We start from the raw sequence: 56,943 nt of genomic DNA on the forward strand, positions 1-56,943 counted from the left end.
GACATCTCCCCGCTGCTTAAAACACTCGTCCCCCACCCGCCGCTCTTCCTACCCCCTCCCCCGCGGGGGGCCGCCCCCGGATCCGGGGGCGGCCCGCTGTGCGTTCTCCCAGTTCAGGGCGGTGCGAGGGGTCGATTCGATCGATCATCGCTCATCTGTGACCAGGAGATTGCATCTGAGTGAAATTGTTGGCACGCAGTGCCTTGTCAGGTGACACGGCGTGCCATACGTTGATGTTGTCCGGGCGGCCGGCGCGCAGAGATCTCCTCGTGCGCCGGCTGTCCCCACAAGCCGAAGGCTCGTGCGCCCGGACGCCTGCGTCACAGGCAACCCCGCGCCCACAGGCGCCGCGCCACCCGCACCACCGAGCCGAACCGACGGCACACCTCCACAGCAGCAGACTCCCCGCCGTAACCCTCAGACGTCCTCCCCTCGGACGCTCTTCGCCGGAGGCAACCCGTGAAGGAAATCCTGGCCGCGATCCAGTCGTCGGACGCCACGTCCACCGACTTCGCGAACATCCCGCTCCCCGAGTCGTACCGGGGCATCACCGTCCACAAGGACGAGGCCGAGATGTTCGCCGGACTCACCAGCCGTGACAAGGACCCCCGCAAGTCGCTGCACCTCGACGACGTGCCGCTGCCCGAGCTCGGCCCGGGCGAGGCCCTGGTCGCCGTCATGGCCAGCTCGGTCAACTACAACTCGGTCTGGACGTCGATCTTCGAGCCCGTCTCGACCTTCGGCTTCCTGGAGCGCTACGGCCGGCTCAGCGACCTCAGCAAGCGCCACGACCTGCCGTACCACGTCATCGGCTCCGACCTCGCGGGCGTCGTCCTGCGCACCGGCCCCGGCGTGAACTCGTGGAAGCCCGGCGACGAGGTCGTCGCGCACTGCCTGTCGGTCGAGCTGGAGTCCTCGGACGGCCACAACGACACGATGCTCGACCCCGAGCAGCGCATCTGGGGCTTCGAGACCAACTTCGGCGGCCTGGCGGAGATCGCCCTGGTCAAGTCGAACCAGCTGATGCCGAAGCCCGACCACCTGAGCTGGGAGGAGGCGGCCTCCCCCGGCCTCGTCAACTCCACCGCGTACCGCCAGCTGGTCTCCCGCAACGGCGCCGGCATGAAGCAGGGCGACAACGTCCTCATCTGGGGCGCGAGCGGCGGGCTCGGCTCGTACGCCACCCAGTTCGCCCTGGCCGGCGGCGCCAACCCGATCTGTGTCGTCTCCTCCCCGGAGAAGGCCGACATCTGCCGGTCGATGGGCGCCGAGGCGGTCATCGACCGCAACGCCGAGGGCTACAAGTTCTGGAAGGACGAGCACACCCAGGACCCGAAGGAGTGGAAGCGCTTCGGCAAGCGCATCCGCGAGCTCACCGGCGGCGAGGACATCGACATCGTCTTCGAGCACCCCGGCCGCGAGACCTTCGGCGCGAGCGTCTACGTCACCCGCAAGGGCGGCACCATCACCACCTGCGCCTCCACCTCGGGCTACATGCACGAGTACGACAACCGCTACCTGTGGATGTCGCTCAAGCGCATCATCGGCTCGCACTTCGCCAACTACCGCGAGGCGTGGGAGGCCAACCGCCTGATCGCGAAGGGCAAGATCCACCCGACGCTCTCCAAGGTGTACTCCCTGGAGGAGACCGGCCAGGCCGCCTACGACGTCCACCGCAACCTGCACCAGGGCAAGGTCGGCGTCCTCGCGCTCGCGCCGCAGGAGGGCCTGGGCGTGCGCAACCCCGAGATGCGCGCCCAGCACATCGACGCCATCAACCGCTTCCGCAACATCTGAGCCCGGGACCATAGATGACTGAGCGCCAGAAGGACCGTCCGTGGCTCATGCGGACGTACGCCGGTCACTCGACCGCCGAGGCGTCCAACGAGCTGTACCGGCGCAACCTCGCCAAGGGGCAGACCGGCCTCTCGGTCGCGTTCGACCTGCCGACGCAGACCGGGTACGACCCCGACCACATCCTCGCCCGCGGCGAGGTCGGCCGGGTCGGGGTCCCCGTCTCGCACCTCGGTGACATGCGTCGGCTGTTCCAGGACATCCCCCTGGACCAGATGAACACCTCGATGACCATCAACGCCACGGCGATGTGGCTCCTGGCGCTCTACCAGGTGGTCGCCGAGGAGCAGGGTGCGGACGTCACCCGGCTCCAGGGCACCACCCAGAACGACATCGTGAAGGAGTACCTGTCGCGCGGGACGCACGTCTTCCCGCCCGGCCCCTCGCTCCGCCTCACAACGGACATGATCACCTACACGGTGAACAGCATCCCCAAGTGGAACCCGATCAACATCTGCAGCTACCACCTGCAGGAGGCGGGGGCCACCCCGGTCCAGGAGATCTCGTACGCGATGTCCACCGCGATCGCGGTGCTCGACGCGGTACGGGACTCCGGACAGGTCCCGGCGGACCGCTTCGGCGAGGTCGTCGCCCGCATCTCCTTCTTCGTGAACGCGGGTGTGCGCTTCATCGAGGAGATGTGCAAGATGCGCGCCTTCGGCCGCATCTGGGACAAGGTCACCCGGGAGCGGTACGGCATCGAGAACGACAAGCAGCGCCGGTTCCGCTACGGCGTGCAGGTCAACTCGCTCGGGCTGACCGAGGCCCAGCCGGAGAACAACGTCCAGCGGATCGTCCTGGAGATGCTGGCCGTCACCCTCTCCAAGGACGCCCGCGCGCGTGCCGTCCAGCTGCCCGCCTGGAACGAGGCCCTCGGTCTGCCGCGGCCCTGGGACCAGCAGTGGTCGCTCCGCATCCAGCAGGTCCTCGCGCACGAGTCCGACCTCCTGGAGTACGAGGACATCTTCGCCGGCTCGCACGTCATCGAGGCCAAGGTCGAATCGCTCGTCGAGGAGTGCCTGGCCGAGATCGACCGGATCCAGGAGATGGGCGGCGCGATGGCCGCCGTCGAGTCCGGCTACCTCAAGTCGCAGCTCGTCTCCTCGCACGCCGAGCGGCGCGCCCGGATCGAGGCCGGCGACGAGAAGATCATCGGCGTCAACATCTTCCAGGCGACCGAGGAGAACCCCCTCACCGCCGACCTCGACACCGCGATCATGACGGTGGACCCGGCGAACGAGGCGCGGGTGGTCGCCGCCCTCCACGAGTGGCGCGACAACCGCGACGAGTCCCGCGCCCAGGAGTCCCTGGCGAAGCTGAAGGCGACGGCCGCCGGTGACGGCAACCTCTTCGCCGCCACCCTGGAGTGCGCGCGTGCGGGCGTCACGACCGGGGAGTGGTCCTGGGCGCTGCGGGACGTCTTCGGCGAGTTCCGCGCCCCGACGGGGGTGTCCTCGGCCCCGGTCGCGGTGACGGCCGAGGCGGGCACGCCGCTGGCTCTCGTCCGGGAGAAGGTGGCGGGGACCGCCGAGGAGCTCGGCTGCGGGCGGCTGCGGCTGCTCGTCGGCAAGCCGGGGCTCGACGGACACTCCAACGGGGCCGAGCAGATCGCCGTACGCGCGCGTGACGCCGGTTTCGAGGTGGTCTACCAGGGCATCCGGCTGACGCCCGAGCAGATCGTGAACGCGGCCCTCGCCGAGGACGTGCACTGCGTGGGTCTGTCGATCCTCTCCGGCTCGCACGCCGAGCTGGTCCCGGACGTCCTGGACCGCCTCCGCGAGGCGGGCGCGAACGACGTGCCGGTCATCGTCGGCGGGATCATCCCGAACGCCGACGCGGCAGAACTGAAGCGCGCGGGTGTGGCCGCCGTCTTCACACCGAAGGACTTCGGTATCACGGAGATCATCGGCCGTATCGTCGACGAGATCCGCACAGCCAACAAGCTCAGCCCCTTTGAACGTACGGAGGTCCCCGCATGACCAGCCCCGTGAACCGGCTCCGCCCCCGCCGCTCCTGTCTGGCGGTCCCCGGCTCCAACCCGCGCTTCCTCGAGAAGGCCCAGGGCCTCGCCGCCGACCAGGTCTTCCTGGACCTGGAGGACGCGTGCGCCCCGCTGGCCAAGCCCGAGGCCCGGCACACCATCGTGAAGTTCCTCAACGAGGGCGACTGGACCGGCAAGACCCGTGTGGTCCGCGTCAACGACTGGACGACGCACTGGACGTACCGGGACGTCGTCACGGTCGTCGAGGGCGCCGGCCAGAACCTCGACTGCATCATGCTGCCGAAGGTCCAGGACGCGCAGCAGATCGTCGCGCTCGACCTGCTCCTCACCCAGATCGAGAAGACGATGGGCTTCGAGGTCGGCAAGATCGGCATCGAGGCCCAGATCGAGAACGCCCAGGGCCTCACCAACGTCAACGCGATCGCGCAGGCCTCCCAGCGCGTCGAGACGATCATCTTCGGCCCGGCCGACTTCATGGCCTCCATCAACATGAAGTCGCTGGTCGTGGGCGAGCAGCCGCCCGGTTACCCGGCGGACGCGTACCACCACATCCTGATGAGCATCCTGATGGCCGCGCGCGCCAACAACCTCCAGGCGATCGACGGCCCCTACCTGCAGATCCGCAACCAGGACGGCTACAAGGCCGTCGCGCGGCGCGCCGCCGCCCTCGGTTTCGACGGCAAGTGGGTGCTGCACCCGGACCAGGTCGCCGCCGCGAACGAGATCTTCTCGCCCTCGCAGGAGGACTACGACCACGCCGAGCTGATCCTCGACGCGTACGACTACTACACGTCCGAGGCGGGCGGGAAGAAGGGCTCCGCGATGCTCGGCGACGAGATGATCGACGAGGCCTCCCGCAAGATGGCCCTGGTCATCTCCGGCAAGGGCCGTGCCGCCGGCATGCAGCGCACCGGCAAGTTCGAGATCCCGGAGGCCTGAGAGCGATGCAGTTCGGCCGTACCTACGAAGAGTTCGAGATCGGTGCCGTCTACAAGCACTGGCCCGGGAAGACGGTCACCGAGTACGACGACCACCTCTTCTGCCTGCTGACGATGAACCACCATCCGCTGCACATGGATGTGAACTACGCCGAGAACACGACGGACTTCGGCAAGAACGTCGTCGTGGGCAACTACATCTACTCGCTGCTGCTCGGCATGTCCGTGCCGGACGTCTCCGGCAAGGCCATCGCCAACCTGGAGATCGAGTCGCTGCGGCACGTGGCGCCGACCTTCCACGGCGACACGATCTACGGCGAGACCACGGTCCTCGACAAGACCCCGTCGAAGTCGAAGAACGACCGCGGCATCGTCTACGTCGAGACCAAGGGCTACAAGCAGGACGGCACCCTCGTGTGCGTCTTCCGCCGCAAGGTGATGGTCCCCACCGAGACGTACATCAAGGAGCGCGGCGGCGAGCAGCCCGGCCGCCCGGTGCTCATCGAGCCCGCCAAGAAGACGGAGAAGTAGCCATGGCCCGACTCGCCCAGACCGCCGGGCTCACGGACGTCCAGCAGGAGATCCTCAAGACCGTCCGGGAGTTCGTCGACAAGGAGATCATCCCGGTCGCCACCGAGCTGGAGCACCGCGACGAGTACCCCCAGCAGATCGTCGACGGGCTCAAGGAGCTCGGCCTCTTCGGTCTGATGATCCCCGAGGAGTACGGGGGCCTGGGCGAGTCGCTGCTCACCTACGCGCTGTGCGTGGAGGAGATCGCCCGTGGCTGGATGTCGGTCTCCGGCATCATCAACACGCACTTCATCGTGGCGTACATGCTGAAGCAGCACGGCACCCAGGAGCAGAAGGACCACTTCCTTCCGCGGATGGCGGCCGGCGAGACGCGTGGCGCGTTCTCGATGTCGGAGCCGGGCCTCGGCTCGGACGTGTCGGCGATCACCTCGAAGGCCGTCCGGGACGGCGACGAGTACGTCCTCAACGGCCAGAAGATGTGGCTGACGAACGGCGGCACGTCAACGCTGGTGGCCGTTCTCGTCCGAAGTGACGAAGGACACCCGGAGGGCACCGCCCCCCACAAGTCGATGACGACCTTCCTCGTGGAGAAGGAGGCGGGCTTCGGAGAGGTCCGCCCCGGCCTCACCATCCCCGGGAAGATCGACAAGATGGGTTACAAGGGGGTCGACACCACCGAACTCATCATGGACGGACTGCGCATTCCGGCCAATCGGGTCCTCGGCGGGGAGACCGGCCGAGGGTTTTACCAAATGATGGACGGCGTCGAGGTCGGCCGCGTGAACGTGGCGGCCCGTGGTTGCGGTGTCGCTCAGCGTGCATTTGAGCTCGGTGTCTCGTATGCCCAGCAACGTCACACTTTCGGCAAGGCGATCGCCCAGCACCAGGCGATCCAGTTCAAGCTGGCCGAGATGGCTACCAAGGTCGAGGCCGCCCATGCGATGATGGTGAATGCAGCACGCAAAAAGGACTCCGGGGAACGAAACGACCTCGAAGCAGGGATGGCGAAGTACCTCGCCTCCGAATACTGCAAGGAGGTCGTCGAGGATGCCTTCCGCATTCACGGCGGCTACGGGTTCTCGAAGGAGTACGAGATCGAGCGCCTCTACCGGGAGGCGCCGATGCTGCTCATCGGTGAAGGTACCGCCGAGATCCAGAAAATGATCATCGGCCGTCGACTGCTCGAGGAGTACCGGTTCCAGGGTTGATTGTCGGCTTTGAGTCGGTTCGGCCGCGAAGAAGATCACACCCCGTGTTCGTCTTCCGGCCGTCGACTCGGTTCCTGGCTTACCCAGTTGCGCCCCTCAACCGATAGCATCGAGGGAAAGCCGCCGTCCCCGTTGCCAGTGCGGCATCATCCGCTACGAAGGTCATCCATGCCCCACAGCCAAACCTCTGCACACCGCGACAGCCTCTCCGGCGTACGCCTCGCGCGCGGAGCATCGCCGTGGCTCCTGCCGACCGTCGCCACCGCGGCGCTCAGTCTCGTGCGCGCGCGCAAGTCGAGGCGGGCCGCGGCCATCGCCGTGCCGACCACCGCGCTCGCGGCCGGCATGCTGTGGTTCTTCCGCGACCCCGAGCGCGAGATCGCTCAGGGCCGGGTCATCTCCCCCGCCGACGGTGTGGTGCAGAGCATCATGCCGTGGAAGGACGGACGCACCCGGGTCGCCATCTTCATGAGCCCGCTGAACGTCCACGTCAACCGCGCGCCGCTGGCCGGCACCGTGACGTCCGTGGAGCACGTTCCCGGCGGGTTCGTCCCGGCGTTCAACAAGGAGAGCGAGAACAACGAGCGCGTTGTCTGGCACTTCGACACCGAGCTCGGCGACATCGAGATGGTGCAGATCGCGGGAGCCGTCGCCCGGCGCATCGTGCCGTACATCCCGCAGGGGACCAAGGTCGAGCAGGGTGACCGCATCGGTCTCATCCGCTTCGGCTCGCGCGTCGACATCTACCTCCCCGAGGGTGTCGAGGTCGCCGTCGAGGTCGGCCAGGCCACCACAGCGGGGGTGACTCGCATTGACCGTGATTGATCCCGACACACGGGCCTCCGACTGGGTCGCCGGCACCGATGCGGACGCGGCCGACGAGGCCGAGGAGATGCCGCTGTCGCTGAGGCTGTCCATAGCGGACGCCCTCACGCTCGGTAACGCCACGTGTGGATTCATGGCGGTGTACTTCACCACCACCGGCATCCTCATCCCGCACCTCACGGGCAGCGGCGAGACCGGCATGGCACGCAACAGCGCCGCCACCGCCGTGATCCTGATGCTGTGCGCGGCGATCTTCGACCTCTTCGACGGCATCGTGGCGCGCAAGCTCCGCTCGTCCCCGATGGGCGCCGAGCTCGACAACCTGTCGGACCTCATCAGCTTCGGTCTGGCCCCGGCCTACTTCGTGCTCGTGTACGGGATGGTCGCGGACGACGCGCAGCAGAAGGTCTCGGCGGTCGCCGCGATCGTGGTGCTCCTCGCGGTGGTGCTGCGGCTCGCGAGATTCTCCTGCGTGACGATGAAGGACGGCATGTTCCAGGGCATGCCGAGCCCCTTCGGCGCGCTGACGGTGGTCTCCATCGTGCTGCTGGAGCTGCCGTTCATCCCGACGCTGCTCGCGATCATCGGCGTCGCCTGGCTGATGGTGAGCCGGGTCGAGTACCCCAAGCCGCGGGGCATCCTCGCGGTGGCGATGCTCAGCTGGATCGTCGGAGCGATGGGCATGCTCGCGGCCTGGGCGTTCGACGCCCCGGGCGGGGAGTTCCTGCTCCAGGCCGGCTGCGCGCTGCAGGTCGTGATGGGCGCCGTGATCCCCCTCTTCGCGACGGCCCGTCGGGTGAACACCTTCCGCGGCAACCGGCGTGAGAGCCGGGAGGCCCGGGCGGCCCAGCTGCCGTAGCGCACCCAGGACGAGAAGGGCCCCGGAGGCACATCGCCTCCGGGGCCCTTCCGCGTGCCCGGGGCTAGCCGAGGCGCTTGTAGTAGAGCGTCGTGGGACGCGGGACGCCGGCCGGGTCGGCGGCGAAGTCCGGGATCGTCCCGGCGGCCGTCCAGCCCGCGCCCCGGTAGAGGCGTTCGGCCGGGCTGTCCGTCTGCGTGTCCAGGACGAGCAGGGTGAGGCCCGTGGCGGCGGCGTGGGCCTCGGCCGTGGCGAGCAGCCGGTACCCGAGGCCCCGGCCGCGGGCGGAGCGGTGCACCAGGAGGCGGGCGATCTCGCCGCGGTGCCGGCCGTTGGCCGCACCGGCGCGGACGAGGGTGACGACGCCGGTCAGGCCCCCGTCCGGGCCGTGGGCCGCCCAGACGTCCCGTACGCCCTCCGCGGTCTCCTCGGCGACGCGGGACCACCAGGCGGCCGCCCGGGTGGTCTCCAGGGGGGCCAGGAAGCCGACGGAGGCCCCGCCGTCCACGGCGTCGACGAGGAGCGCGGCGAGACCGGCGGGGGCGTGGGCGCGTACCTCGTCGGGGGTGAGCCGCTCGACGCGGTCGGCGGGCCGCCCGAGGGGCTTCTCCAGGCAGAGGAGGCCGGGCCGCTCGTCCCAGGAGGCGACGGTCTCGAAGCCGAGGCTCCGGTAGAGGGCCAGCGGTTCCTGCCGCCGGTCCCAGACGGTGAGGCGCGCCGCCGGGGCGCCGGAGGCCTCCGCGCGGCGCAGGGCCTCGGCCATGAGCGCCTTCGCGATCCCCTCGCGGCGCGCCTCGGGAGCGACCCAGAGCCGCTTGATCTCGGGTGCGCGGCCCTCGTGGGGGGCCTTGAGGACGACACAGCCGACGGGCACGTCGTCGCCGGGCCGGGTGGCGAGCAGGACCGTGTCGGCGGTGAAGGCGGCGGCCGGGTCCTCGGCCTCACCGCGGTATACGGCCGGAAGCTCGGCGACCGCCGTCACGGGCGTGCCCTTCTCGGCCTGGTTGACCAGGTGGTAGGCGGCCAGCAGGTCGGAGAGGCGCGGGTGGGAACGGTTCTCCTCGATCAGCACGTTCATGGGCCGAGCTTCACACCGCGTTGTTTCGCGCGTGTGAAACCCGGCCCATGGGGTCGAGCGGGTCGGTCAGGGGGTATAGGCCTTCGCGGCGTCCGCGACGAAGGGCTGCCGGACGGTGCGCATGCCGCCGGGGACCTTCTTGTCCGGCTGGATGATGACGGACTCCCGGGACGACGGGGCCTTGGGGTCGCCGAGGTTGTGGCTCATCCCGAACCCGGCGTCGTAGGACGTCAGCGTCAGGAGCGCCTTGCCGACGCCGTCGCGGGTGAGGTCCTTGTTCTCGCAGGCCTTCTTCAGGGCCTCGCCGAAGACGCCGGCCGCGGTCCAGCCGGCGACGATGCCGTTGTCGAGGGAGTCGCCCGGGTAGGCGGCCCGGTAGTCGGCGACGAGCTTCTTCGCGGTCGGGGTGTCCGCGCCGATGGGGAGGCTCGGGGAGGCGAACCAGTACATCTTCTCCAGGGCGGGGCCGGCCTGGGTGCCGAGCAGCTGCGGAGCGAAGGCGGAGTTGTTGCCGACGACGGGGACCTTCAGGCCGGTGGCGGCGGCGACTCCGACGAGGGAGGCGGCCTGGCGGGGGCCGGCGCTGATGACGATGGCCTTGACCCCGGCCTGCTTGAGCGCCGCGACCTGTGCCGACATGTCGTTGTCGGTGGGCTTGATCTTCTGCTCGACGACGGTGAGGCCCGCCTTCTCGGCCGCGTGCTTCGAGCCCTTGAGCGCGTTCTCGCCGTAGTCGCCCTCGAAGTAGACGTGGCCGAGCTTGTCGCCCGACTTCAGCCCCTTCTCCTTGAGCAGGAAGTCGACGGCGTTGATCGTCTCGACGTCGTACGTGGCACCCAGGACGCGGATGTACGGGGAGCCGAGCAGCGAGGCGGACCAGGCCTGCGGGAGGACGAGGCCCTTGTCCGTGGTGTCGACCCGGGGCTTGACGGCGGCGACGAAGGGCGAGCCGATGAACTGGGCGTAGCCGACGACCTTCGGCTCCAGCTCGGTGTAGGCGGCGAGCGCCTTCTGCGGGTCGTAGCCGTGGTCGCGGACGGTCAGCTCCAGCTGCCGGCCGCAGATCCCGCCGGCGGCGTTGACCTGCTTCACGTACAGCTGCTGGGCCTGGGTGACGCTCTTGCCGAGGGTGGCGTACACCCCGGTCATGTCGGTGAGCGCGCCGAGCGAGATCGTCTTGTCGGTGACTCCCTCGCCGGTCTTCACCCCGCCCGCGCCGGTCGGCTTGGCGTCGTCGGTCTTGGCCTTGGAGCTGCATCCGGCGGCGGTGAGGGCGACCAGTGCGGCGAGCGCGGCGGCCAGGCCCCGCACGGCCTGTCGTCTGTGGATCATCGTGCCTCCCCTGAGGGTTCGGTGTTCGAGGGTGCGTGGGACGGGGTGGGGTGGGGTGGGGGGTTCTCGGGTTCCGCGGGGTCTCCCGGCCCGCCGGGGGCTCCCGGTCCGCCGGGCCTCCGGGCCGCCAGGCGGGCCAGGCCTCCGGGCAGGAACAGCACCACCGCGACGACGGCGGCGCCGTACAGGTAGCGCGAGGCCTCCCCCGGCGCGATCCCGCCCGTGCCCGGGGCGGAGACCAGCGGGAGGGCGTCGCTGTAGCGGTTGAGGAGCTGCGGCAGTAGGGAGACGAAGACGCCTCCGGCCACCGCGCCCGCGACCGAGCCGAGACCGCCGATGACGATCATGGCCAGGTATTCGAGGGAGAGCGCCATGCCGAAGTACTCCGGCACCGTGCGCTGGAAGACCAGGGCGAGCAGGACGCCCGCGAGGCCCGCGTACATGGAGGAGAGGACGAAGACGGCGGCGCGGTAGCGGGCCACCGGGATGCCCATCACCCCGGCGGCGATCCGGTGGTCGCGGATGGCGTTCATCGCCCGCCCGGGGCGGCCCCGGAGAACTCCGCGGGCGAAGACCACCCCGCCGAGGAGGAGCACGAGACCGAGGTACCAGAGCTTCTCCACCGCGCCGAACGGCACCTGGGCGACGAGGAGTTCGCTGTCGTCGAAGGTGAGGCCGAAGAGGGAGAGCGGGGGGACCGCGCGGCCGTTGTAGCCGCCGGTGAGGTCGTGGGCGTTGAACAGCACGTGCTGGCCGATGAAGATCAGCGCGAGGGTGGCGATCCCGAGGTACGCGCCGCGCAGCCGGCCCGCGATGGGGCTGAACACCCCGCCCGCCAGGCCCGAGAGCGCCACCGCGAGGACGGCGGCGAGCCAGCCGGGAAGGCCGAGCCCGGCGAGTCCGTCGGTGCCGTCACCGGCGAAGGCGCAGTAGCCGTAGGCGCCGACGGCGAGGAAGAAGGCGTGCCCCATGGAGAGCTGGCCGGTGGCGCCGGTGAGCAGGTTGATCCCGATCGCGCCGAGGGCGGCGGCCATCGCGAAGAGGCCCGCCTGGAGCCAGAAGCGGTCCAGGTAGAAGGGGAGGACGAGGAGGACGAGGCCGGCGGCGGCCCACCCGTACAGCGCCGGGGTGCGGACCCGCAGGCCGCTCCGGGCGAGGGTCTCAGACACGCGCCAGCTCCTTCGTACCGAAGAGTCCCGCCGGGCGGATCAGGAGCACCGCCACCATGACGAGGTAGGGGGCCAGGTCGCCGATCCCCCGGCCGAGGAACGCCAGGTCGCCCTGGTAGCCGGTGGCGAGGGACTCGGTGACGCCGACGAGGAGGCCGCCGACGAGGGCGCCCGTGGTGGAGTCGAGACCGCCGAGAATGGCGGCGGGGAAGGCCTTCAGCGCGGCGAGCGAGGTGGCCCGCTCCAGGCCCGGGGTCGGGAAGACCGTCAGGAAGAGCGCGGCGACGGCGGCGAGACCGCCGGCGACGGCCCAGGCGCCGAGCGAGACCCGGCCGAGCCGGATGCCCATGAGGGCGGCGGTCTCCTGGTTCTCGGCGGCGGCCCGCATGGCGACGCCCCAGGAGGTGTACCGGAAGGCGAGCAGGAAGGCGGTGATGAGGAGGGCCGCCGCGAGCAGGGCGGCGATCCGGGTCTCCGCGATGGTGACCGGTCCGACGGTGACGACGGCGTCGCCCCACGGGTCGCCCAGGGCGAGGATGTCGGTGCCGATCCGGCGGGTCAGCTCCGTGGCGAGCAGGATGTCGACGCCGATGGTGACGATGGCGAGGACGCTGTGGTCGGCGCCCCGGTGCCGGCGCATCACGAAGAACTCGACGGCCGCGCCGACCAGCGCCGCGCCGGCGATGCCGGCGAGGAGGGCGGGCCAGAAGCCGATCTCGTCGTGGAGCACGGCGGTCACGTAGCCGCCGGCCAGGAGGAGGGAGGCGTGGGCGAAGTTGACGACCTCGGTGGCGCGGAAGATGACCACGAAGCCGAGGGCGATGAGGGCGTAGATCGAGCCCAGTGAGATGCCGTTGATCAGGAACTCGGCGAACGTGCTCACGCGGCGGACTCCTCTCCGAGGTAGGCGCGGACGACCGCCGGGTCGTTCTGGACGTCGGCGGGGGTCCCGTCGGCGATCCGGCGGCCGAAGTCGAGGACGGTGACGGAGTCGGCGAGCCGCATCACCAGGCCCATGTCGTGCTCGACGAGGAGGACCGAGATGCCGAGGCTGTCGCGGACCCCCGCGATGACCGAGGCGGTGCGGCGCCGCTCGTCGGCGGTCATGCCGGCGACGGGCTCGTCGAGCAGCAGGAGCCTGGGCTCCATGCAGAGCGCGCGGGCCAGTTCGGCGAGCTTCTGCTGTCCGTACGGGAGGGAGCCCGCCGGCCGCGAGAGGTACGGCTCCAGGCCGACGAAGGCGGCGATCTCCCGGACCCTGGCGCGGTGGCGCGCCTCCTCGCGCGCGGCGGAGGGGAGCCGCAGCCCGGCGGCGACGAAGCCGGTGCGGGTCAGCCGGTGGCGGCCGAGCATCAGGCTGTCCTCGACGGTGGCGCGGGGCGGCAGGGCCAGGTTCTGGAAGATCCGGCCGACGCCGAGGTCAGCGATCCGGTGCGGGGGCAGGGCGGTCAGCTCGTGCGGGCCGAGGCGGACGGAGCCCTCGGTGGCCCTGTAGACGCCGGAGAGCACGTTGAAGCAGGTGGACTTCCCGGCGCCGTTGGGTCCGATGAGGGCGTGCACGGTGCCGGGCCGGACGGTGAAGCCGACGCCGTCGAGGGCGGTGAGCCCGGCGAACCGGACGGTGAGGTCACGGACTTCGAGGGCGGGGATGTCGGGGGCGGGGGTGTCGGGGGCGGGGGTGTGCTGCTCCGGTCCGGGAGCGGACTTCTCCGGCTCGGGAGCGGACTTCTCCGGCTCGGGAGCGGACTTCTCCGGCTCGGCGCCGGGGGGCGGGGGCGGTGTCATCGGGGGGATTCCTCCCAGCGGGGCAGGACCGGGTGCGTGGCGCGGGCGCGGGCCGCGTCGGCGGCGGCGTCCTCGTCGACCACGCCCAGATAGCGGCGGCGCACCTCGTCGGAGGCGGCGAGTTCGGCGGCCGGACCGGACAGGGTGACCTCGCCGACCTCCAGGACGTACGCGCGGGAGGCGAGCCGCAGCGCGAGCGCCGCGTTCTGCTCGACGAGGAGCACCGCCGTGCCCTGCGCGTTGATCTCCCGGACCGCGTCCGCGATCCGGGCCGCCATCAGCGGGGCCAGACCGAGGGAGGGCTCGTCGAGGAGGAGCAGGCCCGGCGCGGCCATCAGGGCGCGGCCGACGGCCAGCATCTGCTGCTCGCCGCCGGAGAGCAGTCCGGCCTGCTGCCGGGCGCGCTCCGCGAGGACCGGGAACAGCTCGTGGACCCGGCGCAGGGCGGCGGCCTTCGCCGCCCGGCCGCCGCGCCTGCCGAGCGCGCCCGCCCGCAGGTTGTCCTCGACCGTCATCCGGGCGAAGACCTGCCGGCCCTCGGGCACCTGGGAGACGCCGGCCGCGACGACCCGGTCGGGCGGCAGCCCGTCGAGCGGCCGGCCGTCACGGCTCACCGTCCCGGAGACCACGGCGCCGCCGTGGAAGCGCAGGGTGCGCGAGACGGCCCGCAGCAGCGTCGACTTCCCGGCCCCGTTGCCTCCCAGGACGGTGACGACCTCACCCGCCGGTACGGTCAGCGACACCTGCCGCAGTGCGCGTACCGGTCCGTATCCCGCCGTCAGGTCCGTCACCTGAAGGGCGGGTGCGGTACCTCCCATGGTTCCCCTTTTCCCGGCCGCCCTTGTTACCCGGCCGTTCGATGGCGCTCACCACAACACCGCGCCGGACCGCGCGTCCACGGCCCGCCGCCGAATCGCTGCCGGTGACCATCGGGTGCGCCGACGGGCTGTGCATGCGCACAACGCTGCGCGTCAGGGGTGTGCGGAGGGGGCCGGGGCGGTGGATCCTCCGGGCATGGGACGGCGCAGAAGGCGGACCGGTGACGACTGGAAGGTGCTCGCTCAGGCGTGCACGGCGCTTCTGGAGCGGGTGCCGGAGCTGGTGGACGAGCATCTGAGGGAACTCCACGCGTACGAGCCCGCCTACGGGCGGATCCTGCCGTACGACCAGCACTGGCAGGAGGCGCAGGAGGCGATGCGGATCGGGATCGAGATGATCTCGGCGCCGCGGAACTCGCCCCGGCGGGATCTGGAGCACGCGGACGGGATGGGCCGGCGGCGGGCCGCGCAGGGCATGCCGCTCGAACTGGTCGTGCACGCCTACCGGCACGCCGGGCATCTGGTCTGGGACGCGCTGATCGAGGGCGCGGGGACGGACACGGCGCAGCTGGCGGCGCTGATGCAGTCGGCGACGACGGTGTGGTCGGCGGTGGACGCGCAGGCGGACACGGCGTCGGAGGCGTACCGGACGACGGAGCTCGAACTGCGCCGCCGCACGGACGAGCAGCTCCAGGCGCTCCTGGACGCCCTGCTCCAGGGCCGGCGGTCGCCCGAGCTGGTGTCACGGGCCGCGGCGGGCCTGGACCTGCCGGAGCAGGGGCGGTACGCGGTGGTGGTGCTGCGCTACGACCGGCGGGAGGAGCGCGAGCCGTTCCACCGGCAGGTGCAGGGCGAGGGAGTGCGGTTCCTGTGGCGGATGGGCGCCGACTGCGAGCTGGGGGTGGTGGCGCTGGCCGGGGACACCGGGCTGGACGCGCTGTCGGAACTCCTCGACGGGCGGTGCCCGGGTCCCGGCGGGATCAGTCCGGTGGTCGTGGGCCTCACCGAGCTGGGCCGGGCGCGCCGGCTCGCGGAGCTGGCGCTGCGGACGTGTCCGCCGGGCAGCCGCGAGATCGTACGGCTCGACCGGCGGATGGCGGGCGCGCTCGTGGTGGGCCAGCCGGAGATGGCGAACCTGCTGGTCTCGGACGTCCTGGGGGGCCTGCTCGAACTGGACCCGGCGGACCGGGCCGTCCTCCTGGAGACGCTGGACGCGTGGCTGGACTGCGAGGGGTCGGCGGGGCGGGCGGCGGGACGGCTGTACTGCCACCGGAACACGGTCTTCAACCGGTTGCGGCGGCTCGAACAGCTGACGTCCCGGTCGCTGTCGCGGCCGCGGGACCTGACGGAGATGACGCTGGCCCTCGACGCGTTCCGGCTGACGGCGTCGGGGTGACGGCGGGCCTTCCGGAACCGGCGCCGCGCCCCCGCGGGTGCCCGCCGCCCCGCGCCCCGTCGTGGGCGGCCGTCCCGTCCCGCGGAACGTCCGCCCACGGACCGGGAGGGCGCGCACCGGCGCGGGGCGCTACACCAGGAAGTCGCGGGCCAGGGCGGCCGCCGCGTCCTCCAGGAGGGGGCCCGCGTTCGCCATGGACTTCGCGGGGTCGGGTTCGAGCGCCGTGAGGGAGTACGCGCGGCGGATGCCCGCCCTGCCCAGGGCTTCGGGCGCCAGGGCCAGGCGGCCGCAGACCGCGACGACGTCCTTGCCGGCGGCGCGGGCCGCCGCGGCGACGCCCGCCGGGGCCTTGCCGTGGAGGGTCTGCTCGTCGAGGGAGCCCTCTCCGGTGATGACGAGGGTGGCGCGCTCCAGGGCGGGGGCGAAGCCGAGGACCTCCAGCATCAGTTCGATGCCGGGGCGGAAGCCGGCGCCGAGGATGAGCGCGCCGTAGCCGATGCCGCCCGCGCCGCCGGCGCCGGGGGCGACGGCCGCCTCGGCCGCCTTGGGGCCGATGGCCTTCTCCAGGACGGTGGCGAAGTGGGCGAGGGCCGCGTCCAGGGTGCGGACGTCGTCCGGGGTGGCGCCCTTCTGCGGGCCGTAGACGGCGGGGGCGCCCTTGGGCCCGGTCAGCGGGTTGTCGACGTCGCTCGCGAGGATCAGGTCGACCGAGGCGAAGCGGGTGTCGAGGCCGCTGAGGTCGGCCGTGGCCAGATCGGCGAGGGCCGCGCCGCCGGGGCCCACGGGGGCGCCGTCCGCGTCGAGGAAGCGGGCGCCGAGCGCGGCGAGCATGCCGGCGCCGCCGTCGGTGGTGGCGCTGCCGCCGACGCCGAAGACGAGGGTGGTCGCGCCGGCGTCGAGCGCGGCGCGGAGGAGCTCGCCGGAGCCGTACGTGGTCGCGGTCAGCGGGGCGAACACGCCGGGCGGGAGGAGCTGGAGACCGGAGGCCTCCGCCATCTCGACGACCGCGGTGGTGTCGCGGAGCGCGTAGGCCGCGGTCACGGAGTCGCCGAGGGGGCCCGTCACCTGGACCTCGCGGCGTTCGAATCCGGCCGCGACGGCTGCCGCGACGGTGCCGTCGCCACCGTCCGCGACGGGCAGTGTCTCCACCGTGAGCTCCGGGACGACCCGTCGCAGTCCTGCTGTGACCCGCTCCGCGACCTGTACGGCCGTGAGCGAACCCTTGAACTTGTCGGCCGCCACGAGCACGTGAGCCACCTGAGTTGCTGCTCCGTCCGTCACCTTGCATCCCTTGCTTTCGAACGTGCAGTCGCGCCGAGGCCGACCCTATCCGTACCTCCGGACGGCGTGCCACCCCCAGATGCACCTATATGTCGCACCATAGTGGGGTCGCATGAGTACGGAACCGACCGAACGGGCCCCACAGGAGCAATACGCGCCCGACGGCAAGGTCATCGGGATCGGGATGGCGGCCGTCGTGGCGGTGGTCGCCTGGGCGGCGCTCGGCGAGGACTCCTTCGACAGCGCCTCGTCCTCGGCGCTGCGCTGGGTGCTCGACAATTTCGCCTGGCTGTTCGTGGTGGCGGCGGACACGTTCCTGGTGCTGTGCGTGGTGATCGCGCTGAGCCGCTTCGGCCGGATCCGGCTGGGCGCGGACGACTCGGAGCCCGAGTTCACCAACCTGGCGTGGATCGCGATGATGTTCAGCGCCGGTATGGGCATCGGCCTGATGTTCTACGGGGTCGGGGAGCCGCTCACCCACTTCCTCGCTCCTCCCCCGGCCACCGGGGTCCCGGCGGGGACGGGCGCGGCCGCCCGTACGGCTCTGGAGTACTCGTTCTTCCACTGGACGCTGACCCCGTGGGCGATCTACGGCATCGCGGGGCTCGCCCTCGCGTACGCGGGTTTCCGCAAGGGTCGCGGGAACCGGCTGAGTTCCGCCTTCGTGCCGCTGATCGGGGCGCGCCGGGCGGACTCCTGGCCGGGCAAGGCGATCGATCTGCTCGCCGTCTTCGCGACGGTGTTCGGCACGGCGACGAGTCTGGGGCTCGGCGCCCTCCAGGTCGCCGAGGGGCTGAACCTGACGATGGGCGTGGAGAACACCACGTCCACCCAGCTGATCGTCATCGTGGCGCTCTCGGCGGCCTTCGTCCTGTCGGCGTTCTCGGGGCTCCACAAGGGGGTGAAGTGGCTCTCCACGCTGAACATCATCCTCGCGGGCTGTCTGATGCTGTTCGTCTTCCTGCTGGGTCCGACGGTCTACATCCTGGACACGATCCCGGCCTCGGTCGGCGGCTACCTGAACGACCTGCTGGCGATGGCGAGCCGGACGGGCGCGTTCACCGACCGTTCCTGGCTCGGGGCCTGGACGATCTTCTACTGGGCGTGGTGGCTCTCCTGGGCGCCGTTCGTCGGCACCTTCATCGCCCGGATCTCGCGCGGCCGCACGATCCGGGAGTTCCTGATGGGTGTGCTGCTCGTGCCGTCGGGGGCGACGGTGGTGTGGTTCTGCGTGATGGGCGGGACGGCGATCCGGCTGGAGTCCACGGGCGCCGCCGACCTGGCGTCGGCGATCGACGACGGGGCGGAGGCCTCGTTGTTCGCGATGCTGGAGGCGCTGCCGATCGGCACGGTCACCTCGGTCATCGCGATGCTCCTGGTGATGACGTACTTCGTCACCAGCGCGGACTCGGCCTCGCTCGTGATGGGTTCGCTGACGAGCCGCGGTTCGCTGCACCCGCCGACCTGGCTCGTGGTGGCCTGGGGCGTCCTGATGGCCGCCGTGGCGGCGGTCCTGCTCCTGGTGGGCGGTCTGACATCGCTCCAGACGGCGACGATCCTGGTGGCGCTGCCGTTCGTGGTGGTGATGCTGGTGCTGTGCTGGGCACTCCTGCGGGAGCTGCGGGAGGACCCGGGGGCGGGCCCGGCCCGGCACCACGCCCTGCACGGTCTGCGGGACGCGGTACGGACCCTGGTCGGCGAGGCGATGACGGAGCAGGGCTCCGACTCCCACCACCGGCTGCGCCGGGCGGCGAGGGCCCGTACCGACGCGGAGCCCCCCGAGCCGCCCGAGGGCGGACGCTGAGGGACCCGACGGGGAGGCGGTGGGCGAGGACGCGGCGGGCGGGTGCTCAGCCCTGCGGGGGCTCCGGCGGGACGGCCTCCCCGGTGCGCACGGCCTCGTCCCGGCTGACGGCTCGCGCCTCCGTGCGGTGTCCGCGGGCGATGTAGTCGCGGACCACCGCCTCGACGGCGTCCTGGGGGTTGCCGATGCCGGCCAGAACCATGACTTCCACGACGAGTTCGGCGTCGAGACCGATGTTCACCTTGGCCATGTCCGGAACCTAACACCCGGTGGCCGGGCGCCGCACGGCTCTTCCCCGGCCCTCAGAAGAGGGTGCCGTCGCGGCCCGACTCGAAGGCGAGCAGCCGCTGTTTGCGGTCGAGCCCGCCCCCGTACCCGGTGAGGCCGCCCCCCGCGCCGACCACCCGGTGGCAGGGGACGATGACGCCGACCGGGTTCTTGCCGTTGGCGAGGCCCACGGCGCGGGAGGCGCCGGCGTTGCCGAGGCGTTCGGCGAGTTCGCCGTACGTCCGGGTCTCGCCGTAGGGGATGCGGCACAGCTCGGCCCAGACCCGGAGCTGGAAGTCGGTGCCGACGAGGTGCAGGGGGAGGTCGAACTCGGTGAGTTCCCCCGCGAAGTAGGCGTCGAGCTGGCGGATCGCCTCGCCGAAGGGGCGCGGGTCGGGCTCGCCGAAGGTCTCCTCGGGCGGGCGGTGGCGCTGCCCCGTCATGTGGAGGCGGCTCAGGACGCCGTCGACGGCGACGAGGGTCAGCGGCTCGTACGGACTGTCCATGACGGTGTGCTGGACGGTGGGGGCCATGGCGGTTCAGTGTCCTTCGCTGGGCAGGAGGTTGATCGGGTGGTCGTCGGTCGCCCAGAGGTACTGGACGGCGTACGCGCGCCAGGGGCGCCAGTGCGCGGCGCGGGCGGTGAGCGCGGCCGGGGTGCCGGGCAGGCCGAGCCCCTCGGCGGCCCGGCGGACGCCGAGGTCACCGGGGAGGAAGGCGTCGGGGTCGCCGAGGGCCCGCATGGCGATGATCTCGGTGGTCCAGGGGCCGAATCCGGGCAGGGCGAGCAGCCGGGCCCTGGCCTCCTCCCGGTCGTCGGCGGGACCGAGGGTGAGGGAGCCGTCGGCGAGCGCCCCGACCAGGGTGAGGAGGGTGGTGCGGCGGCTGCGGGGCAGGGCGAGGGTCTCGGGGTCGAGGGCGGCCAGGGCCCCGGGGCTCGGGAAGAGGTGGGTGAGGCCGCCCTCGGGGTCGTCGACGGGGGTGCCGTGCGCGGTGACGAGCCGGGCGGCGTGGGTGCGGGCGGCGGCGGTGGAGACCTGCTGGCCGAGGACGGCCCGGACGGCGAACTCGGCGGGGTCGACGGTCCCGGGCACCCGGCGGCCGGGGGCCGTGTCGACGATCGGCGCGAGCAGCGGGTCGGCGCGCAGCCGCTCGTCGACGGCGACGGGGTCGGCGTCGAGGTCGAGGAGGCGGCGGCAGCGGCTGATCGCGTGGGTGAGGTCGCGGGGGTCGGTGAGGGAGAGGCGGCAGGCGATGTGGTCGGGGCGGGGCGCGAGGGCGACGATGCCGTGTCCGTACGGCAGGGCGAGGGTTCTGCGGTAGGCGCCGTCGCGCCACTCCTCCACGCCGGGGACGGCGGTGGCGGCGAGGTGACCGAAGAGGTTGGAGGGTTCCAGCGGGGTGCGGAACGGCAGCCGGAGGGTGATCACCCCGGGGGTGGGGGCCCGGTCGGGGGCCGGGCGTGCGGCCCGGGCGCGGAGCTCGCCGGGGGTGAGGGCGAAGACCTCGCGGACGGTGTCGTTGAAGGTGCGGATGGAGGAGAACCCGGCGGCGAAGGCGACCTCGCCGAGCGGCATCGGGGTGGTCTCGACGAGGACCCGCGCGGTCTGGGCGCGCTGGGCGCGGGCCAGGGCGAGGGGCCCGGCGCCCAGTTCGGCGAGGAGCTGGCGTTCGATCTGGCGGGTGGACCAGCCGAGGCGCCGGGCGAGCCCGGGAACGCCCTCCCGGTCGACGACCCCGTCCTGGATGAGCCGTACGGCGCGGGCGACGGCGTCGGCGCGGACGTTCCACTCGGGCGAGCCGGGGCTGGTGTCGGGGCGGCAGCGCTTGCAGGCCCGGAACCCGGCGCGCTGGCAGGAGGCGGCGCTGGCGTGGAACTCCATGTTCTCGGGCTTGGGCGGGACGACCGGGCAGCTGGGCCGGCAGTAGATCCGGGTGGTGCGGACGGCCGTGAAGAACACGCCGTCGAAGCGGGCGTCCTTCGACTGGACGGCCCGTACGCAGCTCTCGGTGTCGGTGTGCATGAGTCCAGGATCGGGGACGGACGGCTCGGGGGCTGGCGAGAAAACGACATGGTCGTCCCTGGACCTGCCCGGCCCCCGATCCCCTCCCGGCTCAGACGGTGACCGTCCGGTAGTGCGTGGTCAGCCTGCCGTCCTCGCCCAGGACGTGGAAGGCGAGCGCGGGCGGCTGGTCGAGGTGGACGTGCGGATCCGTCTCCGGGCGCTCCCAGGGGAGGCGGATCGCCGAGACGACGCCGGGGGCGACGAGCAGTGGACGCCCGGCGAAGGTCGTGGCGGCGGCGGTGTGGGCGTGGCCCGCGAGGAAGGCGGTGAGGTGGGGGTGGCGGTCGGCGAGCGCGGCGAGCCGCTCCTCGCCGAACTGGCGGATCTCGTCCACGTACGGGGTGTGCAGCGGGACGGGCGGGTGGTGGAAGGCGACGAGGACGGGCACCTCGCGCGGGGTGGCGTCGAGGACCTCCTCCAGCCACTCGACGGTCTCGTCCTCCAGGAGGCCGTGGTGCTCGCCGGGGACGGAGGAGTCGCAGAGGGCGATCACGAAGCCCTCGCCCCGGAGGAGCCGGTTGACGGGGGCGTACGGGCGCGCTTCCGTCCCGTCGGCGAGGAGGACCTTGCGGAAGGCGGCGCGGTCGTCGTGGTTGCCGGGGCAGACGAGCAGCGGATGGCGGGAGTTCAGCAGCTCCCGCGCCGCCGCGTACTCGGCCGGGGTCCCGTGGTCGGTGACGTCCCCGGTGACGAGGACGGCCGCCAGGTCGTACGGCAGGTCCTCCAGGTACCGCAGGACGGCGCGGGTGCGGTCGGCGCTGCGCGGTTCCCCGTCGACATGGATGTCGCTGACATGGGCGATGACGATCACGTGACCGGTCCTCCGTCGGGGTGGGCGGGTGCTTCTCGCCCGACCGTACGGCGATCATGTTCCATGCCGTAAGGGCCGCTTCGCGACCGGTGGCCCGCCCCGCCGGGGCGGCCACCGGACCGGACGGGCCGGGGTGCGGGCGGTTACTCGAACCGGGAGGTGTCGCCGGCCCCGCGGCGCACGATCTCGGGTTCGCCGCTGGAGAAGTCGACGACGGTGGTGGGTTCGGTGCCGCAGTCGCCGGAGTCGACCACCGCGTCCACCTGGTGGTCGAGCCGCTCCTTGATCTCCCAGCCCTGGGTCAGCGGTTCCGCCTCGTCGGGCAGGAGCAGGGTGCTGGAGAGCAGCGGCTCGCCCAGCTCGGCGAGCAGGGCCTGGGTGACGACGTGGTCGGGGATGCGGACGCCGACCGTCTTCTTCTTGGGGTGGAGCAGCTGGCGCGGCACCTCCTTCGTCGCCGGGAGGATGAAGGTGTACGGGCCGGGGGTGGCGGCCTTGACCGCGCGGAAGACGTCGTTGTCGATGTGCACGAGCTGGCCCAGCTGGGCGAAGTTCGAGCACATGAGGGTGAAGTGGTGCCGGTCGTCGAGGTCGCGGATGGCCCGGATGCGGGTGATGCCGTCCCGGCTGCCGAGTCGGGAGCCGAGCGCGTAGCAGGAGTCGGTCGGGTACGCGACGAGCGCCCCGTTCCGGATGCTGTCGGCCACCGCGCCGATGGTGCGCGGCTGCGGGTTGTCGGGGTGAACGTCGAAGTACTTCGCCATGGGGTCAGTCTAATTTTCGCGGGCGGAGGCGCGCAGCCGGCGCCAGACGGCCTTCGCCGCGTTGTGCCCGGACATGCCGTGGACGCCGGGGCCGGGCGGGGTGGCGGAGGAGCAGAGGAAGACCGCCGGGTGCGGGGTGGCGTAGGGGCGGAGGGAGAGGGTGGGGCGCAGCACCAGCTGGAGGCCGCGGGCGGCGCCGCAGGCGATGTCCCCGCCGACGTAGTTGGCGTTGCGGTCGGCGAGTTCGGGCGGCCCGGCCGTGGCGCGGGCCAGGACGCGGTCGCGGAAGCCTGGGGCGAAGCGCTCGATCTGACGCTCGATCGCCTCGGTGAGGTCGCCCCGCCAGCCGTTCGGCACATGGCCGTACGCCCAGAACACGTGCTTGCCCTCGGGGGCGCGGGACGGGTCGACGAGGCTGGGCTGGGCGGTGATGAGGAAGGGCGTGTCGGGGGCGGTGCCGGAGGAGGCCTGGCGCAGGGCGGTGTCGATGTCCCCGGCGGTGGGGCCGACCTGGACCGTCCCGGCGCGGCGGGCCTCCTCGGCGGTCCAGGGCACGGGCCCGTCCAGCGCGTAATCGATCTTGAAGGCGCTCGCGCCGTACCGGTAGTGGTCGTAGTGGCCGCCGAACCCGGCGATCCGGGCGAGGGCCGTGGGCGAGGTGTCGAAGACGTAGGCGCGGGCGGGCGGCAGGTCGTCGAGCCGCTTGACCTCGAAGTCGGTGTGGACGGCGCCGCCGAGGTCCTTGAGGTACGCGGTGAGCGCGTCGGAGATGGACTGGGAGCCGCCCCGGGGCACGGGCCAGCCGCCGGCGTGGGCGGCGAGCGCGAAGACGAGACCGACGGCACCCGTGGCGAAGCCGCCCAGCGGGGCGATGACATGGCCGACGAGCCCGGCGAAGAGCGCGCGGGCCTTCTCGTCCCGGAAGCGGCGCATCAGCCAGGTGGAGGGCGGCAGTCCGGCGAGGCCGAAGCGGGCGAGGGTGACGGGGTCGCTGGGCAGCGCGGTGAGCGGCAGCTGCATGAAGTCCCGTGCCAGGGTGTCCCACTTGCCGAGGAAGGGGGCGACGAGCCTGCGGTACGCCCCGGCGTCGCGCGGTCCGAAGGAGGAGGCGGTCTCGGCGACGGAGCGGGCGAGGACGGCCGCGGTGCCGTCGTCCCAGGGGTGGGCCATGGGCAGTTCGGGGTGGAGCCACTCCAGTCCGTACCGGTCCAGGGGCATCGTCCTGAAGACGGGCGACCCGGCCCCGAGGGGGTGCACGGCGGAGCAGGGGTCGTGACGGAAGCCGGGGAGGGTGAGCTCCTCGGTCCTGGCGCCGCCGCCGACCGTGGACCTGGCCTCGAAGACGGCCACGGAGAAGCCGCGGCGGGCCAGTTCGACGGCGGCGGTCAGCCCGTTGGGGCCCGCACCCACGACGACGACATCGAGCATCGACGCATCCTTCGACACCTTCGGACTCCTCACGTCAGCCGATGGCCAGGGTTCTCAGGATAGGCCGGTGGGGGTGGCCGCCCTCACTGCCCCCCGAGGAGGGCGCGGATCCGCTCGGCGGTCGCCGTGTCCCGGGCCGCGGTGAACGGCAGCGCGTTCCCCCCGGTGATCCGGAAGGGCTCCCCGGCCAGGGTCGTGTGCGCGCCGCCCGCCTCGGTGACCAGGAGCAGTCCGGCGGCGTGGTCCCAGGCGTACTCCCAGGAGAAGGCGGTGGCGTCGAGCGTGCCGCGCGCCACGGCGAGGTACTCGAGTCCGGCGGAGCCGCAGGGCCGGGGGGCGACGCCCTCGGTGACCAGGCCGAGCAGGGCGCTCTTCTGGTCCTGGGTGGTGTAGTCGGGGTGCGAGGTGGCGACGGAGAGGACCGCGCCGGGGGTGGGCGAACCGGCTTTCAGCGGCTGCCCGTTGAGGGTGGCGCCCCGGCCGCGCACGGCCACGGCGAACTCGTCGAGGGCGGGCGCGAAGGTCCAGGAGGCGAGCACCTCGCCGTGGAGGGCGAGGGCGACGAGGGTGCAGAAGCCGGGGTCGCCGTGGACGAACTGGCGAGTGCCGTCGACGGGGTCGACGATCCAGACGGGGGCGTCGCCGCGCAGCGCCTCGTAGACGGCGGGGTCGGCGTGGACGGCCTCCTCGCCGACGACCACCGAGCCGGGCAGCAGGGCCGTGAGGGAGGCGGTGAGGTGGGCCTCGGCCTCGCGGTCGGCGACGGTGACCAGGTCGTGCGGGCCGTTCTTCTCGACGATGTCGTCGGCGGCCAGCTGCCGGAAGCGCGGCATGATCTCGGCGGCGGCCGCCTTGCGGACCGCCTCCTCGACCTCGGTCGTACGGCCGTCGAGGACGTGCTCAAGGAACTGATCGGTCATGTGTCCAGCTAAGCACGGGGCGCTGACAACCGGACCGTCGCATTCGTCACCCTCCGTTTCCCCGGGGAGTACCCTTTGGCCCAGTTCACCCCTTACACGCAGGGAGGGTTCCGTGCACGGCGCGTACCACGGTGAGTACAAGGTCCCCGGCGGGAAACTGGTGGTCGTCGACCTCGACGCCGAGGACGGGGTCCTGCGGAACGTCCGGGTCGCGGGCGACTTCTTCCTGGAACCGGACGAGGCGATCCTGGCGATCGACCGGGCGCTGGAGGGCGCCCCGGTCGACACGGACGCCCCCGGGCTCGCGGCGCGGATCGACGCGGCGCTGCCGCCGGACACGCGGATGTTCGGGCTGACCTCGGAGGGCGTCGGCGTCGCGGTCCGGCGCGCCCTGGCCCACGCCACGGACTGGACCGACTACGACTGGCAGCTGATCCACGAGCCGCCCCAGTCGCCGGCCCTCCACATGGCGCTCGACGAGGTCCTGACGGCGGAGGTGGCCGCGGGCCGCCGCCCGCCGACCCTGCGGGTCTGGGAGTGGGGCGCCCCCGCGGTGGTCATCGGCAGTTTCCAGTCCCTGCGCAACGAGGTCGACCCGGAGGCGGCCGGGCGGCACGGCATCCAGGTGGTGCGGCGGATCAGCGGGGGCGGGGCCATGTTCATCGAGCCCGGCAACACGATCACGTACTCGCTCTCCGTGCCCGACGCCCTCGTCCAGGGCCTGTCCTTCACCGACAGCTACGCCTACCTCGACGACTGGGTCCTCGGCGCCCTCGGCGACATGGGCGTCCGGGCCTGGTACCAGCCGCTCAACGACATCGCCACGGACGCGGGCAAGATCGCGGGCGCGGCGCAGAAGCGGATCGTGACGGGCCGGGGAGCGGTCCTGCACCACGTGACGATGGCGTACGACATCGACGCGGACAAGATGACGGAGGTGCTCCGGATCGGCCGCGAGAAGCTCTCCGACAAGGGCACGAAGAGCGCGAAGAAGCGGGTGGACCCGCTGCGGCGCCAGACGGGCCTGCCGCGCGAGGCGGTGATCGAGCGGATGATCGCCTCCTTCCGCGGCCGGTACGGGCTGTCCGGGGGCCACGTCACGGAGGACGAGCTGACGCGGGCGAAGGAGCTGGCGGAGACGAAGTTCGGCACGGCGGAGTGGACGGCGCGGGTGCCGTAGCCCGGCCGGTACGACGGTCGGGCGACGCGGAGAGGACGGCGCGGGTACGACGGTCCGGCGACGCGGAGAGGACGGCGCGGGCGGCGCCGGTGCCGTGCTCCGGCCGCGCGGGCGTGCGTAGGGTGGCGCCATGCGTGTCGAGGGTCCGGTGAAGCCCGGTCTGCGGATGGAGAGCGCCGACGGGCGCCGGCTGGTGCTGCTCCAGGGCGCGGACCCCGTCCTCTTCGCCCGGCAGCGGGCCACCCACCGCGGTCTGCACTACGCGCGCACCGGACGGTACGCCTCTCCGCTGCCCCCGCCGCGGGCCGAACGGGCCCGTGCGGTGGCGGAGTTCGCGGCACCGGGTTCGGCGGAGTGGTCGGAGCGGTGGGCCGCGTTCGCGGAGGCGGAGCTCAGGACGGCGGCCGACGGGCCGCTCCACACGGGCGAGTGGCTGCTGGCCCCGGACGCCCACCGGTGGTTCGTGGACGCCAACTGGCCCAAGCTCCTGGCCCACGATCCGGACCGGGGCCATCTGACCTGGTTCGGATACGGCGACCCGGTGGAGGACGCGCGCGATCTGCTGCCGCTGCGGGCGCTGTCGCGTCCGGAGGCGCCGCGGGTGAAGGCGTACCGCCGTCAGTACCGCGAGGGCGTGCTGCCGCCGGTGTTCGCCTGGTGGATCAGCGGGCTCAACTCCCCGGTGGTCCTCGACGGTCACGACCGTCTGACGGCGGCGCTCGCGGAGGGCGGCCGGCCGGAGGTGCTCCTCCTGTCGCGGGCGGCCGACGCCGCGTGGGTGGCGCTCTGCGCCGAGCGCCAGGTGATCGCGTACGAGCAGCGGCTCGCGGCGCTCGACGGCCCGCTCGCCCCGCTGCGGATCGCGAACGAGAGCCGGCGGCTGGCCGCCGACCTCACGGCGATCGTCCACTCCCCCGACCTGACCCGCGCCTGGCCGTTCCCGGGCGGCGCCGCCGCCTGGGACGCGGCGGCGGCCGCGCACGTGCCCGGCTGGGCGCCGGACGCCGAGAGCTGATCAACGGCGCCCGGTCACCGGTCCGGCCCCCTCGTCAGGTGACCACATCCCGCCCGTCTCGTTGATGCCCACGCGGGCCGGTACGGACGTGCGGAAACGTCTCCGCACGCCGTCGGCCCCGGGAACACGGCGCCGACGGTACGGAGATCAGGTGGGACGGGCGAGGAAGCTCATGGCGACGGTCGCGGGCGCGGTGCTGGCGGTGTGCCCCCTCGGGATCGCGCCGCCCGCGCAGGCGGTCGTCGGCGGCCAAGAGGCACGGCCCCACCAGTACCCCTTCATGGCGGGTCTCGTGGACGTGGTGGAGCGCCGGGTGATGTGCGGCGGGGCGCTGATCGGCGGCCGGTACGTGCTCACCGCCGCCCACTGCCTGACGGGCTCGTACGCCGACCCCGCGCGGGTGGGGGTGCTGCTCGGCGACCACGACCTGACGACCGGCACCGACAGCCCGCACGCGGTCCAGCTGACACCCGCCCGCTTCGTCCCGCACCCCGACTACGACCCGGGCACCCAGCTGAACGACATCGCCCTCGTCGAACTCGCCGAGCCGGTCGCGCTCAACCGCGACGTGCGGCCGGTCGGTCTGCCCTCCTCGTCCACGCACGCCCGCCTGGACGGCACGCAGGTCGAGGTCCCCGGCTGGGGCACGACCTCGTTCGGCGGCCGCGCCTCGGACGTCCTGCGGACCGTGGCCCTCGGGACCCTGAGCAACACGGCCTGCGCGAGCCGGGGCATGGAGCAGGTCGCGCCCACCCAGATCTGCACGTACGCCCCCGGCCGGGACACCTGCCAGTACGACTCCGGCGGCCCCCTGGTCCGGGTGGTGGGGGGCCGGCCGTACGTCGTGGGTCTGGTGTCCTACGGCAGGGCGTGCGCCACCGACACCCCCGCCGTGAACACCCGTGTCCGCTCGTACCTCAGCTGGATCGAGCGGACGACCGGACGGCTCCCCCGCGTCTCATGAGGGCCGTGTAGAGGAGCAGCGAGGCGGCGAGGCCGACGGCCCAGCCGTAGTCGGCGAGCGGTTTCAGGAAGGGGACGAGACCGTCCTCGGGGAACGGCCCGGCGCCCGGGGCCGAGTGGGAGCCGCCGACGGCGAGGACGCCGCCGACCAGGAAGGCGAGCACGGCCGCCGGGTTCCAGCCGCCCCGGTACCAGTAGGGGCCGTCGGCGCGGTAGAGCCCTTCGAGGTCGAGGACGGTGCGGCGGACGAGCCAGTAGTCGGCGATCAGGATGCCGGCGACCGTTCCGAGGAGGCCGCCGACGAGACCGAGCCAGGTGAAGATGTACAGCTCGGGGGTGGCGGTCAGCTTCCACGGCATGATCAGCACGCCGACGACGCCGGTGATCAGCGCGCCCGTACGGAAGTCGATCCGCTTCGGGGCGAGGTTGGCGAGGTCGTAGGCCGGTGAGACCACGTTGGCCGCGATGTTCACCGAGAGGGTCGCCACGACCACGGTGACCAGGGCGAAGAGCAGTCCGAAGACGTTGTCGGTCTTGGCGGCGAGCGCCACCGGGTCCCAGACGGGCGCCCCGTACACGGCCTGGGAGCCGGAGGTGACGAGCACCGACAGCAGCGCGAACAGGGTCATGGTGGTGGGGAGGCCGAGGGTCTGGCCCCAGACCTGGGCGCGCTGGCCGGCGCCGAAGCGGGTGAAGTCGGGGATGTTGAGGCTGAGCGTGGCCCAGAAGGCGATCATGCCCATGAGGGAGGGGAAGAAGACGGGCCAGAAGTCGGCGCCCCAGCCGAGCTTCGACGGCTGGTCGAGCAGCGGCCCGAGGCCGCCCGCCTTGGCCGCCACCCACCAGAGGAGGACGAGCGCGCCGACGATGACGAACGGCGCGGCCCAGTTCTCGAAGCGGCGCAGGGCCTCCATCCCCCGGTAGATGATGGCGAGTTCGAGGGCCCAGAAGAGGACGAAGCAGAGCCAGAGCGTCCAGGGCTGGCCGCCGATCCTCGACGCCTCCGCCCAGCCGCCGAACATCTTGTCGAGCAGGATGAAGACGCCCTGGCCGCCGATCCAGGTCTGGATGCCGAACCAGGCGCAGGCGACGCCGGCCCTGATCAGGGCGGGCAGGTTCGCCCCGCGCAGACCGAAGGAGGCGCGGGCCAGGACGGGGAAGGGGATGCCGTACTTCGGTCCGGCGTGGCCGGTGAGCAGCATCGGGAGGAGGACGATCACATTGGCCAGGGCGATCGTGAGGACCGCCTGCTTCCAGTCCATGCCGAGGGCGACGAGACCGGAGGCGAGCAGCCAGGAGGGGATGTTGTGGGCCATGCCGACCCAGAGGGCGGCGAAATTGTAGGTGGTCCAGCGGCGCCGGGCGACGGGGACGGGGAGCAGGTCCTCGTTGACGAATCGGGGGTCGCCGGGGGCCGTGCCCGGCGGGAGTTCGACACGGCCGTCGGATATGACGGGTCTTCCGGCGGGTCTGGTGGTGGTCATGACGGCGGAACCCTTCGTTCGGGGACGGGAACGAGGCCGTGCGGGGCGTAGGGGGTTCGGCGGAGGCGGGGCGGCGCGGCGGTGCTAGCCCTGGAGCGCCGGGATGATCTCGGAGCCGTAGGTGTCGATCGTGGACTCCTTCGCGTCGTGCATCGCGTACACCGCGAACTGGTCCACGCCCATGTCCCGGAGGCGTCGCAGTTTCTCGACGTGGGCCTCGGCCGGGCCGAGGAGGCAGAAGCGGTCGACGATCTCGTCGGGGACGAAGTCGGTGGACGGGTTCCCGGAGCGGCCGTGGTGGCTGTAGTCGTAGCCGTGCCGGTCCTTGATGTACGCGGTGAGCTCCTCCGGCACCATCCCGGAGTGCTCGCCGTACTTCTCCACCAGGTCGGCCACGTGGTTGCCGACCATGCCGCCGAACCAGCGGCACTGGTCGCGGGCGTGCGCCAGGTCGTCGCCGACGTAGGCGGGCGCGGCGACGCAGATGGTGAGGGCGTCGGGGTCGCGGCCGGCGTCGGTGGCGGCCTGCCGGACGGCCTTGACCATCCATTCGGTGAGGAAGGGGTCGGCGAGCTGGAGGATGAACCCGTCGGCCTTCTGTCCGGCGAGGGCGAGCGCCTTGGGGCCGTAGGCGGCCATCCAGACGGGGAGCTTCCCGTTCTTGATCCAGGGGATGCGGACCGGGCTGCCGTCGACGAGGGCCTCGCGTCCCTCGGCCAGGTCGCGGATGACGTCGATGGCCTCGCCGAGCCGGGCGAGGGTGTTGGGCCTGCGGCCGGCGACGCGCATCGCGGAGTCGCCGCGGCCGATGCCGCAGACGGTCCGGTTGCCGAACATGTCGTTGAGGGTCGCGAAGGTGGAGGCGGTCACCTCCCATGTCCTCGTGCCCGGGTTCGTCACCATCGGGCCGACGTGGAGCCTGGTGGTGTGCTCCAGGATCTGGCTGTAGACGACGAAGGGCTCCTGCCACAGCACGGCGGAGTCGAAGGTCCAGCCGTAGCGGAAGCCGTTGCGCTCCGCCCGGCGCATCAGCCCGACGACCTGGGAGGCGGGCGGGTCGGTCTGCAGGACAAGTCCGAAGTCCACGCGGGACCTCCTGGTTCGTTCGGTACGGCTCGGTTCAGTTCAGGTACTGACAGGTGGCCCTGGGGGTGAAGGTGCCGTGCCCCGCGTGCCCGACGTACGTCCGCCGGTCGATGACGAGTTCGCCGCGCGAGAGGACCGTCTCGACCTGGCCCGTGACCGTCCGTCCCTCGTACGCGGAGTAGTCGACGTTCATGTGGTGGGTCTCGGCGGAGAGGGTCTGGCGGGCGTGCGGGTCGTAGATGACGACGTCGGCGTCCGAGCCCGGGGCGATGGTGCCCTTCTGCGGGTAGAGGCCGAACATCCGGGCCGGTGTCGCGCAGGCGATCTCGATCCAGCGGCGGCGGGAGATGTGGCCGTCGACGACGGCCTGGTGGAGGAGGTCCATGCGGTTCTCCACCCCGGGGAGCCCGTTGGGGATCTTGGAGAAGTCGTCGCGGCCGAGGTCCTTCTGCCCCGTGAAGCAGAAGGGGCAGTGGTCGGTGGAGACGACCTGGAGGTCGTTGGTGCGCAGGCCGCGCCAGAGCGCCGCCTGGTGCTGCTTGGGCCGCAGCGGGGTGCTGCACACGTACTTCGCGCCTTCGAAGCCCGGCTCCGCGAGGTTGTCGGTGGAGAGGAAGAGGTACTGCGGGCAGGTCTCGCCGAAGACGGGGAGGCCCTTGTCGCGGGCGGTGGCGATCTCGGCGACGGCCTCCTCCGCCGAGACGTGGACGACGTAGAGCGGCGCCCCGGCGACCCGGGCGAGCTGGATCGCCCGGTGCGTGGCCTCGGCCTCCAGGAGGGCCTTGCGGACCTCGCCGTGGTAGCGGGGGTCGGTCTCGCCGCGGGCCAGGGCCTGTTCGACGAGGACGTCGATGGCGATGCCGTTCTCGGCGTGCATCATGATCAGCCCGCCGTTCTCGGCGGAGCGCTGCATGGCGCGCAGGATCCGGCCGTCGTCGCTGTAGAAGACGCCGGGGTAGGCCATGAACAGCTTGAAGGAGGTGATGCCCTCCTGGACGAGCTTGTCCATCTCCTTGAGCGTGTGCTCGTTGACGTCGGAGAGGATCATGTGGAACGCGTAGTCGATCGAGCAGTTGCCGTCGGCCTTGGCGTACCAGGCGTCGAGCCCTTCGCGCAGGGCCTGGCCGACGCTCTGCACGGCGAAGTCGACGATGGTGGTGGTGCCGCCCCAGGCCGCGGCGCGGGTGCCGGTCTCGAAGGTGTCGGAGGCGAAGGTGCCGCCGAAGGGCAGCTCCATGTGGGTGTGGGCGTCGACGCCGCCGGGCAGCACGTAGCGGTCGGTGGCGTCGATGGTCCGCTCGGCGGTCCAGCCGGCCGCCACGTCCGAGCCGTGGGCCGCGAGCGCGACCACGCGGCCGTCCTCGATCAGCACGTCGGCATGGAGTTCGTCGGCGGCGGTGACGACGAGGCCGCCCCGGATGACGGTACGGGTGCTCACGGAACTCTCCTGCGTGAGGAAGCGGGAAATGCCGGGACTACAGGGCTCGGAGCGCCGCTTCGAGGAGGGCGGCGCCCTCTTCGGCCTCGGCGACGGTGAGCGAGAGCGGCGGGGCGATGCGCAGGGTGCTGGTGTTGTGGCCGCCGCCCTTGCCGATCAGCAGGCCGTTGTCCCGGGCGGCTTCCAGGACGGTGGCGGCCGCGTCCGGGGCGGCCCGGTCGGTGCCCGGCTCGGTGAGTTCGATGCCGATCATGAGGCCGCGTCCGCGGACCTCCCGGACGGCCGGGACTCCGGCGCAGGCGGCCCTGATCCGCTCGATGAGGAGGCCGCCGACGCGGCGCGCGTTGCCCTGGAGGTCGTGCTCCAGGAGGTACGACAGGTTGGCGAGCCCGGCGGCCATCGTGACGGGCGAACCGCCGAAGGTGGAGATGGAGTTGGCGTCGAGGGTGTTCATGATCTCGGCGCGGGCGACGACGCCGCCGACGGACATGCCGTTGCCGATGCCCTTGGCGAAGGTGAGGATGTCGGGCGGTCCGGCCTGCCCGTGGGCCTGCCAGCCCCAGAAGTTGTCGCCGGTGCGGCCCCAGCCGGTCTGTACCTCGTCGGAGATCCAGAGGATGCCGTGCCGGTCGAGGACGCGGCGGAAGGCGGCGTACAGGCCGTCGGGCGGGGAGGTGAAGCCGCCGACGCCCTGGACGGGTTCGGCGATGAGGGCGGCGACCTCCCGGGTGTGGCCGAGGAGGTCTTCGAGGTCGGCGACGCAGGCCTCGATGAAACGCTCGTCGGTGTACTGGGCGTACGGGCCCCGGGTGCGGACGCCGCCGTGCACGTACAGGGTCTGCAGCGGGGAGAGGCCGGTGGGCGACCAGGCGCGGTTGCCGGTGATGCCGACGGTGGAGAAGGAGCGGCCGTGGTAGCTGTTCCGCATGGCCAGGATCTGGTTCGAGCGGCGGTACGCGGTGGCCAGGAGGAGCGCCGTGTCGTTGGCCTCGGTGCCGGAGGTGGTGAAGAAGACCCGGGCGTCGGGGATGCCGGAGAGTCCGGCGATCCGCTCGGCGAGCTCCACCATCGGGCGGTTGAGGTAGAGCGTCGAGGAGTGGATGATCCGCCCGGCCTGGTCGGCGACGGCCTTGGTCACCTCGGGCAGGGCGTGGGCGGTCATGGTGGTGAGGATGCCGCCGAAGAAGTCGAGGTACCTGCGCCCCTCGGCGTCCCAGACGTGGCGGCCCTCGCCGTGGGTGATCTCGATCGGGTCCTTGTAGTACAGGGCGACCCAGTCGGGGATGACGGCCTTGTGCCGGTCGAAGAGACTGCTCACGGCTGCACCAGCCCGTCGTAGGCGTCGGGGCGGCGGTCGCGGTAGAACGCCCACTGCTGGCGGACCTGCTCGATGAGACCGAAGTCGAGGTCGCGGACGACGAGTTCCTCGGCCTTGTCGGAGGCGACGTCGCCGACGAACTGGCCGCGCGGGTCGACGAAGTAGCTGGTGCCGTAGAAGTCGTTGTCGCCGTACTCCTCCTCGCCGACCCGGTTGATGGCGGCGACGAAGTACTCGTTGGCGACGGCGGCCGCGGGCTGCTCCAGCTGCCAGAGGTAGGAGGAGAGGCCGCGCGAGGTGGCGGACGGGTTGTAGACCAACTGGGCTCCGTTGAGGCCGAGTTGGCGCCATCCCTCGGGGAAGTGCCGGTCGTAGCAGATGTAGACCCCGACCCGGCCGACGGCGGTGTCGAAGACCGGCCAGCCGGCGTTCCCCGGGCGGAAGTAGTACTTCTCCCAGAAGCCCTTGACCTGGGGGATGTGGTGCTTGCGGTACTTGCCGAGGTAGCTGCCGTCGGCGTCGATCACGGCGGCGGTGTTGTAGTAGAAGCCCTCGCCCTCGACCTCGAAGACGGGGACCACGATCACCATCCCGGTCTCCCGGGCGAGGTCCCGCATCCGGTTCACGGTCGGTCCGTCGGGGACGGGCTCGGCCCAGCGGTAGTGCTCGGGTTCCTGGACCTGGCAGAAGTAGGGGGCGTTGAACACCTCCTGGAAGCCGATCACCTTGGCACCCTGCCGGGCCGCCTCCCGGGCGTACTCCTCGTGTTTGGCGATCATGGATTCGGTGTCGCCCGTCCAGGTCGCCTGGACGAGCGCGGCGCGTACGACGTCGGTCATGAGCTGCTCCTTCGGCACGGCGTCAGAGAGCCTCTACGCACGTAGACGCGGTGCGTAGGAGGAGAACGTAAGCCCCGTCACACCCCGGAGCAAGACCGCCGCCGCTAAGCGGCCGGGTCGATCATGTTTCATACCCGAGTGGTCCACGTCGGACACGTACCGACACGTACCGGCAACGACCGACACGTGCGGAGGGGAGGGACGCGGGCCGCCGCCGCGCGGGGCGGACCGCCCTTCCCGTCGGGCCTTCCCGTCAGGCTCCGGCGACCCCCGCCACCCGGAGGGCGTGGACCAGGTCGCGCTCGCGGGACACGGACACGGCGCGGGCCGCTTCGAGGAGTTGGGGAACGAGCCCGCGCGGGTCCTCGGCCGCGAGGCGGGCCCCGTCCTCGGGAGCGCGGACGCGGACGAAGGCGGTGAGCAGGGCGTGGGCCTCACGATGATGCCCCTCGGCCCGCAGGGCGGCGCACGCCCCGGCCAGCTCCTCGACGGGGCGCGCCACGCCCTGGCGGAGGAGTTGCTCGCAGTCGGCGGACCGGCCCGCGTCGGCGAGCGTCCCGGCGACGGCGGCCAGCCGGGCGGGCGGCAGCGAGGCCGCCTCCCAGAGCAGGACGGACCAGTCGGCGCCGAGTCCCACCCGGTGCAGCTCCCCGGCGAGGGCGGGCAGCCGGCCCGGCGGTCCGTCGAGCGCCTCGCAGAGCAGGGCGTGGGCCTCGCCGCTACGGCCCTGGGCGCGGAGCCGCTGGAGGGCGTAGACCGCGTTGGCCGCGGCGCGGGCGGCCCGGACCGGGTCGACCTCGGGGGCGGCGGTGACACCGACCTCCTCGGGCGCGGCGGCGCCCCCGAACCGGGCGCCGCGGGGTGCCGCTCCCCCGGCCGGGAGCACCGGCACGGACACGGGAGCGGTCACCGGCCCGTCGCCCTCGGCGCCGCCCTCCAGCCAGGCGTACCGCGCGCCACGGGGGCGGCGCCTGTCCTTGGCGGGGCGGGCGCGGGGACTCGGGGCCGGGGCGGCGGGGGCCCACGAAGGGCCGGTGGGCGCCGAGGGCGGTGAGCCGGCACGCGTCGGTCCCGGGCCGTCCGCCGGGCCCTCCCCGAGCCGGGCGAGCCGGGCCGTCAGGTCCGCGACCCGCGCGAGCGCCCTCGCGTGGTCGTCGCGGGTCCAGGCGAGGTCGTGCTCCAGCCGGGCCGTCTCCTCCGGCCCCGGGGCCGGGGCCGTGCGGAGCCGGTCTCCGAGGTCAAGGGCGCGGGATTCGGCGTACCGGCGCTCGCGCTCCATCAGCTCCCGGCGTTCGGCGAGCGCCGCCGCTCCGCCGGGGCGGTGGTCATGGACCCCGACGGCCCCCGCGTACAGCCTCCTGCCCCGGACGGCGAGCGGGCCGTCGGGCGTCTCCCCGGCGTCCTGGAGCAGGGACTCGACGACGTCCCAGGGCAGGATCTCCACCCCGTCGAAGCAGGCCCGCAGCCCTTCGGGGTCGCGCTCGGCGAAGACCTCGTACCAGCCGCCTCCCGGCGGGATGCGACCCGCGAGCTCCCTCAGCCAGGAGGTGAACGTGGCGACTTCCGCCGGGAGTTGATACACCGTCATGCGATACGCACCTGCCCCGCAGTCGACTGGAGCCTTCCGGTCCGCGGGTATTGGACCGCAGTCGTGTTACGGGACGACTACGGACCGTTTTCCTTCAGGTGCCCCACCGTGCAATTCACCCGAATCGCACGACGATCCCGGTGTGGGGGCGCTTCCCGAGCCGTGCGATCGTGGCCGGCACGTCGACCAGCCAGAACCGCCAGGTGTACTTGCGCAGGAGGAGCCGCCGGATCCGGCGCAGCTCCTCCCCCTCCACGAGCCGGCCCTCGCCGGTGAAGCGCTCGGCGCCCTCGGCGATGTTCCCGCGCAGGTCACAGGCGGTCACCTCGATCCTGGGGTCGTTCCGCAGGCGCTTGACCTTCCAGGAGTCGGTACGGGTCCAGGCGTAGAGCGCGGAGTCGTCCACGGCGTACCAGACGGGTGTGGCGACTCCGGTGCCGTTCTTCCGGTAGGTGGTCAGGCTGACGTAGTGGCCGCGCCGCAGCTCTTCGGGGATCATGCCCGGGAGCCTATGCCGGACGCGGCCGACGGCGCGGCTCAGGGTGGCGCGCCTCAGACCGGCACGAGCGCGCACCGGACGACCAGTTCGTCCATGGAGAGGCCGAGGACCCCGGCGAGGGCCGCGACGGTGAAGAAGGCCGGGGTCGGGGCCCGGCCGGTCTCGATCTTGCGGAGGGTCTCGGCGGAGAGTCCGGCGGCGGAGGCGATCTCCACCATGGACCGTCCGCCGCGCGCGTCGCGCAGGAACTGTCCGAGCCGCTCGCCGCGCTCGCGCTCTTCGGGGGTCAGGGGTGTGCGCACCATGCCGCCATTCTAATACCGGTATAGTAATTGGCATGGTGGAGATCAAGACGAACGAGAACCTGGCCGCGATGCGTGAGGCGGGAAGGGTCGTGGCCCGCGCCCTGGCGGCCGTACGGGAGAAGGCGGCGCCCGGCGTCGCGCTGACCGAGCTGGACCGCGCCGCGAGGGAGGTGCTCGCCGAGGCCGGCGCCGGTTCGCCGTTCCTCGACTACCACCCGGAGTGGGCGCCCGTACCGTTCCCCGCGGTCGTGTGCGTCTCCGTGAACGACGCCATCGTCCACGGCATCCCGGACGGCACCCGGCTCGCCCCCGGCGACCTCGTCTCCGCGGACTGCGGGGCGCTGCTCGGCGGCTGGGCGGGCGACGCGGCCGTCAGCTTCACGGTGGGACCGGCCCGGCCGGAGGACACCCGGCTGATCGGCGCGGCGGAGGAGGCCCTGGAGGCGGGCATCGCGGCGGCCGTCGTCGGCAACCGCGTCGGGGACATCGCGCACGCGATCGGCCGGGTCTGCCGCGCCGCCGGGTACGGCGTGCCGGACGGCTTCGGCGGCCACGGGATCGGCCGCACCATGCACGAGGACCCGGGCGTCCCCAACGAGGGACGCCCGGGCCGGGGCATGAAGCTGCGCCACGGGATGGTGCTGGCGATCGAGCCGATGCTCATCGGGGGCGGCACGGACGACCACTACACGGCGGGCGACGGCTGGACGATCCGCACGCTCGACGGCTCGCGCGCCTCGCACGCGGAGCACACGGTGGCGATCACCGACGAGGGCCCGCGCATCCTGACGGCGCTGTAGGACGAGGCGCCGCCGGACCGACCCGGCCACGGGCGGCCCGGCGGATCAGGTCCGCCGGGCGGCTACCTCCCCGCGGGCCGGACCACCATCGCCGACCCGCCGCCCCTGCGGACCGTCTCGGCGGCGGCGACCCAGCGGCCGTCCGGCAGGCGCTGGACGCCCGTGGCGGCGCCGATCTCCGGGTTCTGCCGGAACCCGTGCCCGATCGCCTCCAGTTCGGCCCTGACCGGGCTGTTCCACAGGCCGGGTTCGAGTTCGGTGGTGGTCTGGTTGCGCTGGCTGGCGCGCGGCGCGGCGATCGCGTCGACGAGCGGCAGGCCCCGGTCGACGACCCCGGTGAGGGTCTGCAGGACCGTCGTGATGATGGTCGCTCCGCCCGGGGAACCGAGGGCGAGCACGGGCCGGTCGTGCCGGTCGAGGACGATCGTCGGGGAGATCGAGGAGCGCGGCCGCTTGCCGGGGCCGGGCAGGTTCGGGTCGTGCACGGCGGGGTTGGCCGGGGCGAAGGAGAAGTCGGTCAGCTCGTTGTTGAGCAGGAAGCCGCGGCCCGGGACGGTGATGCCGCTGCCTCCGGTGGACTCGATGGTGAGCGTGTACGCGACGACGTTGCCCCACTTGTCGGCCGCCGTGAGGTGGGTGGTGTTCTCCCCCTCGAAGGTGGTGGGGGCCGCCGTGCCGCCGCTCGCGCACGGCACCGGGTTCGCGGGGTCGCCGGGTGCGAGGGGGCTGGTGAGGACGGCGTCGTCGCGGATGAGGCAGGCGCGCGAGTCGGCGTACCGCTGGGACAGCAGACCGCGGGTCGGCACGGACTCGAAGGCCGGGTCGCCGACCCAGCGGCCCCGGTCGGCGAAGGCGATGCGGCTGGCCTCGATGAAGCGGTGGAGGTAGCGGGCCTGGGAGGCGCGCGCGAGGTCGGTGCCTTCGAGGATGTTGAGCGCCTCGCCGACGCTCGTGCCGCCGGAGGAGGAGGGTGCCATGCCGTAGACGTCGAGCCCCCGGTAGGAGACCTTCGTCGGCCTACGGGACTCGGTGCGGTACGCGGCGAGGTCGCGCTCCGTCAGGTCGCCGGGGCGGACCTTCCGGGTGGCTCCCTCGCGGACCTGCGGCTCGCGGACGGTGTTGACGATGTCGCGGGCGAGCGGGCCGCGGTAGAGGGCGCCGACGCCCTCGCGGCCGAGCTTCTCGTACGTGCGGGCCAGGTCGGGGTTCTTGAAGACCGAGCCGACCACCGGCAGCCGGCCGTCCGGCAGGAAGAGTGCGGAGGTGGCCGGGAAGTCGCGGAACCGGGCCTCGTTGGCGGCTGTCTGCGCGCGGAAGGTGGCGTCGACGGTGAAGCCGTCGCGGGCCAGCCGCTCGGCGGGTTCGAGCAGGGTCCCCAGCCGTTTGCTGCCCCAGGCGTCGAGGGCGGTCCGCCAGGTCGCGGGGGTGCCGGGGGTGCCGACACCGAGGCCGCTGGTCATGCCCTCCTCGAAGGGGATCGGCGCGCCGTTCTCCACGAAGAGGTCGGCGTCGGCGGAGCGGGGGGCGGTCTCGCGCCCGTCGACGGTGTGCACGGTGCGGCTCTTCGCGTCGTAGTACACGAAGTAGCCTCCGCCGCCGATACCCGCCGAGTACGGCTCGGTGACCCCGAGGGCGGCCGCGACCGCGACGGCGGCGTCCACCGCGTTGCCGCCCTTGCGGAGCACCTCGATCCCGGCGGCCGAGGCGTCGGCGTCGACACTGGCGACGGCGCCGCCGTACCCGACGGCGACGGGCACCTTGGCCGGCGGTGGCGGGGCGGTCACCGGGGCCGGGGGCGGAGCGGCGGCGCCCATCGAGAGCACCGTCGCCGCGACGGCGAGAACGGAGACCTTCCCAGCGGTGGAGCGACGCATTCCCTACCTCCAGTCAATGACCGTCCGCGCAGCGTAACTTCCCCCGGTCCCTCACGTCAGGACCGCCTCGAACAGAGTGCCGTTTCCCCGCTAGCATGCGCGCCCATGAACGAAGACCTGCGCAACATCGTGCTCGGGGTGCTCGCGACGGGGGTCAGCGCGTCGTTCGGCTGGCTGGGCCGCACGTACTTCTGGCGGCGCAAGCTCCGCCGCAAGCAGGAGTTCTTCGGCCTCCCGGGGAACTCCGAGTGCCTGCTCGTGGTCAACAAGGAGGCCGGCGGCAACGGCGCGGTGCACCGCTTCGACGTCTTCGCGCTCCTCGAACTCTCCACGCTCATCAAGGAGTGCGGGGCGCACGCCCGCATCCTGCCGCACGACCAGACGCACCAGGGCTTCGGCGACCGCACGGAGTTCTGCGTCGGCGGTCCGGGGTCGAACCGCCGCACGGCCGCCCACCTCGCCACCCTCCTGCCCGGGCTCACGGTGAACGTGGAGGTCGAACGGGGCCCCGACCAGGGTGCGTTCCTGATCGGCTCGGAGCAGTACCGCATGGACGCCGGCGTGGAGGAGTACGTCGTGCTGGCCCGGCTCATGGCGGGTGAGGACCGCCGGCCCGTCTTCCTCTTCTGCGGCCAGCGGGCCATCACCAACCAGGCCGCCACCCGCTATCTCGCGCGCCACTTCGAGGCGTTGGCGCGCCGCCACCGCCACCGCTCCTTCGTACTCCTCCTGAAGGTGGTCAACTCCCAGGCGTACGGCCCCGATGTGGTGGAGCTGGTGGCCGATGTCACCGTCGCGGCGCGGACGGCTCCCGCAGCCGAACCGGCAGCGACTTGAGGCCGTTGATGAAGTTCGAGACCAGGCGCCGGGGTTGCCCGGCGAGCTCCAGGCCGCCGCAGGCCCGGCGCACCTCCTCGTGGAGGACCCGGAGCTGAAGCCGGGCGAAGTGGGCGCCCAGACAGACGTGCGGGCCGTCGCCGAAGGAGACGTGCGGGTTCGGACTCCGGCCGAGGTCCAGGCGGTGCGGGTCTCGGAAGACGCGCTCGTCGTGGTTGGCGGAGGCGTGGAAGACGACGACCTTGTCGCCGCGCCGGATCGCCTGCCCGGCCAGTCCCGTGTCGGTGGCGGCCGTGCGCCGGAAGGAGAGCACGGGCGGGTGCACACGCAGGAGTTCGTCCACCGCCGTGTCGGCGCCGACCGTGCCGTCCCACCACCTCCGCTGCTCGTCCGGGTGTTCGGCGAGGGCGAGCAGACCGCCGGGGGCGGCGCTGCGGACCGTGTCGTTCCCGGCGACGGTCAGCAGGAAGAAGAACATCTCCAGCTCGGCGTCGGCGAGTTCGGAGACGGCGAGGACGCTCATCACGTCGTCGGCGGGGTGCGCGCGTTTGTACGCGGCGAGCTCCTGGGCGTAGCCGAACATCTCGGCGAGCATGGCGGGCGAGCGCGGGTTGACCGGTCGCCCCCCGGCGTCGAGGACGGGCGGTTCGTCGGGGTCCTGGTAGGCGATGACCCGCTCGGTCCAGGTGTGCAGCAGCCCCTGGTCGCTCGCGGGCACACCGAGCAGGTCGGTCAGGTTGAGGAGTGCGTAGTCGTCGGTGACGGCCCGGACGAGGTCCGTCCCGCCTCCGTCCGCGACCGCCTCCGCGAGCAGGCTCCGGGCCCGCTCGCGCGCGGTGACGGCGAAGCGCTCGATCCGCCCCGGCGTGAAGGCCCGGCTGACCAGCCGCCTCAACCTGCCGTGTCCTGGCGGGTCCTGATTGAGCATCATGCGCCGGATGAACGGCAGGTCGGCGGGGTCGGGATCGCGGATCTGGGTGGCGCCGAGACACGAGGAGTACGTGCCCGGGTCCTTGAGCACCCCGACGACGTCGGCGTGCCGGGTGACGGCCCAGAACCCGGGGCCGGCGGGCCAGCCCAGGATCTCCGGTTCCTCCTGCCACGCGACGGGGGCGTGGTCGCGCAGGGCGCGGAAGCGGTCGTGCGGGATCCCGGCGGCGTGGACCCGCGGGTCGAAGACGTCCGGTACACCGCTCGACTCCCGCACCGCGCCTCCCGTCAGGGGTGAAGACGTTTCCATCATGACAGGTCAGAGGCGGTTTTCGTAGGACCGATCGCACAGTTCGAGAACCTTGTCCGGCCTGTCCCGCGACTCCCAGAATCACCGTCATGAACACTTCGGGGAAGATCGATCACGACGCGGTGCTGCGGGCACGGACGATGCTGCTCGGATCCGGCGGGCTGGGCCTGTCGCAGGAGGTGTGGGCGTACCGGGTGCTGGTGACGGTGGGTCCGGAGACGTATCTGCCGAAGCTGGCACGGGCGTTGGTCTCGTACGGGTACCAAGCCGGGGACCGGGAGTTGGAGGGGCGCCTCGCACTGCACGCCGAGGCCGCGGAGGCCGCCCGGCGCGTCGACGCCGGCGAGCCGGGGAGGACCGAAGTGCTCTGCGCGGCGCTGGACGCGTACCAGCACACGCTCCTCCTGGCGGGGCGGCGGGCCGAGGCGCTCGCCGTGTGCGAGGAGATGGCCGAGGCAGGGCGGCTCGGCTCCGAGCGGGGCGTGTTGACGGGTTTCGTGGGTGGGCAGGGCCGTCTTTCGGCCGTGCTCGCCGAGGAGGGGCGCCACGCGGAGGCCGCGGACCTCCTCGGCCGGAGGGCCTCGTCCCGCGGGCACCGGGCCGACTTCTGGGACACCGTCGAGCGGGCGGCGGAGCTGGAGGCGGCCGGGCGGCACGGCGAGGCCCTCGCGGCCTTCACCGTACTGGTGGACGAGACCCGGCGGGAGGCGCCGGCGGAGGGGGACCCGACGGCCACCCTGGTCTGGGAACTCGTGCACCGCTCACGGATGTTCGACGCCGCCGGCCATCGCGAGGAGGCGGGGGCGGATCGGCTGGAGGCTCTCCGGGCGCTCGCCCGGCTGGCGGAGTCCGTCGAGCCCGGGAGCCGGGGCAACCCCCTCGGCTGGTGGGTCACCCTGTTCGCCCTCTCGGGCCGGGCGACGGAGCCCGTCGGCACCCGGGAGGCGCCGGTGCCTCCCTTCGGGGCGGACCGCCACCACTGGTCGCCCGACACGAGGACGCCCTACCTCGCCGGGATCCCGGCCCTGGAGGCGGCGGTCACGGAGCTGGCCGGGGCCGGGCGACCGGCCGAGGCGTGGGCGGCGCACCGGCGGCTGGCCCGGCGGGTCGTCGTACGCCAGGACGGGCACCACTGGCGGTTCGAGGAGGAGCTCCGCCCCCTCTTCGACGCGGGGGTGGCGCTCGCCGGGCGCCTCTCCGGCCCGCCGGGAACGCCCGCCGGTGACGACGCCGGCGCACCGGAGGCACCGTCCGGCACCCTCACGGTTGGCGCCCGGCCCTCCGGCTCGCCGGAGGCGCTGGCCGACGCCCTCACCGATCGCGCCATGTTCCTCGTCGCCGCCCAGCGGTACCGGGACGCCCACGCGGACTTCTCCGAGGCCGTCGGCCTCCTGGACGGCGCGGCCCGGAGGGACGGCGTCGCCCGGACGGACAGCTCGGCCCGGACGGACAGCTCGGCCCGGACGGACGGCTCGGCCCGGACGGACAGTGCCGCCCGGACGGACGGCGCCGTCAGGACGTCAATCGTTACCCGCACGTAACTTACCGACCGGTTACCACGGGTAAGGCGCGGCCGTTACCGTCGGGTCACTTTCACTGCCCCCCATCACCGCCCCCGCAGTGTCCCCAGTGAGGAGTGACCCGTGCGCACATCCCTGACCCTCGCCGTCTCGGCCGCTCTCGTGGCCGGGACGGCCTTCGGGCTCGCCCCCGCCGCCCAGGCCGAAGAGGCCGGAACGACCGGAGCGAGCACCGCCGCCGGCATCCGCTTCGTCGACATCGCCGGAGAGGGCGGCACCGTCCTCAAGGCGAACGTCGTCACCCCCGCCGGAGCGGTCGCCGGCGCCCGTCACCCCCTGATCGTGCTGCCCACCAGCTGGGCCATGCCCCAGATCGAGTACCTCGCCCAGGCCAAACAGCTCGCCGACTCCGGTTACGTCGTGGTGAGTTACAACTCGCGCGGCTTCTGGCAGTCCGGCGGGGAGATCGAGACGGCGGGCCCGAAGGACATCGCCGACGCCTCCAAGGTGATCGACTGGGCCCTCGCGAACACCCCCGCCGACCCCGCCCACATCGGCATGGCGGGCGTCTCCTACGGTGCCGGGATCAGCCTCCTCGCCGCCGCGCACGACCCGAGGATCAAGGCCGTCGCCGCGCTCAGCGGCTGGGCCGACCTCATCGAGTCCATCTACAGCGGACGGACCCAGCACCTCCAGGCCGCCGCCCTGCTCGGCGGCGCCGGCTACCTCACAGGCCGCCCCGGCCCCGAACTCAAGCAGATCCTGGGCGACTTCCTCTCCTCCAACCTGGCCAAGGAGGGAGAGATGATCGCCTGGGGCAGCAAGCGCTCCCCCGCGACCCACCTGGACCGGATCAACGCCAACGGCGCCGCGATCATGCTCGGCAACGCGTGGGGCGACACCATCTTCCCGCCCAACCAGTACGCCGACTTCTACGAGAGGCTCAGCGGCCCCAAGCGCCTGGAGTTCCGGCCCGGCGACCACGCCACCGCCGAGGCGACCGGCCTCTTCGGGCTGCCCAACGACACGTGGACCAGCGCCCACCGCTGGTTCGACCGCTACCTCAAGGGCGCCGACAACGGCATCGACCGCGAGCAGCCCGTCCAGCTCAAGTCCCGTTCCACCGGCGGCTACGAGGGCTACCCCGACTGGAAGTCCGTCCACGCGAACCAGCGCAAGTTCGACCTCGGCGGTACGCAGCGGGTCTGGGCGAACGTGGACTCCGGCGCCAACGGCGGCATCACCCTGCTCAGCAACGCCCTGGACCAGTTCCTCCGCATCCCGCCCGTCGTCTCCGTCCCGCTGATCCCCCGCGCCTTCGCCGGTGTCTGGCAGTCCGAGCGGTACGACACCCCGCAGCGGGTGCGCGGCACGGTGAAGGTGCACACCACGGTCACCTCCACCAAGGAGAGCGGCACCCTCGTGGCGTACCTCTACGACGTGGGCCCGCTCGGTGTCGGCAAGCTGGTCACCAACGCCCCGTACACCTTCCACGACCGGACCCCGGGCAAGGCGTTCGGCGTCGATCTGGAGCTGTTCTCCACGGCGTACGACGTCCCGGCCGGGCACCGGCTCGCGCTGGTCGTCGACACCGTCGATCCGCTCTACATCGAGCACAACCCGACCGGCGCGCAGCTGACCTTCTCCTCCCCTTCGGCCGACCCGTCGTACGTGTCGGTACCTCTGCGGAAGGAGTGATCACCGGCTGCTGCCGGGCGGGTGCGGCTCCTCGCTCGCTACTGCGGTCCCGGCAGCAGCGTCTGTGGTCCGGCCGGGGCGACGTCCACGGCCTTCGTCTTCGGGTTGCGGCGCTCCCTGCGGGCCACCCAGGTGGCGAACCAGGAGAGCAGCATGCACATCCCGATGTAGATCGGCGAGATGACCATGACGACCGGGATGAACGGCAGGTCGTAGTCGAGGTTCGAGGCGATCAGCTTGCCCGCGTGCAGGAACTCCTCGTAGGTGATGAGGAAGCCGAGCGAGGTGTCCTTGAGGGCCACCACCAGCTGGCTGATGATCGCGGGCAGCATCGCGCGCAGGGCCTGCGGCACCAGGACGTAGGTCATGACCTGGGTCTTGCGCATGCCGAGCGCGTACGCGGCCTCGCCCTGGCCGCGTGCGACGGCGTGGATGCCGGTGCGGAAGACCTCGGCGAGCACGGAGCCGTTGTAGAGGGTCAGTCCGGCGACGAGCGCGGGCAGCGGCTGCACCTTGAGCGCCACGAAGATGAAGAAGATCATCACGAGGACCGGCATCGCGCGGAAGAACTCGACGAACAGGGTCGAGAGCCAGCGGAACACCCGGTGCACGGAGAGGCGCCCGGCGGCCAGGACCCCGCCGAGGGCGAGCGAGAGCACCGAGGCGTAGGCGAAGGCCTTGAGGGTGTTGCCGAGCCCTTCGAGCAGCAGCTCCTGGATGCCCTTGTAGAGGAAGGGCGACCACTTGGTCGAGGTGAACTGGTCGTTGTCGAAGAGGAGGTAGAGGATCCAGCCGGCCAGCGCGAGGATCACCACGGTGGAGGCGACGCCGTAGAGCAGGTGGCGTCGCCGGGCGTGCGGCCCGGGGATGTCGTAGAGGGCGGTGGAATCGGTCATCGGGCGACTCCCCAGCGCTTCTCCATGACGTGGAAGAGAGCGCTGATACTGAGGGTGATGATGAGGTATCCGACGGCGATCCAGACGAAGGTCCAGACGATGTTGTAGCCGAGTTCGCTCAAGGTCTTGTAGGTGCCGAGGAGTTCCGTGACGCTGAACGCGCCGGCGATCGCCGAGTTCTTGGCGAGGGCGATCAGGGTGGAGCCGATCGGGGAGATGACCGTGCGGAAGGCCTGGGGCAGGACGACGGTGCCGAGGGTCTGGGTGAAGCTCATGCCCAGGCTGCGGGCGGCCTCGCCCTGGCCGCGCGGCACGGTGTTGATGCCGGAGCGCAGCACCTCGCAGACGAAGGCGGAGGTGTAGCAGCCGAGCGCGAGGACGGCGAACAGCTCGAAGGGCAGCACGAGTCCGAACCGGGGCAGGCCCAGCATGACCGCGAAGAAGAGCAGGGTCAGCGGGGTGTTGCGCAGGATGGTGACCCAGACCGTGCCGAAGACCCGGAAGGAGCCCACGGGCGCGACCCGGAACGAGGCCATGAGGAAGCCCAGGACGAGGGCGAGCGCCGAGGCGTACACGGTGAGTTCGACGGTGCCGAGGAATCCCTCGCCGTAGAGGGAGAAGTTGTCGGTCAGGACGTCCATGTCGGGAGGCTCCTCCGGTCAGCTCGCCGGGTAGCGGTCGATGGGCGGCGGCGTCGGGGCGGGGACGCCGGAGAGGCCGAGGGTGGCGTCGTAGGCCTTCTTCCAGTTGCCGTTCCTCTCGTTGGCGGCGAGGGCGTCGTCGAGGGCGAAGCGCAGGGCGTTGTCGCCGCGCGGGACGCCGATGCCGTACGGCTCCTCGGAGAACGGCGTGCCGACGACCTTGAGCTCCTCGGGGACCTTGGCGGCGTACCCCAGAAGGATCGTGTCGTCGGTGGTGACCGCGTCGACCTGGTAGGTCAGCAGGTTGTCCACGCAGGCGGAGTAGGTGTCGTAGGCGACGAGTTCGGCCTTCGGGTAGTCCTTCTCGATCCGCTGGTACGGGGTGGACCCGGCGGCCGAGCAGACCCGCTTGCCCGCGAGGTCCTGGGGGCCCTTGATGTCGCTCTCGTCGGCGCGGACGAGGAGGGACTGGCCGGCCAGGTAGTAGGGCCCGGCGAACCCGACGAGCTTCTTGCGGTTGTCGTTGATGGTGTACGTGCCGACGTAGTAGTCGATCTGGCCGTTCTGCAGGGCGGTTTCGCGGTTGGCCGAGGCGATCGTACGGAAGGAGGTGCCGGCCGGGTCGAAACCGAGGGAGGCCGCCATCATCTTGGCGATCTCGATGTCGAAGCCGGAGTAGCGGCCGGTGGCCGGGTCCCGCTCCCCCATGTAGGGCTGGTCCTCCTTGGCGCCGACGACGAGGTGACCGCGCCTCTTGGCCCGCTCCCAGGTGGGCGAGTCGGGCAGGGTGAATGCCGAATCGACCCGGTAGACGGGGAGTTGGTCGGGCTGCGGGCCCTTCACGGGCGGGCTGCCCTCCCGCCCGCAGCCGCCGAGCGCCGTCGTCGCGGCGAGCAGCAGGGCGAGCGCGGCCAGGGTCCGGTGCGTGCGCTGCATGGTTCCCACCCCGCTCAGTGCTTGAGGATCTTGGAGAGGAAGTCCTTGGCGCGCTCGCTGCGCGGGGCGGTGAAGAAGTCCTCCGGCGCGCGGTCCTCGACGATCTTCCCGTCGGCCATGAAGACGACCCGGTTGGCGGCGGAGCGGGCGAAGCCCATCTCGTGGGTCACGACCACCATCGTCATTCCCTCGTGGGCGAGTTGCTGCATGACCTCCAGCACCTCGTTGATCATCTCGGGGTCGAGGGCCGAGGTCGGCTCGTCGAAGAGGAGCGCCTTGGGGTCCATGGCGAGGGCGCGGGCGATGGCCACGCGCTGCTGCTGTCCGCCGGAGAGCTGGGCCGGGTACTTGTCGGCGTGGGCGGCGAGTCCGACCCGGTCGAGGAGTTCGCGGGAGCGGCGGTCCGCCTCGTCCTTCCTGCGCTTGCGGACCTTGATCTGCGCGAGGGAGACGTTCGCGAGGACGGTCTTGTGCGCGAAGAGGTTGAAGGACTGGAAGACCATCCCGACCTCGGCGCGCAGCCGTGCGAGCGCCTTGCCCTCCTCGGGGAGGGGCTGTCCGTCGATGACGATCTCGCCCGACTCGACGTTCTCCAGTCGGTTCATCGCCCGGCAGAGGGTGGATTTTCCGGATCCGGACGGGCCGATGACGACGACCACCTCTCCCCGGCCGACGGTGAGATCGATGGACTGGAGGACGTGCAACGTACCGAAGTGCTTGTTGACGCCACGCAGTTCGATCAGCGGATCGACGACGGCCATACGCTGCCCTGCCCCAATTTCTCAGCGGTCGAGTCAGCGCAAACTATCCACCAGAAAAAGGGACTTCACGCCCGACACGCATGAAACCGGAATAAGCCGTATTTACTGCAGAAGGGTGGCGCGGGCAGGGCCGGGTGGGGCAGTGGAGTCAGTACTCGGCGGCTTCCGCGTACACCTGGGAGAGCTCCGGCGAGCCCGTCATCGCCCAGTCGAGACCGGCCTCGACGACCTGGATCTCCCGCCCCGAGGCGAGCCGTACGAACGGTCCGCCGCCCGGCCACACCTGCCAGCGGGCACCCGGCACGTTCCTCACGATCACGGTGCCGAGGTAGAGCCCCGCGTCGTTCCCGATCCAGGGCAGCTCCTCCGGGTCGTCACGCCAGCGGGGCGGCAGCTGGTCGAGCTCCTGGAGGGAGCGCTGGGTGTCGTCGAGCGTCACCCCCGACTCCGCGACACGGGCACGCAGCAGCTCGCACTCGGCGAGCAGGTCCGCCACGCCCTCGGGGTCGCGGTCGAAGGCCGCGGCCAGCGGGGACTCGGCCGACTCGGGTTCGTGTCGCTTGCGCCAGTTGTCCAGAAACGGGATGTTCATCCGAACAGCCTTGCACCGTCACCTCCCGGTCGACCACCCGGCGCGCGGAGATCGTTTCCGCCGCCGGGGTCGTGACGTGCTCCGGAGGGCCGGGCCGGGGGGGTGCGACGGAGGCCCGGGCAAGGGGGTGTGACGTGCGCCGGAGCCCCCGGCCCGCTTCCGGGCCGGGGCGGGACGCACGCCCGGAGCCCGGGGGCTACACGTCCAGGTCGACGACCACGGGCGCGTGGTCCGAGGCGCCCTTGCCCTTGCGCTCCTCGCGGTCCACGTAGCTGTCCGTGACCGCCTCGGCGAACGGCTTGTTGCCGTAGACCAGGTCGATGCGCATGCCCCGGTTCTTCGGGAAGCAGAGCTGGCGGTAGTCCCAGTACGTGAAGGGGTGGTCGTACTTGAGGGGGCGCGGGACCACGTCGGACAGACCGGACTCCCGGAGCCCGGCGAGCGCGGCCCGCTCGGGCTCCGTCACGTGCGTCAGCCCCTCGAAGGCGGACCTGTCCCAGACGTCGTCGTCGGTGGGCGCGATGTTGTAGTCGCCGAGGACGGCGAAGGGCCGGTCCCCCGCCGCGTCCTCGGCGACGGCCGCCTTGAGCGCCTCCAGCCAGCGCAGCTTGTACGCGTAGTGCTCGTGGACGACCTCCCGGCCGTTCGGCACGTACACCGACCAGACGCGGACCGGGCCGCAGGTCGCGGAGATCGCCCGGGGCTCCTCGGCCCCGTCGTACTCCGGGCCGCCGGGCAGGCCCGTGACCACGTCCGCGAGGCCGACGCGGGAGACCAGGGCCACGCCGTTCCACCGGCCCGTGGCGTTGACCACGGACTCGTATCCGAGGGCGCGCAGCTCCTCGGTGGGGAACTGCTCGGCGGTGCACTTGGTCTCCTGGACGCACAGCACGTCCGTGCCGCTGCTCTCCAGCCAGGCCAGGAGCCGGGGCAGCCGGGCGGTGATCGAATTGACGTTCCAGGTGGCGATGCGCATGTGCGCAAGCCTACGTGCGGGGTCCGACAATCGAGGCCTCGCCGGGCTCAGAGCCGGGTGGAGGCCCCGGGGGCGAGACGGTGGTGGTCGGTGCCGCCCAGCGCGCCGATCTGCCGGTCGTAGATCGGGCGGGCGAGATCCGTGAGCAGGGCGTCGTGGATGTCGTAGGCCCGGCGCGGCTTGACCTCGCGCACGTACTCGATGACCTCGGAGATCTTGTTCCACGGGGCCATGACGGGCAGCAGCAGCGTGTCCACGGGGTGGTCGGGCACGGTGAGCGCGTCGCCGGGGTGGAAGACGGAGCCGTCGACGAGGAACCCGACGTTGGTGATCCGCGGGATGTCCGGGTGGATCACGGCGTGCAGCTCGCCGTGCACCTGCACGTCGAAGCCGGCCGCCGTGAAGGTGTCGCCGTGCCCGACGGTGTGCACCCGGCCGGGGAAGGCCGCCGAGAGCTGGTCGGCGACGCTCCGCAGCGTCCAGATCTCGGCGGCCGGGTTGGCCTCCAGCGCCGCGCGCAGCCGGCCCTCGTCGAAGTGGTCGGCGTGCTCGTGCGTGACGAGCAGCGCGTCGGCTCCGAGGACCGCGTCCTCCTCGGTGAACCCGCCCGGGTCCAGGACCAGCGTCCGCCCGTCCTTTTCGAGGCGCACGCACGCGTGGGACTTCTTCGTCAGCTTCACGGGGCCAGGCTACGCCGGGGGCGTCGTCTCCTCCTCGACGACGCGGGCCACCACACCGAGCGCGGTCTCGGCGGCGGGGAAGCCGCAGTACACGCCCGCGTGGAGCACGATCTCGCGCAGTTCCTCGGCCGACAGGCCGTTGCGGAGGGCGGCACGGGTGTGGTCGGCGAGGGCCTCCCGGTGGCCTCCGGCGATCAGGGCCGTGAGGGTGACGACGCTGCGGGTGCGCCGGTCGAGGCCCTCCCGGGTCCAGACCTCGCCCCAGGCGTAGCGGGTGACCAGGTCCTGGAAGGCGCCGTCGGGGTCGCCGGCGAGGGCCTGGTCCACATGGGCGTCGCCGAGGACCTCGCGGCGCAGCCCGAGCCCCTTCTCGTACGGGTCGGGCCGGCCGGACCCGGTGGGCTCGGCGGCCGGGGCGGGCTCGGCCACGGGCACCGGGGCGGCGGGCAGGGGCGGCACCGTCAGGGGGCCGCTGGTGTCCGGGGCCGTACCGGCGAAGTGCGCGACGAGCAGGTCGGTGACGGCGGCGGGCTGCTCGACGGGGGCGAGGTGGGAGGCGGCGGGGACGACTGCGAGCCGGGCGTCGGCGATGCCCGCGACCAGGGTGCGGGCCTCGGCGGGGCCGGTGACCTGGTCCTCGGAGCCGACGAGGACGAGGGCGGGGACGCCGATCCGGTCGAGGGCCTCGCGGACGTCGAAGACGGCGAGGGCCTCGCAGGCGGCGATGTAGCAGGCGGGGTCGGTCGTCCGGACCATCTGGACGGCCCAGTCCACGATGGCGGGCTGTGCACCGGCGAACACGGAGGTGAACCACTGCTCGGGGGCGGTCCGGGCCATCGGCTCCAGACCGTTGGCGCGGACGATGACACCGCGCTGACGGAACTCGTCGGCACTGCCGAACCGGGGCGAGGTGGCGACCAGGGCGAGGGAGGCGACCCGGTGGGGCGCGCGCAGGGCCAGGTCGAGGCCGACGGCGCCGCCCAGGGAGCAGCCCGCGTAACCGAACCGCTGGACGCCGATCGCGTCGAGGGTGGCGAGCAGCCGGTCACCGAGCTCGGCGACGGAGGTGAAGGGCTGCGCGGGCGCGCCCCCGTGCCCGGGCAGGTCGAAACGCACGACCCGCCAGTCCCGGGTGAGCTCGGGTATCTGCCGGTCCCACATGTGCCAGGTCGTCCCCAGAGAGGGCCCGATGACCAGGACCGGAGCGTCTTCCCGCCCGTCGAGGCGGTACTGCAGCGTGTTCGTCGGTGTGTTCGTCGGTGTCTCGCTCACCCGCTAGACCCTCTCATCCCCCGCCGGTGCCCCTGCGGCGGGGGTCGGGCCGGGACGGGTCACGTCGCGGCCTTGACGGCCGTCGGTCCCGAACGGGGCGAGGAGGACGTCGCGTTGATCGACTTCGCCCCGCCATGGCAAGGTGTTCGCTCTTGCGTTCTGCGAACAGATTTTCGTACGGGGGATTCTCATGGCTGTCACGGTGCCGGACTGGGCCGACACATTGCTGGATCTGGTGGGGGTGAACTGGCCCAACGTCGACGAGGACGCCTACCGGGAGATGGCGGACGCGCTGCGGGAGTTCGCGGACGACCTCGCCGACGACGGCCAGCTCGCCAACAACCACGTGGAGCGCCTGCTGTCGTCGGGTCACGGCGAGGCCATGGACGCGCTCAACGAGCACTGGGGCAAGGTCAAGGGCAAGCACCTCAAGGACATGGTGTCCGCCGCCCGCACGATCGCGGGCGCGCTCGACATGGCGGCGGACGCGATCGCGGCCATGAAGTGGAAGGCCGTCGCCGAGCTCGGGATCCTCGCCGGGCAGACCGGGCTCGCCATGGCACTGATCCCGGTGACCGGCGGCCTGTCCGCCCTGCTCGGCGCCGGAGCGATCGCGTTCACGAAGAAGCAGCTGCTCAAGCTGATCACGGGCGCGATGGAGGAGGCCGTCGGCCACATCGTCGGAGTGATGACCGAGCCCGCCGTGGCGGCGCTGGAGAACATGGCGGCGGACCTGGTGGTCCAGGTGAGCATGGACGCCCTGGGCGTCCAGAACGGTGTGGACCTCGACCAGACCGAGCAGGCCGGAAAGGACGGCTTCGGCGAGGGTGTGCAGGGCGCCAAGGAGGGCCTGAACCTCGCCTCCGCCGGAGGCGGCAGCGATGGCGGTGGCGGCGCGGCCCCCGGGGGCAAGGGCTTCCACATCGAACACGAGGAGCACGACAACGCCGGCACGAAGCTCAACGGCGTCAGCGTCGGCATCCACGGCAAGACCGCCGGCAAGCTGACCAGGGCGAAGACGGCGCAGGGCCGCAACAAGGGCCGCGACGACATCGCCGACGCCCTCGATCCCGTCATCGAGAAGGCCATGGGCGCCCTCGTGAAGTCCGCCAGGACCATGGGCGACCACATCGGTGAGACCCTGCCCAAGGCCGTGAAGCAGATATCCAGGGACCACAGGAGCAACGACGACGACACCCGCGCACGCCTCGCCCGCGAGCGCAAGGACGACGACGATCGCGGGAGCAAGGACGGCGCGGGCAACGGGTCGAACGGCAAGGGGTCCCGCGCCGACGGGCGCTCCGGGCCGGACCCCCTGAAGAACAGCGCGTCCGACCCTCGGGGCAGGAGCGTCGAGATGGGTGACCGCACCTGCGAGGGCGACCCCGTCGACATCGCGTCGGGCGAGATGACGCTGGAGCAGGTCGATCTCTCCCTGGCCGGCGCCCTGCCGATGGTCCTGCGGCGCACCCACCTGTCGACCTACCGCTACGGCCACTGGTTCGGCCCCGGCTGGGCCTCCACCCTCGACGAGCGGCTGGAGCTCGACGCCTCGGACAGGGGCGCGTTCTGGGCCCGCGAGGACGGATCGGTCCTCTGGTTCCCCGCGCTCCCCGAGCCGGGCTCCACGGACACGGTCCTTCCGGTGGAGGGTCCCCGGCTGACGCTCCGCCACGGCGGCCAGGAGGACGCGGAGCACACGTACGTCGTCACGGATCCGCGCAGCGGTGTGACCCGCACCTTCACGGGAAGCCCCTACTACGCGTCCCCCGCGTACTGGCTGACCGCGATCGAGGACCGCACCCGCAACCGGATCACCATCAGCCGGCGGGGCGACGGCACCCCCACCGCCGTGTCCCACTCAGGCGGCTACCTGGCCACGCTCATGTCCGGGGACGGCAGGCTGCGCGAGCTCGCCCTCCGCACGCCCGACGGTCCTCGGACCGTGATGCGCTACGGCTACGACGAGCTGGGCCGCCTCACCGAGGTCGTCAACTCCTCCGACCTGCCGATGCGGTTCACCTACGACCCGGACGGTCGCGTCACCTCGTGGACCGACCGCAAGGGCTCCACCTTCCGGTACGTGTACGACGCCCAGGGCAGGGTGGACCGCACCATCGGCCCGGACGGCTACCTGTCGTCGACGTTCGCGTACGACGTCCATCCCACGACCGGCGACCGGATCACCCGCTTCACGGACTCCACCGGCGCGTCGAAGCTCTACGTCCTCAACAGCCGCCTCCAGGTCCTGTCCGTGACGGACCCGCTGGGCGGCACGGTCAGCCAGACGTGGGACCGCCACGACCGGCTGCGGTCGCGCACCGACCCGGCCGGGCGCACCACCACGTACGCCTACGACGACCGCGGCAACCTCACCGGCGTCGTGCACCCGGACGGCGGCTCGGGCGTCATCCGGTACAACGACCTGAACCAGATCACGGTCGTCACCGGCCCGGACGGTTCGGTGTCCCGGCAGGAGTACGACGAGGACGGCAACCCGGTCCTCTTCACCCGCCCCGACGGCACCACGACCCGGCTCACCCATGACGCCCGGGGCCGCCTCACCGGGGTCGACGACTCACTCGGCGCCGTGGACCGGGTGGAGAACGACGCGGCGGGGCTCCCGCTCGCGGTGCGCGGCCAGCACGGCGGCGTCACCCGTTTCGTCCGCGACGCCTTCGGCCGGCCCGTGCGGATCACCGATGCCGACGGCGGCAGCACGGAACTGGAGTGGACCGTCGAGGGCCGGCTCGCCCGACGGACCGACCCCGACGGCTCCACCCGGTCCTGGGCGTACGACGGCGAGGGCAACTGCGTCCTGCACACCGACGCCATGGGCGGCGAGACCCGCTTCGAGTACACCCACTTCGACCTGGTCACCGCCCGGACGACACCGGACGGGGCACGCCACGAGTTCGCGCACGACACCGAGCTCCGGGTCACCCGCGTCACGAACCCGCAGGGGCTCACCTGGTCCTACAGCTACGACCGGACCGGGCTGCTCACCGCCGAGACGGACTTCGACGGACGCACCCTCACGTACACGCACGACGCCCTGGGACGGCTCGCCTCGCGGACCAACGGGACGGGACAGACGGTCCGTTACGAGCGGGACGCCGACGGACGGCTCCTCCTGAAGGACTCCGACGGGGCGGTGACGCGCTTCTCCTACGACGCCCGGGGCCACCTGGCCGGTGCGAGCGGCCCCGACACCGAGCTGACGTACGTGCGTGACCTCGCGGGCCGGGTGCTCCAGGAGGCGGTCGACGGCCGGACGCTGACCCGCGCGTACGACGGGGCGGGCCGCCGCGTCCTTCGCACCACGCCGTCCGGGGCCGTCAGCTCCTGGACGTACACGGGCGACTCCTCCGCCCGCCTCGACGCCTCGGGACACCCGATCGACTTCGAGTTCGGCGCGTCCGGCCGGGAGATCACCCGCCGCGTCGGAGCCGCTCTCACCATCGACCACGCCTACGACGCCATGGGCCGCGTCACCGGCCAGCACGTTCGCGCCGCCGGGGACCGGACCGTCCAGCAGCGCGCGTACACCTACCGCCCGGACGGTCACCTCACCGCCGTCGACGACCGTCTGGCCGGCCCGCGGCGGTTCGAGCTGACCGGAGAGGGACGGGTCACCGGCGTCACGGCCGAGCGGTGGACCGAGAGGTACGCCTACGACGAGGCCGGCAACCAGACGCACGCCTCCTGGCCCGGCGCCGGCACGGCCGTGGGCGCCCGCGAGTACGCGGGCACCCGCATCGGCCGTGCCGGGGCGATCCGCTACACGCACGACGCGCAGGGCCGGGTCGTGCTGCGGCAGAAGACCCGCCTCTCCCGCAAGCCGGACACCTGGCGCTACGACTGGGACGCCGAGGACCGGCTGGTGGCCGTCACCACCCCCGACGGCGTCCGCTGGCGGTACCGGTACGACGCGCTGGGCCGCCGCGTGGCCAAGCGGCGCCTCGCGGACGACGGGGTCACCGTCGTCGAGGAGACGCTGTTCACCTGGGACGGCGACGTGCTCTGCGAACAGTCGACCCGCACACCGGGCACGGCGGACCGGGTCGTCCTCACCTGGGACCACGACGGCCTCACGCCCGTCTCCCAGCTGGAGCGCAGGTTGCTCGGCGACGAGGAGGTCGACCGCCGCTTCTTCGCGATCGTCACGGACCTGGTCGGTACCCCCAGCGAACTCGTCGACGAGTCGGGCGCCGTCGCCTGGCGCGGCCGCTCCGCTCTCTGGGGCACCACCTCCTGGAACCGGGACGCGACGGCGTTCACCCCGCTGCGCTTCCCCGGCCAGTACTTCGACGCCGAGTCCCAGCTCCACTACAACCGCTATCGCCACTACGACCCCGCCTCGGGTCGCTACATCTCCCCGGACCCCCTGGGCCTCGCGCCGGCGCCGAACTCGGTGGCGTACGTGGAGAACCCGACGCGCTGGATCGACCCGATGGGGCTGGCGAGGGAGGAGGTGGAGACGGGGTGCCCGCACCGCAGGAAGGGCGAGCACCCGCACAGTGTGGTGCTGGGAATCGAGGACCACAGCGAAGCCCTCGTCGACCACCTGCGCGGCCGCAAGGACAACCCGGACCCCGGGGCCCACACCTACAACGGACCCCCGTACGGAGACGTCGTGGACGGAGTGCCGGTGTGGATGTCCAACGTCATGAACTCCGTCGCGGACAAGAACACCACGCTGTCGGTCACCCTCGACGGAATGCTGAACAGCAAGGGAGAGCGCGGCAACTGGAGCACGCCGGCCGACATCGTCGACGCCTTCCGGACAGCGGTCCAGCAGGGTTCCCCGTTCACGACCGCCGACGGGAACCGGCCCGTGTACGGAAACGGGACCGCCTGGGAGATGAGCGTGGTCGCGCGGAACGTGGTCGTATACGAGGGAGAGCTCAACATCTACAACGAGCCGGACCCGGACGGGCGGTCGTGGGACGACATCCACTGGTACACCCGCGACGAGGAGACGGACGGCGCGTACAAGCGGGTCGACGTCCCGAAGCCCGACATCCCCGAGATCGACCCGCACGTAGCCGTGAAGAAGAACAAGTGATGGTGGAGCAGATGAACAGCGAACCCCCGCGTGAGGCGTCGGAGACCGTGGCCGCGGAGTGGCGGAAAGTCCTGGCCATGAGCGAGAGGCGCATCGACCCCGCGATGCCGCGCGCGGCCCACGCGCACCCCGCACTGCGGGAGTTGTTCCCCATGGTCAGCCACGGAGCCCTGTACTTCAGCCGGTGCACCCAGTACCCGTGGACCCATGACGTCCCCACCCTCTTTCCCCGTCCCGGCGGGTTCCACGTGTTCCGGCACTCCGACCAGAGCGTGATCGGCGAACCGGACACCGTGGAGGA

At 72.2% G+C, this 56,943-nt stretch carries 50 protein-coding genes (1 of these 50 only partly in view); 18 read left to right on the forward strand and 32 right to left on the reverse strand.

Annotated elements, in window-relative coordinates:
* Positions 1 to 459: 459 nt before the first annotated feature.
* From ccrA to pssA, 7 genes are all read left to right on the forward strand, one after another.
* A complete protein-coding gene (gene ccrA / locus ABT129_RS26065; protein WP_351906235.1) occupies positions 460 to 1,797 on the forward strand; it encodes a crotonyl-CoA carboxylase/reductase in 1,338 nt (445 codons plus the stop codon).
* 14 nt (positions 1,798 to 1,811) lie between these two features.
* A complete protein-coding gene (locus ABT129_RS26070; RefSeq protein ID WP_351906238.1) occupies positions 1,812 to 3,833 on the forward strand; it encodes an ethylmalonyl-CoA mutase in 2,022 nt (673 codons plus the stop codon).
* A complete protein-coding gene (locus tag ABT129_RS26075) occupies positions 3,830 to 4,795 on the forward strand; it encodes an HpcH/HpaI aldolase/citrate lyase family protein (protein ID WP_351906241.1) in 966 nt (321 codons plus the stop codon). The genes ABT129_RS26070 and ABT129_RS26075 overlap by 4 nt, the downstream gene beginning before the upstream one ends.
* A 5-nt stretch (positions 4,796 to 4,800) precedes the next feature.
* Positions 4,801 to 5,325: a MaoC family dehydratase gene (locus ABT129_RS26080; RefSeq protein WP_351906244.1), complete on the forward strand. Its 525-nt coding sequence runs from the start codon at positions 4,801 to 4,803 to the stop codon at positions 5,323 to 5,325.
* A 2-nt stretch (positions 5,326 to 5,327) separates the two neighbouring features.
* Positions 5,328 to 6,533 carry an acyl-CoA dehydrogenase family protein gene (locus ABT129_RS26085; protein WP_351906247.1) on the forward strand — a complete coding sequence of 402 codons (1,206 nt, stop codon included), beginning with the start codon at positions 5,328 to 5,330 and terminating at the stop codon, positions 6,531 to 6,533.
* A 168-nt stretch (positions 6,534 to 6,701) separates the two neighbouring features.
* The gene (locus ABT129_RS26090; RefSeq protein WP_351906250.1) at positions 6,702 to 7,358 is read left to right on the forward strand and encodes a phosphatidylserine decarboxylase; all 657 of its coding nucleotides are present in this window, start codon (positions 6,702 to 6,704) and stop codon (positions 7,356 to 7,358) included.
* Positions 7,351 to 8,217, forward strand: coding sequence for a CDP-diacylglycerol--serine O-phosphatidyltransferase (pssA, locus tag ABT129_RS26095; RefSeq protein ID WP_351906440.1), 867 nt, complete (start codon positions 7,351 to 7,353; stop codon positions 8,215 to 8,217). The genes ABT129_RS26090 and pssA overlap by 8 nt, the downstream gene beginning before the upstream one ends.
* A 64-nt stretch (positions 8,218 to 8,281) precedes the next feature.
* Here the strand turns inward: pssA and ABT129_RS26100 are convergent, their stop codons facing one another.
* The 6 genes from ABT129_RS26100 to ABT129_RS26125 all read right to left on the reverse strand — a co-directional run bounded on the left by ABT129_RS26100 (position 8,282) and on the right by ABT129_RS26125 (position 14,399).
* Complete coding sequence (locus ABT129_RS26100; protein WP_351906253.1) at positions 8,282 to 9,295, reverse strand: GNAT family N-acetyltransferase; 1,014 nt, start codon at positions 9,293 to 9,295, stop codon at positions 8,282 to 8,284.
* 66 nt (positions 9,296 to 9,361) lie between these two features.
* Positions 9,362 to 10,627 carry an ABC transporter substrate-binding protein gene (locus tag ABT129_RS26105; protein WP_351906256.1) on the reverse strand — a complete coding sequence of 422 codons (1,266 nt, stop codon included), beginning with the start codon at positions 10,625 to 10,627 and terminating at the stop codon, positions 9,362 to 9,364.
* Positions 10,624 to 11,796, reverse strand: a complete 1,173-nt coding sequence (locus tag ABT129_RS26110; protein WP_502981910.1) for a branched-chain amino acid ABC transporter permease — start codon at positions 11,794 to 11,796, stop codon at positions 10,624 to 10,626. Before ABT129_RS26110 ends, ABT129_RS26105 begins: the two co-directional genes overlap by 4 nt.
* Entirely contained in the window at positions 11,789 to 12,679 is an 891-nt protein-coding gene (locus ABT129_RS26115; protein ID WP_351906259.1) for a branched-chain amino acid ABC transporter permease, read from the reverse strand. The genes ABT129_RS26110 and ABT129_RS26115 overlap by 8 nt, the downstream gene beginning before the upstream one ends.
* Positions 12,676 to 13,581, reverse strand: coding sequence for an ABC transporter ATP-binding protein (locus ABT129_RS26120; RefSeq protein WP_351906261.1), 906 nt, complete (start codon positions 13,579 to 13,581; stop codon positions 12,676 to 12,678). Before ABT129_RS26120 ends, ABT129_RS26115 begins: the two co-directional genes overlap by 4 nt.
* Positions 13,578 to 14,399, reverse strand: coding sequence for an ABC transporter ATP-binding protein (locus ABT129_RS26125; RefSeq protein ID WP_351906263.1), 822 nt, complete (start codon positions 14,397 to 14,399; stop codon positions 13,578 to 13,580). The genes ABT129_RS26120 and ABT129_RS26125 overlap by 4 nt, the downstream gene beginning before the upstream one ends.
* Before the next feature lie 196 nt (positions 14,400 to 14,595).
* On the opposite strand from ABT129_RS26125, the gene ABT129_RS26130 reads away from it, so the two are divergent.
* Positions 14,596 to 15,795, forward strand: a complete 1,200-nt coding sequence (locus ABT129_RS26130; protein WP_351906265.1) for a PucR family transcriptional regulator — start codon at positions 14,596 to 14,598, stop codon at positions 15,793 to 15,795.
* Between the two features lie 129 nt (positions 15,796 to 15,924).
* Here ABT129_RS26130 and ABT129_RS26135 read toward each other — a convergent pair whose 3' ends face one another.
* On the reverse strand, positions 15,925 to 17,076 hold the full coding sequence (locus tag ABT129_RS26135) for a glycerate kinase (RefSeq protein ID WP_351906268.1): 1,152 nt from the start codon (positions 17,074 to 17,076) through the stop codon (positions 15,925 to 15,927).
* A gap of 112 nt (positions 17,077 to 17,188) precedes the next feature.
* Between ABT129_RS26135 and ABT129_RS26140 the strand changes: the two genes are divergently transcribed.
* Positions 17,189 to 18,880 (forward strand): BCCT family transporter, encoded by a 1,692-nt coding sequence (locus ABT129_RS26140; protein WP_351906271.1) that lies wholly within the window; start codon positions 17,189 to 17,191, stop codon positions 18,878 to 18,880.
* A 46-nt stretch (positions 18,881 to 18,926) separates the two neighbouring features.
* Here ABT129_RS26140 and ABT129_RS26145 read toward each other — a convergent pair whose 3' ends face one another.
* The 7 genes from ABT129_RS26145 to ABT129_RS26175 all read right to left on the reverse strand — a co-directional run bounded on the left by ABT129_RS26145 (position 18,927) and on the right by ABT129_RS26175 (position 25,136).
* Entirely contained in the window at positions 18,927 to 19,130 is a 204-nt protein-coding gene (locus ABT129_RS26145; protein ID WP_351906274.1) for a DUF2191 domain-containing protein, read from the reverse strand.
* A 52-nt stretch (positions 19,131 to 19,182) separates the two neighbouring features.
* A complete protein-coding gene (locus ABT129_RS26150; RefSeq protein WP_351906277.1) occupies positions 19,183 to 19,680 on the reverse strand; it encodes a methylated-DNA--[protein]-cysteine S-methyltransferase in 498 nt (165 codons plus the stop codon).
* 6 nt (positions 19,681 to 19,686) lie between these two features.
* The gene (locus ABT129_RS26155; RefSeq protein WP_351906280.1) at positions 19,687 to 21,171 is read right to left on the reverse strand and encodes an AlkA N-terminal domain-containing protein; all 1,485 of its coding nucleotides are present in this window, start codon (positions 21,169 to 21,171) and stop codon (positions 19,687 to 19,689) included.
* Between the two features lie 91 nt (positions 21,172 to 21,262).
* Positions 21,263 to 22,024 carry a metallophosphoesterase gene (locus tag ABT129_RS26160; protein WP_351906283.1) on the reverse strand — a complete coding sequence of 254 codons (762 nt, stop codon included), beginning with the start codon at positions 22,022 to 22,024 and terminating at the stop codon, positions 21,263 to 21,265.
* 143 nt (positions 22,025 to 22,167) lie between these two features.
* The gene (locus ABT129_RS26165) at positions 22,168 to 22,788 is read right to left on the reverse strand and encodes an L-threonylcarbamoyladenylate synthase (RefSeq protein ID WP_351906286.1); all 621 of its coding nucleotides are present in this window, start codon (positions 22,786 to 22,788) and stop codon (positions 22,168 to 22,170) included.
* 9 nt (positions 22,789 to 22,797) lie between these two features.
* Positions 22,798 to 24,216, reverse strand: coding sequence for a phytoene desaturase family protein (locus tag ABT129_RS26170; RefSeq protein ID WP_351906446.1), 1,419 nt, complete (start codon positions 24,214 to 24,216; stop codon positions 22,798 to 22,800).
* A gap of 83 nt (positions 24,217 to 24,299) precedes the next feature.
* Entirely contained in the window at positions 24,300 to 25,136 is an 837-nt protein-coding gene (locus ABT129_RS26175) for an inositol monophosphatase family protein (protein ID WP_351906289.1), read from the reverse strand.
* Between the two features lie 112 nt (positions 25,137 to 25,248).
* Here ABT129_RS26175 and lplAB point away from each other — a divergent pair, with 112 nt between their 5' ends.
* The 3 genes from lplAB to ABT129_RS26190 all read left to right on the forward strand — a co-directional run bounded on the left by lplAB (position 25,249) and on the right by ABT129_RS26190 (position 28,295).
* Positions 25,249 to 26,316, forward strand: a complete 1,068-nt coding sequence (gene lplAB / locus ABT129_RS26180; protein ID WP_351906292.1) for a lipoate-protein ligase LplAB — start codon at positions 25,249 to 25,251, stop codon at positions 26,314 to 26,316.
* Positions 26,317 to 26,446: 130 nt separating this feature from the next.
* Positions 26,447 to 27,331 carry a hypothetical protein gene (locus ABT129_RS26185; protein WP_351906295.1) on the forward strand — a complete coding sequence of 295 codons (885 nt, stop codon included), beginning with the start codon at positions 26,447 to 26,449 and terminating at the stop codon, positions 27,329 to 27,331.
* A gap of 172 nt (positions 27,332 to 27,503) precedes the next feature.
* Positions 27,504 to 28,295 carry a serine protease gene (locus tag ABT129_RS26190; protein WP_351906298.1) on the forward strand — a complete coding sequence of 264 codons (792 nt, stop codon included), beginning with the start codon at positions 27,504 to 27,506 and terminating at the stop codon, positions 28,293 to 28,295.
* Here ABT129_RS26190 and ABT129_RS26195 read toward each other — a convergent pair.
* The 8 genes from ABT129_RS26195 to ABT129_RS26230 all read right to left on the reverse strand — a co-directional run bounded on the left by ABT129_RS26195 (position 28,249) and on the right by ABT129_RS26230 (position 36,851).
* Positions 28,249 to 29,778, reverse strand: coding sequence for an NCS1 family nucleobase:cation symporter-1 (locus tag ABT129_RS26195; protein WP_351906301.1), 1,530 nt, complete (start codon positions 29,776 to 29,778; stop codon positions 28,249 to 28,251). The two genes, ABT129_RS26190 and ABT129_RS26195, sit on opposite strands and share 47 nt — an antisense overlap.
* 84 nt (positions 29,779 to 29,862) lie before the next feature.
* Positions 29,863 to 30,864, reverse strand: a complete 1,002-nt coding sequence (locus ABT129_RS26200) for a TIGR03842 family LLM class F420-dependent oxidoreductase (protein WP_351906304.1) — start codon at positions 30,862 to 30,864, stop codon at positions 29,863 to 29,865.
* 34 nt (positions 30,865 to 30,898) lie between these two features.
* Complete coding sequence (gene hydA / locus ABT129_RS26205) at positions 30,899 to 32,302, reverse strand: dihydropyrimidinase (protein WP_351906307.1); 1,404 nt, start codon at positions 32,300 to 32,302, stop codon at positions 30,899 to 30,901.
* 37 nt (positions 32,303 to 32,339) lie between these two features.
* Positions 32,340 to 33,620 (reverse strand): aspartate aminotransferase family protein, encoded by a 1,281-nt coding sequence (locus ABT129_RS26210; protein ID WP_351906310.1) that lies wholly within the window; start codon positions 33,618 to 33,620, stop codon positions 32,340 to 32,342.
* Positions 33,617 to 34,459, reverse strand: coding sequence for a nitrilase-related carbon-nitrogen hydrolase (locus ABT129_RS26215; protein WP_351906313.1), 843 nt, complete (start codon positions 34,457 to 34,459; stop codon positions 33,617 to 33,619). Before ABT129_RS26215 ends, ABT129_RS26210 begins: the two co-directional genes overlap by 4 nt.
* A gap of 253 nt (positions 34,460 to 34,712) precedes the next feature.
* Positions 34,713 to 36,047 (reverse strand): UL36 very large tegument protein, encoded by a 1,335-nt coding sequence (locus ABT129_RS26220; protein WP_351906316.1) that lies wholly within the window; start codon positions 36,045 to 36,047, stop codon positions 34,713 to 34,715.
* A gap of 115 nt (positions 36,048 to 36,162) precedes the next feature.
* Positions 36,163 to 36,546, reverse strand: a complete 384-nt coding sequence (locus tag ABT129_RS26225; RefSeq protein WP_351906319.1) for a PPOX class F420-dependent oxidoreductase — start codon at positions 36,544 to 36,546, stop codon at positions 36,163 to 36,165.
* A gap of 53 nt (positions 36,547 to 36,599) precedes the next feature.
* Positions 36,600 to 36,851, reverse strand: a complete 252-nt coding sequence (locus ABT129_RS26230; protein ID WP_351906322.1) for a helix-turn-helix domain-containing protein — start codon at positions 36,849 to 36,851, stop codon at positions 36,600 to 36,602.
* A gap of 32 nt (positions 36,852 to 36,883) precedes the next feature.
* On the opposite strand from ABT129_RS26230, the gene map reads away from it, so the two are divergent.
* Positions 36,884 to 37,651, forward strand: a complete 768-nt coding sequence (map, locus tag ABT129_RS26235; RefSeq protein ID WP_351906324.1) for a type I methionyl aminopeptidase — start codon at positions 36,884 to 36,886, stop codon at positions 37,649 to 37,651.
* 62 nt (positions 37,652 to 37,713) lie between these two features.
* Here the strand turns inward: map and ggt are convergent, their stop codons facing one another.
* Entirely contained in the window at positions 37,714 to 39,525 is a 1,812-nt protein-coding gene (ggt, locus tag ABT129_RS26240) for a gamma-glutamyltransferase (protein ID WP_351906327.1), read from the reverse strand.
* 105 nt (positions 39,526 to 39,630) lie between these two features.
* On the opposite strand from ggt, the gene ABT129_RS26245 reads away from it, so the two are divergent.
* Positions 39,631 to 40,362, forward strand: coding sequence for a hypothetical protein (locus tag ABT129_RS26245; protein ID WP_351906330.1), 732 nt, complete (start codon positions 39,631 to 39,633; stop codon positions 40,360 to 40,362).
* Here ABT129_RS26245 and ABT129_RS26250 read toward each other — a convergent pair.
* Positions 40,313 to 41,602, reverse strand: coding sequence for a cytochrome P450 (locus ABT129_RS26250; RefSeq protein WP_351906333.1), 1,290 nt, complete (start codon positions 41,600 to 41,602; stop codon positions 40,313 to 40,315). The genes ABT129_RS26245 and ABT129_RS26250 overlap by 50 nt on opposite strands.
* 89 nt (positions 41,603 to 41,691) lie before the next feature.
* On the opposite strand from ABT129_RS26250, the gene ABT129_RS26255 reads away from it, so the two are divergent.
* Positions 41,692 to 43,143: a hypothetical protein gene (locus ABT129_RS26255; protein WP_351906336.1), complete on the forward strand. Its 1,452-nt coding sequence runs from the start codon at positions 41,692 to 41,694 to the stop codon at positions 43,141 to 43,143.
* A gap of 102 nt (positions 43,144 to 43,245) precedes the next feature.
* A complete protein-coding gene (locus ABT129_RS26260) occupies positions 43,246 to 44,820 on the forward strand; it encodes an alpha/beta fold hydrolase (RefSeq protein WP_351906339.1) in 1,575 nt (524 codons plus the stop codon).
* A gap of 38 nt (positions 44,821 to 44,858) precedes the next feature.
* Here the strand turns inward: ABT129_RS26260 and ABT129_RS26265 are convergent, their stop codons facing one another.
* The 8 genes from ABT129_RS26265 to pcaDC all read right to left on the reverse strand — a co-directional run bounded on the left by ABT129_RS26265 (position 44,859) and on the right by pcaDC (position 51,574).
* A complete protein-coding gene (locus ABT129_RS26265; protein ID WP_351906342.1) occupies positions 44,859 to 45,716 on the reverse strand; it encodes an amino acid ABC transporter permease in 858 nt (285 codons plus the stop codon).
* Positions 45,713 to 46,357, reverse strand: a complete 645-nt coding sequence (locus ABT129_RS26270) for an amino acid ABC transporter permease (protein WP_351906345.1) — start codon at positions 46,355 to 46,357, stop codon at positions 45,713 to 45,715. Before ABT129_RS26270 ends, ABT129_RS26265 begins: the two co-directional genes overlap by 4 nt.
* 18 nt (positions 46,358 to 46,375) lie before the next feature.
* Positions 46,376 to 47,293, reverse strand: a complete 918-nt coding sequence (locus ABT129_RS26275) for a glutamate ABC transporter substrate-binding protein (protein ID WP_351906348.1) — start codon at positions 47,291 to 47,293, stop codon at positions 46,376 to 46,378.
* A 14-nt stretch (positions 47,294 to 47,307) separates the two neighbouring features.
* Positions 47,308 to 48,054, reverse strand: a complete 747-nt coding sequence (locus ABT129_RS26280; protein ID WP_351906351.1) for an amino acid ABC transporter ATP-binding protein — start codon at positions 48,052 to 48,054, stop codon at positions 47,308 to 47,310.
* A 148-nt stretch (positions 48,055 to 48,202) separates the two neighbouring features.
* Complete coding sequence (locus tag ABT129_RS26285) at positions 48,203 to 48,646, reverse strand: DUF6278 family protein (RefSeq protein WP_351906354.1); 444 nt, start codon at positions 48,644 to 48,646, stop codon at positions 48,203 to 48,205.
* Between the two features lie 196 nt (positions 48,647 to 48,842).
* Positions 48,843 to 49,622: an exodeoxyribonuclease III gene (locus tag ABT129_RS26290; protein WP_351906357.1), complete on the reverse strand. Its 780-nt coding sequence runs from the start codon at positions 49,620 to 49,622 to the stop codon at positions 48,843 to 48,845.
* A gap of 47 nt (positions 49,623 to 49,669) precedes the next feature.
* Positions 49,670 to 50,302 carry an MBL fold metallo-hydrolase gene (locus ABT129_RS26295; RefSeq protein WP_351906360.1) on the reverse strand — a complete coding sequence of 211 codons (633 nt, stop codon included), beginning with the start codon at positions 50,300 to 50,302 and terminating at the stop codon, positions 49,670 to 49,672.
* A gap of 9 nt (positions 50,303 to 50,311) precedes the next feature.
* On the reverse strand, positions 50,312 to 51,574 hold the full coding sequence (gene pcaDC / locus ABT129_RS26300) for a bifunctional 3-oxoadipate enol-lactonase/4-carboxymuconolactone decarboxylase PcaDC (RefSeq protein ID WP_351906363.1): 1,263 nt from the start codon (positions 51,572 to 51,574) through the stop codon (positions 50,312 to 50,314).
* Between the two features lie 190 nt (positions 51,575 to 51,764).
* On the opposite strand from pcaDC, the gene ABT129_RS26305 reads away from it, so the two are divergent.
* The gene (locus tag ABT129_RS26305) at positions 51,765 to 56,642 is read left to right on the forward strand and encodes an RHS repeat-associated core domain-containing protein (protein ID WP_351906366.1); all 4,878 of its coding nucleotides are present in this window, start codon (positions 51,765 to 51,767) and stop codon (positions 56,640 to 56,642) included.
* Positions 56,642 to 56,943, forward strand: the 5' portion of a protein-coding gene (locus ABT129_RS26310) for a DUF6193 family natural product biosynthesis protein (RefSeq protein WP_351906369.1). The gene runs 76 nt beyond the window's last position; 302 of the gene's 378 nt are visible here — the first part of the coding sequence; the start codon lies at positions 56,642 to 56,644; the stop codon falls past the right edge of the window. Before ABT129_RS26305 ends, ABT129_RS26310 begins: the two co-directional genes overlap by 1 nt.

The organism is Streptomyces sp. NPDC002057 (genome assembly GCF_040296665.1).
In the GTDB taxonomy this organism is placed as follows: Bacteria; Actinomycetota; Actinomycetes; order Streptomycetales; family Streptomycetaceae; genus Streptomyces.

Coding starts and splice junctions, on each gene's coding strand:
- ABT129_RS26250 (WP_351906333.1), bottom strand. CDS start 41,602: ATGGAAACGTCTTCACCCCTGACGGGAGGCGCGGTGCGGGAGTCGAGC.
- ABT129_RS26175 (WP_351906289.1), bottom strand. CDS start 25,136: ATGACCGATCAGTTCCTTGAGCACGTCCTCGACGGCCGTACGACCGAG.
- ABT129_RS26215 (WP_351906313.1), bottom strand. CDS start 34,459: ATGACCGACGTCGTACGCGCCGCGCTCGTCCAGGCGACCTGGACGGGC.
- ABT129_RS26140 (WP_351906271.1), top strand. CDS start 17,189: ATGAGTACGGAACCGACCGAACGGGCCCCACAGGAGCAATACGCGCCC.
- ABT129_RS26105 (WP_351906256.1), bottom strand. CDS start 10,627: ATGATCCACAGACGACAGGCCGTGCGGGGCCTGGCCGCCGCGCTCGCC.
- ABT129_RS26085 (WP_351906247.1), top strand. CDS start 5,328: ATGGCCCGACTCGCCCAGACCGCCGGGCTCACGGACGTCCAGCAGGAG.
- ABT129_RS26125 (WP_351906263.1), bottom strand. CDS start 14,399: ATGGGAGGTACCGCACCCGCCCTTCAGGTGACGGACCTGACGGCGGGA.
- ABT129_RS26195 (WP_351906301.1), bottom strand. CDS start 29,778: ATGACCACCACCAGACCCGCCGGAAGACCCGTCATATCCGACGGCCGT.
- ABT129_RS26280 (WP_351906351.1), bottom strand. CDS start 48,054: ATGGCCGTCGTCGATCCGCTGATCGAACTGCGTGGCGTCAACAAGCAC.
- map (WP_351906324.1), top strand. CDS start 36,884: ATGGTGGAGATCAAGACGAACGAGAACCTGGCCGCGATGCGTGAGGCG.
- ABT129_RS26170 (WP_351906446.1), bottom strand. CDS start 24,216: ATGCTCGATGTCGTCGTCGTGGGTGCGGGCCCCAACGGGCTGACCGCC.
- ABT129_RS26185 (WP_351906295.1), top strand. CDS start 26,447: ATGCGTGTCGAGGGTCCGGTGAAGCCCGGTCTGCGGATGGAGAGCGCC.
- ABT129_RS26265 (WP_351906342.1), bottom strand. CDS start 45,716: ATGACCGATTCCACCGCCCTCTACGACATCCCCGGGCCGCACGCCCGG.
- ABT129_RS26100 (WP_351906253.1), bottom strand. CDS start 9,295: ATGAACGTGCTGATCGAGGAGAACCGTTCCCACCCGCGCCTCTCCGAC.
- ABT129_RS26245 (WP_351906330.1), top strand. CDS start 39,631: ATGAACGAAGACCTGCGCAACATCGTGCTCGGGGTGCTCGCGACGGGG.
- ABT129_RS26075 (WP_351906241.1), top strand. CDS start 3,830: ATGACCAGCCCCGTGAACCGGCTCCGCCCCCGCCGCTCCTGTCTGGCG.
- ABT129_RS26275 (WP_351906348.1), bottom strand. CDS start 47,293: ATGCAGCGCACGCACCGGACCCTGGCCGCGCTCGCCCTGCTGCTCGCC.
- ABT129_RS26305 (WP_351906366.1), top strand. CDS start 51,765: ATGGCTGTCACGGTGCCGGACTGGGCCGACACATTGCTGGATCTGGTG.
- ABT129_RS26290 (WP_351906357.1), bottom strand. CDS start 49,622: ATGCGCATCGCCACCTGGAACGTCAATTCGATCACCGCCCGGCTGCCC.
- ABT129_RS26155 (WP_351906280.1), bottom strand. CDS start 21,171: ATGCACACCGACACCGAGAGCTGCGTACGGGCCGTCCAGTCGAAGGAC.
- ABT129_RS26230 (WP_351906322.1), bottom strand. CDS start 36,851: ATGGTGCGCACACCCCTGACCCCCGAAGAGCGCGAGCGCGGCGAGCGG.
- ggt (WP_351906327.1), bottom strand. CDS start 39,525: ATGCGTCGCTCCACCGCTGGGAAGGTCTCCGTTCTCGCCGTCGCGGCG.
- ABT129_RS26130 (WP_351906265.1), top strand. CDS start 14,596: ATGGGACGGCGCAGAAGGCGGACCGGTGACGACTGGAAGGTGCTCGCT.
- ABT129_RS26225 (WP_351906319.1), bottom strand. CDS start 36,546: ATGATCCCCGAAGAGCTGCGGCGCGGCCACTACGTCAGCCTGACCACC.
- ABT129_RS26070 (WP_351906238.1), top strand. CDS start 1,812: ATGACTGAGCGCCAGAAGGACCGTCCGTGGCTCATGCGGACGTACGCC.
- ABT129_RS26220 (WP_351906316.1), bottom strand. CDS start 36,047: ATGACGGTGTATCAACTCCCGGCGGAAGTCGCCACGTTCACCTCCTGG.
- ABT129_RS26190 (WP_351906298.1), top strand. CDS start 27,504: ATGGCGACGGTCGCGGGCGCGGTGCTGGCGGTGTGCCCCCTCGGGATC.
- ABT129_RS26145 (WP_351906274.1), bottom strand. CDS start 19,130: ATGGCCAAGGTGAACATCGGTCTCGACGCCGAACTCGTCGTGGAAGTC.
- ABT129_RS26285 (WP_351906354.1), bottom strand. CDS start 48,646: ATGAACATCCCGTTTCTGGACAACTGGCGCAAGCGACACGAACCCGAG.
- ABT129_RS26090 (WP_351906250.1), top strand. CDS start 6,702: ATGCCCCACAGCCAAACCTCTGCACACCGCGACAGCCTCTCCGGCGTA.
- ABT129_RS26255 (WP_351906336.1), top strand. CDS start 41,692: ATGAACACTTCGGGGAAGATCGATCACGACGCGGTGCTGCGGGCACGG.
- ABT129_RS26120 (WP_351906261.1), bottom strand. CDS start 13,581: ATGACACCGCCCCCGCCCCCCGGCGCCGAGCCGGAGAAGTCCGCTCCC.
- ABT129_RS26080 (WP_351906244.1), top strand. CDS start 4,801: ATGCAGTTCGGCCGTACCTACGAAGAGTTCGAGATCGGTGCCGTCTAC.
- ABT129_RS26165 (WP_351906286.1), bottom strand. CDS start 22,788: ATGGCGAAGTACTTCGACGTTCACCCCGACAACCCGCAGCCGCGCACC.
- ABT129_RS26270 (WP_351906345.1), bottom strand. CDS start 46,357: ATGGACGTCCTGACCGACAACTTCTCCCTCTACGGCGAGGGATTCCTC.
- ABT129_RS26150 (WP_351906277.1), bottom strand. CDS start 19,680: ATGGCCCCCACCGTCCAGCACACCGTCATGGACAGTCCGTACGAGCCG.